Origin of the sequence: Paenibacillus lautus NBRC 15380, from assembly GCF_004000945.1 — a bacterium.
GTDB classification, from domain to species: Bacteria; Bacillota; Bacilli; order Paenibacillales; family Paenibacillaceae; genus Paenibacillus_AQ; species Paenibacillus_AQ lautus.
The window spans coordinates 114,863-172,533 of record NZ_BIMF01000001.1 but is presented as its reverse complement, the minus strand read 5'-3'; the positions used below and the strand labels follow the sequence as shown (position 1 = coordinate 172,533).

At 49.9% G+C, this 57,671-nt stretch carries 56 protein-coding genes, 1 pseudogene and 1 riboswitch (1 of these 58 cut by a window edge); of the genes and pseudogenes, 29 read left to right on the top strand and 28 right to left on the bottom strand.

All coding sequences use genetic code 11. From position 1 onward, the window contains the following. Positions 1-1,084, top strand: the 3' portion of a protein-coding gene (gene ald, locus PLA01S_RS00810) for an alanine dehydrogenase (protein WP_127589615.1). Its footprint begins 35 nt before the window's first position; the window shows 1,084 of its 1,119 coding nt (coding positions 36-1,119); the start codon falls outside the window, past its left edge; it ends in the stop codon at positions 1,082-1,084. Between the two features lie 170 nt (positions 1,085-1,254). Here the strand turns inward: ald and PLA01S_RS00805 are convergent, their stop codons facing one another. Both PLA01S_RS00805 and PLA01S_RS00800 read right to left on the bottom strand, forming a co-directional pair. Continuing rightward, a complete protein-coding gene (locus PLA01S_RS00805) occupies positions 1,255-1,947 on the bottom strand; it encodes a pseudouridine synthase (RefSeq protein ID WP_127589614.1) in 693 nt (230 codons plus the stop codon). Positions 1,948-2,053: 106 nt separating this feature from the next. Further along, positions 2,054-2,614, bottom strand: a complete 561-nt coding sequence (locus PLA01S_RS00800) for an SLOG family protein (RefSeq protein ID WP_100540700.1) — start codon at positions 2,612-2,614, stop codon at positions 2,054-2,056. 125 nt (positions 2,615-2,739) lie between these two features. On the opposite strand from PLA01S_RS00800, the gene PLA01S_RS00795 reads away from it, so the two are divergent. Then, positions 2,740-3,618: a DUF6612 family protein gene (locus PLA01S_RS00795; RefSeq protein ID WP_127589613.1), complete on the top strand. Its 879-nt coding sequence runs from the start codon at positions 2,740-2,742 to the stop codon at positions 3,616-3,618. Between the two features lie 234 nt (positions 3,619-3,852). Here PLA01S_RS00795 and PLA01S_RS00790 read toward each other — a convergent pair whose 3' ends face one another. Next, on the bottom strand, positions 3,853-4,872 hold the full coding sequence (locus PLA01S_RS00790; RefSeq protein WP_127589612.1) for a DUF4871 domain-containing protein: 1,020 nt from the start codon (positions 4,870-4,872) through the stop codon (positions 3,853-3,855). Next, entirely contained in the window at positions 4,869-5,387 is a 519-nt protein-coding gene (locus PLA01S_RS00785) for an RNA polymerase sigma factor (RefSeq protein ID WP_127590075.1), read from the bottom strand. The genes PLA01S_RS00790 and PLA01S_RS00785 overlap by 4 nt, the downstream gene beginning before the upstream one ends. Positions 5,388-5,541: 154 nt before the next feature. Here PLA01S_RS00785 and PLA01S_RS00780 point away from each other — a divergent pair, with 154 nt between their 5' ends. Then, positions 5,542-6,045 carry an LURP-one-related family protein gene (locus PLA01S_RS00780; protein ID WP_127589611.1) on the top strand — a complete coding sequence of 168 codons (504 nt, stop codon included), beginning with the start codon at positions 5,542-5,544 and terminating at the stop codon, positions 6,043-6,045. 40 nt (positions 6,046-6,085) lie between these two features. Next, positions 6,086-6,601: a mismatch-specific DNA-glycosylase gene (locus PLA01S_RS00775; RefSeq protein ID WP_127589610.1), complete on the top strand. Its 516-nt coding sequence runs from the start codon at positions 6,086-6,088 to the stop codon at positions 6,599-6,601. A 218-nt stretch (positions 6,602-6,819) separates the two neighbouring features. On the opposite strand, the gene PLA01S_RS00770 is transcribed toward PLA01S_RS00775, so the two are convergent. Further along, the gene (locus PLA01S_RS00770; protein ID WP_127589609.1) at positions 6,820-7,674 is read right to left on the bottom strand and encodes a 1,4-dihydroxy-6-naphtoate synthase; all 855 of its coding nucleotides are present in this window, start codon (positions 7,672-7,674) and stop codon (positions 6,820-6,822) included. Beyond that, positions 7,671-8,381, bottom strand: a complete 711-nt coding sequence (locus tag PLA01S_RS00765) for a futalosine hydrolase (protein WP_127589608.1) — start codon at positions 8,379-8,381, stop codon at positions 7,671-7,673. Before PLA01S_RS00765 ends, PLA01S_RS00770 begins: the two co-directional genes overlap by 4 nt. A 187-nt stretch (positions 8,382-8,568) precedes the next feature. Between PLA01S_RS00765 and PLA01S_RS00760 the strand changes: the two genes are divergently transcribed. The 4 genes from PLA01S_RS00760 (at position 8,569) to PLA01S_RS00745 (ending at position 13,538) form a co-directional block, all read left to right on the top strand. Beyond that, complete coding sequence (locus PLA01S_RS00760; protein ID WP_127589607.1) at positions 8,569-9,168, top strand: TetR/AcrR family transcriptional regulator; 600 nt, start codon at positions 8,569-8,571, stop codon at positions 9,166-9,168. Positions 9,169-9,395: 227 nt separating this feature from the next. Beyond that, entirely contained in the window at positions 9,396-10,403 is a 1,008-nt protein-coding gene (locus PLA01S_RS00755; RefSeq protein WP_127589606.1) for a substrate-binding domain-containing protein, read from the top strand. Next, on the top strand, positions 10,384-12,327 hold the full coding sequence (locus PLA01S_RS00750) for a cache domain-containing sensor histidine kinase (protein ID WP_371860369.1): 1,944 nt from the start codon (positions 10,384-10,386) through the stop codon (positions 12,325-12,327). Before PLA01S_RS00755 ends, PLA01S_RS00750 begins: the two co-directional genes overlap by 20 nt. Beyond that, positions 12,324-13,538: a response regulator transcription factor gene (locus tag PLA01S_RS00745; RefSeq protein ID WP_127589605.1), complete on the top strand. Its 1,215-nt coding sequence runs from the start codon at positions 12,324-12,326 to the stop codon at positions 13,536-13,538. The genes PLA01S_RS00750 and PLA01S_RS00745 overlap by 4 nt, the downstream gene beginning before the upstream one ends. 34 nt (positions 13,539-13,572) lie before the next feature. Here the strand turns inward: PLA01S_RS00745 and PLA01S_RS33150 are convergent. Next, a pseudogene (locus PLA01S_RS33150) lies at positions 13,573-13,767 on the bottom strand (IS1182 family transposase); the annotation flags it as partial. 540 nt (positions 13,768-14,307) lie between these two features. Between PLA01S_RS33150 and chvE the strand changes: the two are divergent. From chvE to mmsB, 3 genes are read left to right on the top strand one after another with little or no spacing between them, the layout of a single operon-like run. Further along, complete coding sequence (gene chvE, locus PLA01S_RS00735; RefSeq protein WP_036662480.1) at positions 14,308-15,393, top strand: multiple monosaccharide ABC transporter substrate-binding protein; 1,086 nt, start codon at positions 14,308-14,310, stop codon at positions 15,391-15,393. Positions 15,394-15,434: 41 nt separating this feature from the next. Continuing rightward, positions 15,435-16,967 (top strand): multiple monosaccharide ABC transporter ATP-binding protein, encoded by a 1,533-nt coding sequence (gene mmsA / locus PLA01S_RS00730; protein WP_127589604.1) that lies wholly within the window; start codon positions 15,435-15,437, stop codon positions 16,965-16,967. Between the two features lie 2 nt (positions 16,968-16,969). Continuing rightward, positions 16,970-18,136: a multiple monosaccharide ABC transporter permease gene (gene mmsB, locus PLA01S_RS00725; protein WP_127589603.1), complete on the top strand. Its 1,167-nt coding sequence runs from the start codon at positions 16,970-16,972 to the stop codon at positions 18,134-18,136. Between the two features lie 83 nt (positions 18,137-18,219). Here mmsB and PLA01S_RS00720 read toward each other — a convergent pair whose 3' ends face one another. The 4 genes from PLA01S_RS00720 to PLA01S_RS00705 form a co-directional block, all read right to left on the bottom strand. Then, positions 18,220-18,951, bottom strand: coding sequence for a Tat pathway signal protein (locus PLA01S_RS00720; protein ID WP_127589602.1), 732 nt, complete (start codon positions 18,949-18,951; stop codon positions 18,220-18,222). Next, positions 18,948-19,826 carry an ATP-binding cassette domain-containing protein gene (locus PLA01S_RS00715; protein ID WP_127589601.1) on the bottom strand — a complete coding sequence of 293 codons (879 nt, stop codon included), beginning with the start codon at positions 19,824-19,826 and terminating at the stop codon, positions 18,948-18,950. Before PLA01S_RS00715 ends, PLA01S_RS00720 begins: the two co-directional genes overlap by 4 nt. Beyond that, entirely contained in the window at positions 19,816-20,202 is a 387-nt protein-coding gene (locus PLA01S_RS00710) for a GntR family transcriptional regulator (protein ID WP_127589600.1), read from the bottom strand. Before PLA01S_RS00710 ends, PLA01S_RS00715 begins: the two co-directional genes overlap by 11 nt. A gap of 537 nt (positions 20,203-20,739) precedes the next feature. Further along, positions 20,740-21,333 carry a M15 family metallopeptidase gene (locus PLA01S_RS00705; RefSeq protein WP_127589599.1) on the bottom strand — a complete coding sequence of 198 codons (594 nt, stop codon included), beginning with the start codon at positions 21,331-21,333 and terminating at the stop codon, positions 20,740-20,742. A gap of 174 nt (positions 21,334-21,507) precedes the next feature. Between PLA01S_RS00705 and PLA01S_RS00700 the strand changes: the two genes are divergently transcribed. Further along, on the top strand, positions 21,508-22,035 hold the full coding sequence (locus PLA01S_RS00700; RefSeq protein ID WP_127589598.1) for a hypothetical protein: 528 nt from the start codon (positions 21,508-21,510) through the stop codon (positions 22,033-22,035). Positions 22,036-22,081: 46 nt separating this feature from the next. Continuing rightward, entirely contained in the window at positions 22,082-22,480 is a 399-nt protein-coding gene (locus tag PLA01S_RS00695; RefSeq protein ID WP_371860368.1) for a DUF4855 domain-containing protein, read from the top strand. A gap of 59 nt (positions 22,481-22,539) precedes the next feature. Here PLA01S_RS00695 and PLA01S_RS00690 read toward each other — a convergent pair whose 3' ends face one another. The 3 genes from PLA01S_RS00690 to PLA01S_RS00680 form a co-directional block, all read right to left on the bottom strand. After that, a complete protein-coding gene (locus PLA01S_RS00690) occupies positions 22,540-23,721 on the bottom strand; it encodes a MalY/PatB family protein (protein ID WP_127589597.1) in 1,182 nt (393 codons plus the stop codon). Between the two features lie 33 nt (positions 23,722-23,754). Next, positions 23,755-24,678, bottom strand: a complete 924-nt coding sequence (locus tag PLA01S_RS00685) for an AEC family transporter (protein ID WP_076323014.1) — start codon at positions 24,676-24,678, stop codon at positions 23,755-23,757. 238 nt (positions 24,679-24,916) lie between these two features. Next, positions 24,917-25,636 (bottom strand): 3-ketoacyl-ACP reductase, encoded by a 720-nt coding sequence (locus PLA01S_RS00680; RefSeq protein WP_100540720.1) that lies wholly within the window; start codon positions 25,634-25,636, stop codon positions 24,917-24,919. 175 nt (positions 25,637-25,811) lie between these two features. Between PLA01S_RS00680 and PLA01S_RS00675 the strand changes: the two genes are divergently transcribed. Further along, positions 25,812-27,944 carry a class I SAM-dependent methyltransferase gene (locus PLA01S_RS00675; protein WP_127589596.1) on the top strand — a complete coding sequence of 711 codons (2,133 nt, stop codon included), beginning with the start codon at positions 25,812-25,814 and terminating at the stop codon, positions 27,942-27,944. 169 nt (positions 27,945-28,113) lie between these two features. Here the strand turns inward: PLA01S_RS00675 and PLA01S_RS00670 are convergent, their stop codons facing one another. The 4 genes from PLA01S_RS00670 to PLA01S_RS00660 all read right to left on the bottom strand — a co-directional run bounded on the left by PLA01S_RS00670 (position 28,114) and on the right by PLA01S_RS00660 (position 30,789). Next, on the bottom strand, positions 28,114-28,836 hold the full coding sequence (locus PLA01S_RS00670) for a peptidylprolyl isomerase (RefSeq protein WP_127590073.1): 723 nt from the start codon (positions 28,834-28,836) through the stop codon (positions 28,114-28,116). 304 nt (positions 28,837-29,140) lie between these two features. Continuing rightward, positions 29,141-29,533 carry a hypothetical protein gene (locus PLA01S_RS00665; protein ID WP_100540723.1) on the bottom strand — a complete coding sequence of 131 codons (393 nt, stop codon included), beginning with the start codon at positions 29,531-29,533 and terminating at the stop codon, positions 29,141-29,143. A gap of 94 nt (positions 29,534-29,627) precedes the next feature. Beyond that, positions 29,628-29,804: a hypothetical protein gene (locus PLA01S_RS31815; RefSeq protein WP_164817244.1), complete on the bottom strand. Its 177-nt coding sequence runs from the start codon at positions 29,802-29,804 to the stop codon at positions 29,628-29,630. A 280-nt stretch (positions 29,805-30,084) separates the two neighbouring features. Next, positions 30,085-30,789, bottom strand: coding sequence for a hypothetical protein (locus PLA01S_RS00660; protein ID WP_127589595.1), 705 nt, complete (start codon positions 30,787-30,789; stop codon positions 30,085-30,087). Between the two features lie 343 nt (positions 30,790-31,132). On the opposite strand from PLA01S_RS00660, the gene PLA01S_RS00655 reads away from it, so the two are divergent. The 3 genes from PLA01S_RS00655 to PLA01S_RS00645 all read left to right on the top strand — a co-directional run bounded on the left by PLA01S_RS00655 (position 31,133) and on the right by PLA01S_RS00645 (position 36,733). Further along, positions 31,133-32,584, top strand: a complete 1,452-nt coding sequence (locus PLA01S_RS00655) for a SulP family inorganic anion transporter (protein ID WP_127589594.1) — start codon at positions 31,133-31,135, stop codon at positions 32,582-32,584. Positions 32,585-32,780: 196 nt separating this feature from the next. Continuing rightward, on the top strand, positions 32,781-34,694 hold the full coding sequence (locus PLA01S_RS00650) for a sensor histidine kinase (protein ID WP_127589593.1): 1,914 nt from the start codon (positions 32,781-32,783) through the stop codon (positions 34,692-34,694). Between the two features lie 149 nt (positions 34,695-34,843). After that, positions 34,844-36,733: an ATP-binding protein gene (locus tag PLA01S_RS00645; RefSeq protein WP_174819173.1), complete on the top strand. Its 1,890-nt coding sequence runs from the start codon at positions 34,844-34,846 to the stop codon at positions 36,731-36,733. 92 nt (positions 36,734-36,825) lie between these two features. On the opposite strand, the gene PLA01S_RS00640 is transcribed toward PLA01S_RS00645, so the two are convergent. Then, positions 36,826-37,065 carry an NHLP leader peptide family RiPP precursor gene (locus PLA01S_RS00640; protein ID WP_098742453.1) on the bottom strand — a complete coding sequence of 80 codons (240 nt, stop codon included), beginning with the start codon at positions 37,063-37,065 and terminating at the stop codon, positions 36,826-36,828. A gap of 72 nt (positions 37,066-37,137) precedes the next feature. Continuing rightward, entirely contained in the window at positions 37,138-38,091 is a 954-nt protein-coding gene (locus PLA01S_RS00635; RefSeq protein WP_127589592.1) for a class 1 isoprenoid biosynthesis enzyme, read from the bottom strand. A gap of 236 nt (positions 38,092-38,327) precedes the next feature. On the opposite strand from PLA01S_RS00635, the gene PLA01S_RS00630 reads away from it, so the two are divergent. Both PLA01S_RS00630 and PLA01S_RS31810 read left to right on the top strand, forming a co-directional pair. After that, positions 38,328-38,990: a general stress protein gene (locus PLA01S_RS00630; RefSeq protein WP_127589591.1), complete on the top strand. Its 663-nt coding sequence runs from the start codon at positions 38,328-38,330 to the stop codon at positions 38,988-38,990. A 79-nt stretch (positions 38,991-39,069) separates the two neighbouring features. Continuing rightward, positions 39,070-39,348, top strand: coding sequence for a hypothetical protein (locus PLA01S_RS31810; protein WP_164817242.1), 279 nt, complete (start codon positions 39,070-39,072; stop codon positions 39,346-39,348). A 239-nt stretch (positions 39,349-39,587) separates the two neighbouring features. Here the strand turns inward: PLA01S_RS31810 and PLA01S_RS00620 are convergent, their stop codons facing one another. Next, on the bottom strand, positions 39,588-40,697 hold the full coding sequence (locus PLA01S_RS00620; RefSeq protein WP_127589590.1) for a GNAT family N-acetyltransferase: 1,110 nt from the start codon (positions 40,695-40,697) through the stop codon (positions 39,588-39,590). A 191-nt stretch (positions 40,698-40,888) separates the two neighbouring features. On the opposite strand from PLA01S_RS00620, the gene PLA01S_RS00615 reads away from it, so the two are divergent. The 3 genes from PLA01S_RS00615 (at position 40,889) to PLA01S_RS00605 (ending at position 44,126) form a co-directional block, all read left to right on the top strand. Next, positions 40,889-42,337: a potassium/proton antiporter gene (locus PLA01S_RS00615; protein WP_174819172.1), complete on the top strand. Its 1,449-nt coding sequence runs from the start codon at positions 40,889-40,891 to the stop codon at positions 42,335-42,337. Between the two features lie 206 nt (positions 42,338-42,543). Beyond that, the gene (locus PLA01S_RS00610; RefSeq protein WP_100540731.1) at positions 42,544-43,017 is read left to right on the top strand and encodes a Dps family protein; all 474 of its coding nucleotides are present in this window, start codon (positions 42,544-42,546) and stop codon (positions 43,015-43,017) included. Positions 43,018-43,217: 200 nt separating this feature from the next. After that, complete coding sequence (locus tag PLA01S_RS00605; protein WP_127589588.1) at positions 43,218-44,126, top strand: EcsC family protein; 909 nt, start codon at positions 43,218-43,220, stop codon at positions 44,124-44,126. A gap of 114 nt (positions 44,127-44,240) precedes the next feature. Here the strand turns inward: PLA01S_RS00605 and queF are convergent, their stop codons facing one another. The 6 genes from queF to PLA01S_RS00575 form a co-directional block, all read right to left on the bottom strand. After that, on the bottom strand, positions 44,241-44,738 hold the full coding sequence (queF, locus tag PLA01S_RS00600) for a preQ(1) synthase (protein WP_098742460.1): 498 nt from the start codon (positions 44,736-44,738) through the stop codon (positions 44,241-44,243). 68 nt (positions 44,739-44,806) lie between these two features. Then, positions 44,807-45,598, bottom strand: a complete 792-nt coding sequence (gene queE / locus PLA01S_RS00595) for a 7-carboxy-7-deazaguanine synthase QueE (protein WP_371860366.1) — start codon at positions 45,596-45,598, stop codon at positions 44,807-44,809. Then, complete coding sequence (gene queD / locus PLA01S_RS00590) at positions 45,591-46,082, bottom strand: 6-carboxytetrahydropterin synthase QueD (protein WP_127589587.1); 492 nt, start codon at positions 46,080-46,082, stop codon at positions 45,591-45,593. Before queD ends, queE begins: the two co-directional genes overlap by 8 nt. Further along, positions 46,079-46,756: a 7-cyano-7-deazaguanine synthase QueC gene (gene queC, locus PLA01S_RS00585; protein ID WP_127589586.1), complete on the bottom strand. Its 678-nt coding sequence runs from the start codon at positions 46,754-46,756 to the stop codon at positions 46,079-46,081. The genes queD and queC overlap by 4 nt, the downstream gene beginning before the upstream one ends. A gap of 133 nt (positions 46,757-46,889) precedes the next feature. After that, a riboswitch (PreQ1 riboswitch) is annotated at positions 46,890-46,927 on the bottom strand. A 108-nt stretch (positions 46,928-47,035) separates the two neighbouring features. Beyond that, positions 47,036-47,740 carry an AIM24 family protein gene (locus tag PLA01S_RS00580; protein WP_127589585.1) on the bottom strand — a complete coding sequence of 235 codons (705 nt, stop codon included), beginning with the start codon at positions 47,738-47,740 and terminating at the stop codon, positions 47,036-47,038. 54 nt (positions 47,741-47,794) lie between these two features. Continuing rightward, a complete protein-coding gene (locus PLA01S_RS00575; protein WP_127589584.1) occupies positions 47,795-48,247 on the bottom strand; it encodes a cell division protein ZapB in 453 nt (150 codons plus the stop codon). A 222-nt stretch (positions 48,248-48,469) separates the two neighbouring features. Between PLA01S_RS00575 and PLA01S_RS31805 the strand changes: the two genes are divergently transcribed. From PLA01S_RS31805 to PLA01S_RS00550, 7 genes are all read left to right on the top strand, one after another. Further along, entirely contained in the window at positions 48,470-48,628 is a 159-nt protein-coding gene (locus PLA01S_RS31805) for a hypothetical protein (RefSeq protein WP_164817240.1), read from the top strand. A gap of 245 nt (positions 48,629-48,873) precedes the next feature. Continuing rightward, positions 48,874-49,239 carry a hypothetical protein gene (locus PLA01S_RS32335; RefSeq protein ID WP_246059262.1) on the top strand — a complete coding sequence of 122 codons (366 nt, stop codon included), beginning with the start codon at positions 48,874-48,876 and terminating at the stop codon, positions 49,237-49,239. Beyond that, positions 49,148-49,609: a hypothetical protein gene (locus tag PLA01S_RS32330; protein WP_246059261.1), complete on the top strand. Its 462-nt coding sequence runs from the start codon at positions 49,148-49,150 to the stop codon at positions 49,607-49,609. The genes PLA01S_RS32335 and PLA01S_RS32330 overlap by 92 nt, the downstream gene beginning before the upstream one ends. Positions 49,610-49,794: 185 nt before the next feature. After that, positions 49,795-50,526 (top strand): hypothetical protein, encoded by a 732-nt coding sequence (locus tag PLA01S_RS00565; protein WP_127589583.1) that lies wholly within the window; start codon positions 49,795-49,797, stop codon positions 50,524-50,526. A gap of 114 nt (positions 50,527-50,640) precedes the next feature. Next, positions 50,641-51,039, top strand: coding sequence for a helix-turn-helix transcriptional regulator (locus PLA01S_RS00560; RefSeq protein ID WP_100540740.1), 399 nt, complete (start codon positions 50,641-50,643; stop codon positions 51,037-51,039). A gap of 324 nt (positions 51,040-51,363) precedes the next feature. Further along, entirely contained in the window at positions 51,364-52,563 is a 1,200-nt protein-coding gene (locus tag PLA01S_RS00555) for an S-layer homology domain-containing protein (RefSeq protein ID WP_127589582.1), read from the top strand. Between the two features lie 816 nt (positions 52,564-53,379). Continuing rightward, positions 53,380-56,265, top strand: a complete 2,886-nt coding sequence (locus PLA01S_RS00550; RefSeq protein ID WP_246059260.1) for a DUF5704 domain-containing protein — start codon at positions 53,380-53,382, stop codon at positions 56,263-56,265. Positions 56,266-56,522: 257 nt separating this feature from the next. Here PLA01S_RS00550 and PLA01S_RS00545 read toward each other — a convergent pair whose 3' ends face one another. Beyond that, on the bottom strand, positions 56,523-57,626 hold the full coding sequence (locus PLA01S_RS00545; protein ID WP_127589581.1) for a YheC/YheD family endospore coat-associated protein: 1,104 nt from the start codon (positions 57,624-57,626) through the stop codon (positions 56,523-56,525). Positions 57,627-57,671: the final 45 nt, after the last annotated feature.

Here is a 57,671-nt window from a genome sequence, read left to right as displayed (position 1 = left end):
CGAAAGCCGCGTAGGCATGACGCCGGGTACGGTCGTCAGCTTCAGAAATGCCGGGCACGAAGTTCTCGTACAATCCGGTGCCGGCCTTGGGATCGGTTTTACGGATGAAGCATATAGAGCGGCTGGAGCCAAGGTGGTTGCAACGGCTGCCGAAGCGTGGAAAGCCGAGATGGTTGTGAAGGTGAAAGAACCCCTGCAAGAGGAATATGAATACTTTCAAGAGGAAATGATCCTATACACGTATCTGCACCTGGCCCCCGAGCCGGAACTGACCAAAGCGCTCGTTGACCGTAAGGTGAGTGCCGTTGCTTATGAAACGATACAATTGACGGATGGCAGCTTGCCGCTGCTGACACCGATGAGTGAAGTGGCAGGTAGAATGTCCATTCAAATCGGGGCGCATTTCCTGGAAAAAGCGCACGGCGGCAAGGGTGTCCTTCTAAGCGGCGTACCGGGCGTCGCACCGGGTAAGGTCGCCGTTATCGGCGGCGGCATCGTTGGCACCAATGCGGCAAGGATTGCGCTGGGGCTCGGGGCGGACGTCAGCATCCTCGATATTAATCCCGGCCGACTTCGTCAACTGGATGATCTTTTCCAGGGGCGGGTCAAAACGATCATGTCCGATCCGTATCACATTGCGGAAACGGTGAAGGCCGCCGACCTTGTCGTGGGTGCGGTATTGATTCCCGGTGCACGGGCCCCGCGCCTCGTAACGGAAGAGATGGTAAAAGAGATGAGTCCGGGATCGGTCATCGTGGATGTGGCGATTGATCAAGGAGGCTCCATTGAGACGATCGACCGGATCACCACGCATGACAACCCGACCTATGAAAAGCATGGTGTTATCCATTATGCTGTAGCCAACATGCCGGGCGCCGTAGCCAGAACCTCCACCATGGCACTGACCAATGTAACGGCACCCTATGGGTTGAGAATAGCAAGTAAAGGACTACGGACTGCCGCACGTCATGATAAAGCGCTTGCCAAGGGCATTAATGTCATCGACGGCAAGGTAACCTATGAAGCGGTTGCGGCGGCTCATGGTTATGCGTATACCAGCATTGACGATTATTTGCTGGCATAGAGATAACAAGTTTAAAGCATGTAGAGCCATTTTTCAAAAATTCGACATGATACCGGGGGTTATGACGTAAACCTTGGGGGCTTTCGTTGGCCAGCATGGACAAAGTTGAAAAATGGCTTTTTTATGTTCCTACCATGTTTGATGGCATCTTGCACCGAGGTCACCTTCGCCTAGGTCAACATAAACAGGAGCTTATGCAGTTCCTTTTCCTCCAAATGCCTCCACTCACCCCGTTCCAGTTGATCCAGCGTAATATTCATAATTCGGACACGCTCCAGCTTCAGCACTCTGTACCCCAAGGCTTTACACATTCTGCGGATTTGCAGATTAAGGCCCTGTGTCAAAATGATACGAAATACATCTTCGCTTTGCCTGTAAACCGTGCATGGTTTGGTTACTACGTTCAGGATTTCAACACCTTGAGACATCGCTTGCATAAATTCGTCCGTAACGGGTTTGTCCACGGTCACCACATATTCTTTCTCATGATTATGTTCCGAACGCATCATTTTGTTCACAATATCTCCGTCATTCGTAAGCAAAATCAAACCTTCAGAGGCTTTATCCAGCCTACCAATGGCAAATATGCGCGATGGATAGTTAACAAACTGAATAATGTTTCCCGCCACATGTTCTGCTGCCGTACAGACAATACCGATGGGTTTATTGAGAGCCAGGTAAACCGCCTCGCTATCATGATGAGGAATTTCCTTCCCATCTATCAATACGAGATCGTGCAGTTCAACATCCGCCCCTTTTTCACACACCTTGCCATTGATCGTAATCCGTCCGGCCGCAATCAATCGGTTGGTTTCTCTGCGCGAGCAAAATCCCGTTTCACTTATATATTTGTTAATTCGCATGCTCCACCGCTTCTCATGTGTAATATTGCCACAGGTTCATTTAGTTAGCTCCTCTTCTCATTTCCTCCTCTGGCGGATTGAAGTGGTAACCGGGGAGCAAGCGAGCCTAGTAAAAATCCTGCGACATGTTCTCTTCGTCTGCAACAGCCTGTATCTCCTCCGAACCGATGCTGATGAAGCGGTAGCCGTCCGCTGCCTGCTTCTTCAGCGCTCGTTCTTTGATGAACTTGGGGCTGGCTTCGCCGCCGTCTTCGTCATACACGAGCAGAATGCCATCAGTTTTGCGGAGAAGCAAATCGTCTCTGGCCGTAAATTGCCACGGCCCCTGATAAGGGCTCTTACTGACAGGCGCATAGAAGTCTACCCCCTTCATCACTTCCTGAAAATAAGCTTTTTTATCCTCATTCCATTGCTCCTCGGGATTCTGGTAGGCCGTCAGAATGGAGCATTTCAGGTCGGGGTATTGGGACTTTAGTTCGATAGCCGCTTCAATGGCCCACAGGTCCACGCCATATTGGCCGGGAGTGATGACCCACTGGAGGCCTTCCTCAAGCAGCGGAACCAAGCGGTTGGCAATTGCTTTGCGTATATAAGGTATGCCTTGGTGTTTGTTGTTGTAAATACCGAGCTCGTGGGCCCGATATCCGGTAATCAGAAGGTTTTCCAATCGAGCACGCTCCCTGACAAGAATTAGGTCTAGTGTACCTTTTTCGGAAATTTTGATCAATCGATGTTACAAATCGTATAGAATGGGTAAGTAACCCGGAATACATATTTTAGGAGGAAATTCGATTGAAGAAGTGGACAGCAGTATTACTAGGGGCAATTTTGGTTATGAGCATGACAGCATGCGGCAAGGACAACAAAGCAGCAGACGACGCTGCAACGCCGCCGGCAACGGAACAAGGGACGACTCCTTCGACAGAGACGCCGCCAGCTAAAGAAGAACCGAAGGAGGATGCTCTTCCAACTGCTGACGAGCTTCTTCAGAAATCGGCTGAAGCTTCCCAGAATTTGAAGAGCTTTGCGATGAAAGCCGATGTCAAGCAGCATATCGTGATTGAAGGCGAAGAGAAGCAGGAGCAAGACGTCAATATGTCGCTTGATTCGGAACTTACGCTCGAGCCGGTGGAGATGATGCAGAACGTTGTGATGGATTCTCCGGAAGGCAAGGTCGAGATGAAGCAGTATATAACGGAAGACGGCATTTACATGCTTATGGATGGTCAATGGATGCAGGTTCCGAAGGAATCGGAGCAGGAGATCCGCGACAGCCTGGATATGAGCAGTGCGAGTCCAGAGCAGCAGGTAGAGCAGTTCAAGACCCTCGCTAAGGACTTCAAAGTAACGGAGGACGGAGACACATACGTCCTGACGGCGGATGTTTCCGGCGACAATCTGAAGGAGCTTGCCAAGTCCATGATGAGCCAAGCGGGCAACGATCCGCAGATGGAAGCCATGATGGATCAAATGGATATCAAGAGCATTCATATTATCTATGGCGTACAGAAGGAGTCTTACCTGCCGGTAACAACCGATTTGGACATGGTAATGGCAATGGATGCCGAAGGTCAGAAGGTATCCTTGGATATGAAAATGAAGAGCGCCTACTCCAAGCATAACGAAATCAGCAAGATTGAAGTGCCGAAGGAAGCATTGAACGCGGATTAATGCTGTTTGGGTGATGAAATAAGCGGAATATGAAATGATTGATATTCCTCATGAAGAGGCTGCCTCGGTTCTGTAGATGTTCTACAGACCGAGGCAGCCTTATTTGATGGAATCAATTTCATTTCAACGGGTAGGGTCAAGGCAACGGCTTCCTCCGTTGTTTGACTAGGAGGCTTGCCGTGAGGCGTGCTTGAGTTAACAGTCAGCGGCATGTATCTTTAGGCACCGCCAAATTTATGGTTTAGCAACTTCGACAATGACGCTGCCGAACAATTGACCGTTGATCGAGACCATGATGCGCCACAGTCCAGGCGAAGGAAGTGACATCGTTGTCGGCAATGAGGCATCGGCACCATTATGAGGATAAGGAGTGACGCGAGATTTAAATACATCGATGATCTTTGACGAATTTTGTTTCACGGCGGTGATGACCAGATCCCCCGTTAATTCCTCTTTGCTTCCCCAAAAGTGCCACATATATTTATTGGGGTGACCTGCGATAAACCCAGGATCAATAAAGCCGAGATGTCCCTTAATGCCGGTCATTTCAGTGGGAGGAAACTGGGAGGACAGCATCGCCTCCACCGGGTCTTCAGAAGCAGCCGAAACGAAGCTCGGGCTCGGCTCCCAGCTGCTGTCCGGCACATCAATCACGATATCGCCGTATTTCTCCTGATCCACCATCACGTCGAATCGCCATAACCCGGAGAGCGGCAGGGCAAAGCGGGAAGAGACTCGGGTGAAGTTATCGTAAGCCATATCGGAGGTAATCTCCGTCTCGGCAAGCTCTTCAAGGGTAGTTCCCGTATCCCGGTGTACGGCGGTTATGCGGATCGTTTTCCCTTCAAGGGCTTGAATTGGGGTTAACAGATTCCACCAGGCACCGGCCGGAGAACCCGCGGTAAAATCACCACCCTGGACCGCCTGAAGTTTATCTACTCCATTCTCCGTGTATACGTTGCGGGGAGTCCATTTGGCTGCGTACCCCCAGCCCTGGCTGGGGATCATCCGTTGAAGCGCAGGGGACTCACGCCATCCCCATACCGCCGCTAGAAGAAGAATCATGAATGCACTTACGCTTATAACACGCAGACGCGTTGGAGACCTCCGTTTGTTTCGGCCCTTCTTTACAGAGCCGTTAGCGGCACTGTTCAATACACTGGATTTCATCTTCTCGGTAAACATCGGCTCATTGAATGGAGAAGAAGCGAGTCCCTGTATCCAATCCGGCTGCGGCTCTTGTTCGGTCTTCACTGGACATCCTCTCCTTTCAACATCTTTTCCATTCGGGCGCGAGCCCGGTGCAGTCTGGATTTGATTGTTCCTTCGGATATGCCGAGCAGTTCCGCCATTTCTTTTCGCGGCAGCTGATAATGGGATTCCAGGATAAGCACCTCCCGGTATTTGGGCGGCAGCTCCATCACGTACTTCCAAATCTGCGAGACGGCAGCAGCATCCATAAACTCTGTTTCGGCAGAGGGTTTAGTCTGTTTGGAGGCGATCCAGCCGGTTAGAGATACCCTTGTCATAAAGGGAGTTTTGAGATAGTTCAGGGACAGGTTGCGGGTGATGGTGAACAGCCATGTTTTGACAGAGCTCCGGCCCTGAAAATCATTCCAGTGCTTAAATGCTCTCAAGAACACGTCCTGACTGATATCATCAGCCGCATCTTTGCGTTTTGTTAGGAAGAACGCATAGTTCCACACGTCCTGGCCGAAGGACTCCATTAAATCGCTCAGCACCGTGCTTGCTTCATTTACGGCCACCATTTGTTTCAGGTACTCCAATCGCATCACCTCGAATATTAGACAATTGAACAAAGGATCGGTTCCCGGATTCCCCCGAAAATTTGAAACAATTTAACGTGCAAATCGTTGTAATGAATAACAGGTATGCAGGGAATCGAGGAAGGGGAGAAGGCGTATGCATTTATATTTTAAGGATAACTTTTTTAGCTCGGGTATAACAGATATTATGGATAGGGAAGGCAGTGTAATAGGAAGTCTGGATTTGAAGAGCGCTTTCGGCTCCTCGCTGGACGTGTATAACGCTTCGGGAGATCCGGTATGCAGCGGCTCGTTTCGTTTCTTCTCCAACAAGTGGCATATCGTGAGCGGCAGCGGGGAAGAGCTGGGCGTGCTGCGTATGCGAATGAGCTTCTTTACGAAAAAATTCGAATACAACGCGGGATCGCGGGGCTTATATGGGATCACTTCGCCTGCCTTTTCCAATGAATATGAAATAACGGATGATGCCGGAAGGGGAATCGCCCATTTTTCCCGCATTAGCGGCTGGCTTCAGGCCGGGGCCTATCTGCTGCAGAATGAGAGCAACGTTCTCGGAGACTGGGAGCTCGTTACCGTGGTGATGGGCATTCACCAAATACGCAAACGCAACAACAGCGCTGCCGCATCGAGCTCTCATTAAATTCAGGACCCAGAATAAGACGATGATAGGAGGAGTCAGAATGAACGAAGTCAGCGATCATCTCGATTATGGATTGACTCTTGTATTTATCGGATTTAATCCTAGTTTGCGGTCGGGGGAAGTCGGACATCATTATGCGAACCCTCGCAACAATTTTTGGAGGATTCTGCATAAATCCGGTTTGACCCCTCGCTTATATGATGCCTCGGAGGATAGGGAATTGCTTAAACTGGGGTATGGGTTTACCAATATTGTGGCCAGGCCTACACGGGGGGCCGAAGACATTACCCGCGAAGAGTACAGACTCGGAAGAGAGACGCTGCGGGAGAAGCTGGCGGAGTACAGACCGGAGGTTGCTTGTTTTGTCGGCAAGGGCGTGTATACCGAATTCAGCGGTAAAGCCAAGGTGGATTGGGGAATTCAGCCGGACTCCGTCGTGGACGGCGTCCATGAGTTTGTAGCTCCTTCTTCCAGTGGACTGGTACGAATGCCAATGGATGAGATTATCGGAATTTATCGGCGATTGAATGATTTTATATCGAGGAATGAGTTCTAAATAAGGAAGCTGGACGAGAACCATTCATTGGGATAATGAAAAAGAGGAACATCCAGAAGACCCGGTTTGTCGGGTTCTTGGTGCTCCTCTTTTGAACATAAAATATATAAGCTTTCCGCGAAGCTAAATCTTCCGATCACGCAAGAAAACACTATACGCGGTTTGTTTTATGGGATCGAACCTCCATTGAGATATTTCATAAGAGGTAGGTTGCCGTATCATGGACTCTTCAGCAGCTCGGGATCGATCCGCGGCACAAGTCCTTCATCGGCTGCACGGTTCAGCAGGGCTGAAATCGCGGCATAGCCGTCTTCGCCCAGCTCTGCGGTAAACGGATTGACGTACAGGTCGATGTGGGCATCGGCGACATCCGGGTCCATTTCCTGAGCATGCTGGAGGACATAGGCCCGAGAGTCCTCGGGATGTTCCCAGGCATATTCGACAGAGGAGCGGATCCAGTTTGAGATGCTTGCCAAATCCAGCGACCTGCGGGCCACAATCGCTCCCAGAGGAATAGGCAGATTCGTATCGGATTCCCACCAGCTGCCCAGATCCGTCATCAGCTTCAATCCATAGGACGGATAGGTAAATCGTGCCTCGTGAATGACAAGCCCGGCATCGATCGCTCCATCCCGGACAGCCGGCATAATTTGATCGAACGGCATCACCACGATTTCGCCGAGTCCTCCAGGTACGTTCTGTGCAGCCCACAGACGGAACAACAGATAAGCTGTGGAGCGCTCACTCGGAACGGCTACCCGCCGGCCGGACAGCGCAGCCGGACTGTCCGGGGCCTTTCCGTCTGTCAGCTTGTCCGCCGTCAGAACGAGAGGCCCGCATCCGCGGCCAAGTGCTCCTCCGCAGGGCAGGAGGGCATATTCATCCAGCACCCAGGGCAGCGCGGCATAGGATATTTTTAAGATATCATGTTCTCGATCCTCGGCCGCCCAGTGATTGGTGATATCGATATCCGCGTAGGATACATCAAGCTCGGGGGCGCCCGGAATCCGTCCGTGAACCCAGGCATGAAATACAAATGTGTCGTTAGGGCAAGGGGAAAAAGCGATTTTCATCGTAGCACCTCCGGTAGTAATGAACTTGCGGTCTCAAGCGCCAGCAGCGCCTCCTTAATCTTCCATGTGCTGCGGTCTCGCGGTCCAACCTGATTGGATATGGAACGGATTTCGAGCACGGGCACACCGGCTGCAGCGGCAGCGGTGGCCACGCCGAATCCCTCCATCGCCTCGGCTGCGGCGTCCGGCACCCGATGGAGGAGGCGTGCAGCCGTAGCTGCTGTTCCCGTCGTGGTGGAGACCGTCAGCACAGGCCCGAGGGTTACGGACGCGCCGGCAATCTTTAAGGCCTCCGCAAGTTTGCGGGCAGAGGCTGGATCTGCCTGTACCCGATCCATTCCGAAGCCGAGCTCCTGGACGCTGCTGAAGCCGTCTTCGGTTTCCGAACCGAGATCAGCGGCAATGATGGTGTCCGCAATGACGATGGAACTAACCTCAGCCTGGCCGGCAAATCCTCCGGCGATACCTGCGCTGACAACAAAATCATAGGTGCTTTGAATCAGCTGGCGGGCAGTCGCAGCAGCGGTAGCCGCGGGACCGACTCCACCCGCGATCACATCAAATCCGTGTGCACCCTTAAGCCCGCGTTGCACGGCTTCTTTTTCGGCATTGACCGCCGTAACAATAAGCACGTGCTTGAAAGACGGGGCTGGCGAGTTATGTGACTCGGTTATATCCACCGAGTTGGATTGGGTATGTTTCTGCATGGTATTAATCTCCTTCTTGGCTGTAACGATAAACATCGCTATCCTTTTACGTTATAACGTTCTTGTGGCGATGTAAAGTCTCGTGCATGTTAAGCTTGGACTTTATGTGTAGCAGCAACTTTCCGATATAGAGTATAATGGACGGTAACTTACATACATCATGACTAGATTCGGAGGTTGGATAGCTTTGCGTAAGAAGGGTGCGAATGGACAAGAAAGCCGGGCTAGACTACTGATTGTCGCTGCCAATGAATTTGCAAAGTCAGGATACCATCAGACAAAGATCAGCACCATCGTTTCCCGGGCTGGATTGACGCAGCCGTCATTCTATTTGTATTTTGAGAGCAAAGAAGCGGTTTTCAAGGAGCTGGTGGAGAAATTTCGTTCTGAGCTCAAGATTCTGCTCGAGGACAGCAGAATGGAAAGCGGAATCGATGAGGATCATGTGACCGGTCGTTTGCAGAGTGTGCTGACGGGGCTGTTCGCGTTTCTTGGCAAAGACCCGGATCTGACACAAATCGGTTTTTTCATTGGGGATGACGCTGTCATCGTAAAATCTGAAATGGCAGCCATGATTGAGCAAAATCTGAAAGCTGAGCAGCGGGACGGGTACTTTGACGGTGATTCCGATATGCACATCGTTGCGGAGTGCTTGGTCGGTGTCATTGAAAGACTGACCTCCCAGCAGCTTCTGACAGGCAAGCGTACTCCTGAGGATCTTGCGCGTCACGTGGTGAGTTTATTTATGCACGGCATCAGCATTTATCCGGTTAAGTGGACTACATAAGGCAATGAAATTTAATGCATAAAAATAAGACAATTAAAATATCAGAAAACAGGCTGTGACACGGGTAGGGTTAACCGTGGACGGCCTGTTTTTTGCTGCTGACCAGAGCCAAATCCCAGCAAGCGTTTGATCTTTTTCAAAGAATTGCAGTATATTCATTATACGTTTATGTAACCGATTGCAACCGCAGATGACGAACGAAGGATCAAGGATCGGGGGACTTATTCATGAAGAAGATGATGCTGGTATACGGTGCGCTTCTATTGGCTTTTCTCACCTATGTGTTCATGTACAGGCTGGAGGACAAGCGTTCTTCGGCTTGGGAGGAGGGCGGCCTGCACGGCAGCATTGGGGAGAATTATGTCATGGTGACTTTTCAATCCGGCATGGAATATTGGAAAAATATTTTAAAGGGCTTCGAGGATGGAGGGGATGCTCTGGGCGTATCTGTTGATTACCGCGGCTCTACACAATATGACGTGGAGGAACAGATCACCGTTCTGGAACAAGTGATTGCCAAAAAGCCCGCCGGTATCGCCTTGTCGGCCATCGATTCCAAAGCACTGACGTCGACGATTAATAAAGCCGTGGAAGCCGGGATCCCCGTTGTGCTGTTCGATGCGGATGCACCTGACAGTAAGGCTTATTCTTTCCTGGCGACCAACAATTACAACGCTGGCGTTGCGGCCGCGGATAAAATGGCGCAGCTTCTCGGCCGGGAAGGGGAGATCGGGATTGTTACCCAGCCCGGGCAGCAGAATCATGATGACCGTTCCGAAGGCTTCAGAGACACTTTAGCGCAGCGATATCCGGGCATGTCCGTGGTGGAGATCAGGGAAGGCAAAGGGGATACCCTTGTTGCCAAAGAGGCTGCTGCCGACATGCTGGACAAGCACCCGGATCTCAAAGGGATCTTCGTAACGGAGGCCAGTGGCGGAATGGGCGTGGCAGATGCCGTTATCGGCGCAAATAAAACGAACCGGATTACCATTATCGGATTCGATACGAATAAAGGGACGCTGGACCGGATCTCTGATGGAACCATCGCGGCAACGATCGCCCAGGGAACGTGGAATATGGGCTATTGGTCGCTGCAGTATTTATTTCATCTGCATCATGGTCTTACCGTACCGGCCCCGACGCTCGGCAACGATGTGTCTCCGCTTCCCGTTAGGGTGGACACCGGGATCTCGATCGTGACCCGAGAGAATGTGAATGATTATTATGCAAAATAGAAACAGAGCGGAATCCTGGCGCGAAGGCATCTGGCGGTGGCTGCGGTTCGGGGATTTGCCGCTGAGATACAAGCTGGTCATCTTGTTCCTCATGGTTGGCATCCTGCCCTCAATCGCACTGGGCGTCCTCGTCAATTGGACGGTTAACCGCATTGTGGATCAGCAGGTAACCTCAAACACCATTCAATTAATCGGTAAGGTCAATCAGACCTTGGACAATGATATGGAGAATCTCCAGAATATTACGTATTTGATCGGATTTGACCCACGCACGGAGCGGTTTCTGCATGGGGAAATCCAAGGGGATAAGCCGGCCGCAGGGACCGAAGATACGGGGAATTCCGGCCCGCAGTCGTTCTCGGTGAAGCAGGACAATGAGGAAAATTACGAGATTAAGCGGTATCTTCAAGGCTTCACGACGCTGTACCCGGAAATCGCCTCCATTCTTCTGGTCAATCGTGATGGGGAATACATCAGTAACGAAATGTATGCACGCGGTCCTGCCACCTTGACGGAGGAAGCTTGGTACCATGAGGCTGTTTTAAATGAAGGTATCTTTACAGTGCTCGGCCATCCGGCAGACCGTAAGGTCACCACCCATGTTCATTACGGAAACGAAGAGCTGGTGTCGGTCGTTCGCTCGTTTGTGGATCCGGACACGAGAGAAGTAACCGGAGCGGTATTGATCGATTTGAAGCTGCGGGCAGTCGCGAGAGCGGTCCGGGATGTCACGCTTGGAAAAAGCGGGTATTTGATGGTGGCCGAGGCCGGCGGCTCCAGCATTTACACGCCGGAGGATGCCATCATCCCGTCCATCCCCCCTTCGTGGTTTCCGGACGAGGACAGCGGCGCCTTGATCCGTGAGGTGAACGGAGAGCGGCTGCAATTGATATACGGCACCTCCTCCTTTACCGGCTGGCGGACGATTGGCGTGTTTCCAACCAGCGAATCGGTGTATGAGGTTCGGGAGATTCGGTTTTATATGATTTGTTTCTTGTTTGTGGTGTGCTTGTTTGGCGTAGCTGCATCCTACACGCTTTCACAGTCGATATCCAGACCGATCTGGCAGCTCATGTCCTTCATGCAAAAAGCCGAATCCGGGGATTTGACGACCCGTTATTGGGGAAACCGGCAGGATGAGGTGGGCATGCTTGGACGCAGCTTTAACCGCATGCTTCTGCAGATCCGCAAGTTGATGAAGCTGAGCGAGCTGCGGGAGAAGCAGAAGCGCGAAGCGGAGCTGCGCAGCCTGCAGGCGCATATTAAGCCGCATTTTCTGTATAACACGCTGGATACGATCCATTGGATGGCCCGCAAGAAAGGAGCGGACGATGTATCGGATCTGGTGGAATCCTTGTCGCGGCTGTTTCGAATCGGGCTCAGCAAAGGGGATGATATCATTCCCATGTCCGACGAATGGATGCATATCAGCAGTTACCTGCAGATACAGAAGACGCGTTACCGGGACAGGCTGCAGGTTGAGATGGAGCTTTCGCCTGAGGCTGAGAAATTGTACGTGCTGAAGCTCCTTCTGCAGCCGGTGGTGGAAAACGCGATATACCACGGCATTAAGGCCCGCAGGGGGCCTGGGCGCATTGTCATCAAAGCCCAGGTGAACGGAGATGTTCTTCTCCTAGGCGTCCAGGATAATGGGGCCGGCATGTCTTCTGAGCGGCTGGAGGCGCTTCGCAAACAGCTTGCCGACCCGGTAGCGGCCATGGAGACGACACCGGGAGAAAGGGTAGGCGAAAGCCGCAGCTACGGCATGCTGAATGTACAGGCTCGTATCAAGCTAACGTTTGGCGATGAGTACGGAATCGCAATTGACAGTATAGAGAACGAGGGAACCACGGTAATGATTACGCATCCGCTGCTGCATACCGGCCCTTCGTCCTCCGATGATGATAGGAGAGACAGGCTATGAATAAAGCGTATCAAGTCCTGATTGCTGACGATGAACCGATTATCCGCGAAGGTATTCGGGATGCGGTGGATTGGGAGGCACTTGGCATGGAGGTGGCTGCCGAAGCGGAGGATGGCGAGGAAGCGCTGGAGCTTGCGCTCAGCCGGCCGATCGACATTATGCTGGTCGATATGAATATGCCGTTCCTGGATGGCATCGGGCTCATGAAGCGGATGAAGGAAGAACGTCCCGAATGCCGGTTCGTCATTATTACTGGCCATGACGAATTTGCTTATGCGCAGGAAGCGATCCGGCTCGGGGTTAAGGATTATATATTAAAGCCGGTGAATGCGGATCACCTGATTCGAGTGCTTGGAAGCGTAAGGGATGAACTGAATGACCGGCAAATCCAGGAGAGTTATCTGAAGAAGGCCTCCGAGCAAATCGAGAAGAATATTCCGCTGCTGCGGGAACGATTCTGCTTGGAATGGATGCATGGTCTTCTGGATGAGGAGGAGGCGCTGGAGCAGCTGGAGTTTCTCGGGCTTCCTCCTAGTAAGCCTACTCAGGTCGGCATCGCCAGATGGCCGGAGATAACGGCTCCGCAGCCTTTGATGAAGGAAAGCGACCGGCAGCTGTATCTGTTCGCGATGGAGAATATCATTTCCGAGCTGATCCATCCCGCTCCTTGTGTTTTGTTCCGTGATCATACAGGATGGATCGGCATCTGTTTATGGGGTAAGACGGATGTGGAAATCGCAGCCGATGCCGAGCAATCCATTCAGAAGTACTTGAAGCTGACTGTCAACGTTCATATGGAGTTTGTATCGGAAGGAGCGGGGGCGGTTGCTGCAGCCTATGAGGCCTGCCGGGATGGGGTGTTTAAGGATGCGCAGCTGTCTCCGTTAGTACGGCGGGCCCGGCAGCTCATCCAGGAGCAGTATGCCGTTCGGGAGCTGACGCTGGAATCGTTTGCCCAGGCGCTGCAGGTTTCGCCAGTCTATCTGAGCCGAACGCTAAAGAAAGAACTGGGCACGTCCTTTATTACACTTATGACCCAGACGCGGATTCAAAAGGCGATCCAGCTGCTTAATTCCACCGATCTGAGTATCCTGGATATCGCGGAGCGGGTGGGATATGACAGTCAGCATTATTTCAGCACGGCTTTTAAGAAGGTGATGGGGGTATCGCCAAACCGGTACCGCAAAGGGGCGACGGTTCAGGAAGAGTAGGTGGTTGAGCGAGGATCTTGAAGTGGGGCGATGGTGAAAACAATGTCTGGACCTTCTCCTGGAGCTTCGCTTTGTGCTTGACGACCGCTTTGCCCCAGACGAACGTACAGCGGTTGGCATTCGCTTTGATCTTGGTGCCGTCCACAAAGTAATGTTCCAATTTGACGTAATTCTCCTGGGCGAGAAACTGAAGCAAGCTCGTGAAGATCTTCTCCAGTACGTCTTTCATAGGTATATTGAATGTACACAAGAAACCGTTCCTTTCGTAAATGGTTTGGGTGACACCTCCATTTACCAAGGAACGGTTTCTTTGCGTCTAAAAAAGTAAGCAATCTGCACGGCGTAGCGGAGAGGACAAATCGATTCCGGACAAGCGTCAGCGCTAGCCTTTGCCTCCACATTTCGTCCTTGCTCAGAACCATTCCATGAAATGTGTGGGCAACAGCGATGGTAGGAACGATTCGTACATGGAGCGTCTTCTAACAGCAACCAAGGGGGCCTCCCGCAAGATCTAAGATCTTTTGGGACTCCCCCTTTTGGATGCCGGCAACCGCTTGGGGCATGGTGTGAACGGAGCCGGAAAGTTATGCAGCCCTGTACATATCGCGTGAATCCCAGAACAACAAAAGTATGAAAATTATAAAAAAGGTTGTTTTCGTGGAAAGACCCCTCCACCCGATGGGAGGTATCCTTTTTAGTACAGAGAGGCTTTTCGAACCCTTCGGTTGTAAGCGCTCTCGATTCCATTTTTCGGAAAGGGGAACTACCGATGAAGAGAGGATTGCCAGGATTGCTGATCGCGGTGCTGCTCTTGGCCCTGACGGCCTGCAACCTTGCCGAAAGCCAAACCGGCGATGCTGAGAAGGGATACGTCGGCCTTGCGATGCCAACGAAATCATCCGAACGCTGGGTGGCTGACGGGAAGAACATGGAGCGGCTGTTTCAGGAAAAAGGGTACAAAACCGACCTTCAATTCGCCGAGGACGTGATTGAAAACCAGATTTCCCAAATCGAGAACATGATCACGAAAGGGGTCGACGTGATCGTCATCGCTTCCATCGACGGAAATACGCTGACCGACGTGATCAAGAAGGCTCATGATCAGGGAATCAAGGTTATCGCATACGACCGGTTGATTCGCAACACCGAGCATTTGAGTTATTATGCCACTTTCGACAACTTCCAGGTCGGCGTTCAGCAAGCCTCCTATATTGAAGAGAAGCTTGGCCTGAAGGAAGGGAAGGGGCCGTTCAATATCGAGCTGTTCGGCGGATCGCCGGACGATAACAATGCTTACTTCTTCTATGACGGCGCGATGTCCGTGCTAAAGCCTTATATGGATTCGGGCAAGCTTGTGGTTCGGAGCAAGCAGACCACGATGGCCCAGATTGCGACCCTGCGCTGGGACGGCGCCCTCGCCCAGTCGCGGATGGATAACCTGATTAGCGCCAACTATTCCAGCGAAAATCTGGATGCGGTGCTGTCTCCATACGATGGGATCAGCATCGGCATCATCTCCTCGCTCAAGGGCGTAGGCTACGGGACGGCAGGCAAACCGCTGCCGATCATCACGGGTCAGGATGCGGAGCTTGCTTCCATTAAATCGATCGTGGCCGGTGAGCAAACCCAGACGGTGTTCAAGGACACGCGCCAGCTCGCCGAGCAGGCGGTGAAGATGGCGGAGAGCGTGCTGAAGGGAGAAGAGGCCGAGGTGAACGATACCGAATCGTACGACAACGGCATCAAGGTCGTGCCTGCCTATTTGCTCCCCCCGGTATCCGTTGATGCTTCCAACGTGGAGAAAGAGGTTGTGGAGACGGGCTATTATTCCAAGGAAGAAATCGGATTGAAATAGTCTTAAGCAGCGAACACGAAACGATAGGAAGGTGAAGCCAGATGTCAGAGTACATTCTTGAAATGCGGAACATTACGAAAGCGTTTCCCGGGGTAAAGGCGCTGGACCAGGTGAATCTGAAGGTTCGCGAGGGCGAAATCCACTCCCTGTGCGGGGAGAACGGAGCAGGCAAATCCACGCTGATGAAAGTGCTGAGCGGCGTGTATCCTTACGGCACCTATGAGGGGGATATTCTGTTCAAAGGCAGCGTCTGTGAATTTAAAAACATCAAGCAAAGCGAAGACCTGGGCATCGTCATCATCCATCAGGAGCTTGCGCTGATTCCTTATTTGTCGATAGCCGAGAACATTTATTTGGGGAACGAGCGTGCCGAGAAGGGCATCATGAACTGGAATGAGACAATGCTGGGAGCCAAAGAGCTGCTGGATAAGGTGGGGCTCAGCGAGAACCCGAACACGCAGGTCGGCAGCATCGGCGTCGGCAAGCAGCAGTTGGTCGAAATTGCGAAGGCCTTATCCAAGAAGGTAAAGCTGCTTATTCTGGACGAACCGACGGCGGCGCTCAATGAGGACGACAGCGAGAATTTGCTGGAGCTGATGCTGGAGTTCAAGAAGCAGGGAATTTCCTGTATCCTGATCTCCCATAAATTGAACGAGGTGTCGAAGGTATCGGATTCCATTACGATTCTGCGCGACGGCCAGACCATTGAAACGCTGGATATGAGAGGCGGCGAGGTGAACGAGGACCGGATCATCCGCGGCATGGTTGGCCGGGATTTGACGAACCGCTACCCGGAGCGGACCCCGAAGATCGGGGAGATCATCCTGGAGATTAAGGATTGGACGGTATATCACGAGCTGCAAGCAGGCCGAAAAGTCATTGACAACGTGAGCATGAATATCCGCCGGGGGGAAGTTGTGGGCATTGCCGGGCTGATGGGTTCCGGCCGAACCGAGCTGGCGATGAGTATTTTCGGTAAAGCTTATGGCCGGAATATTACCGGAACGCTCCGGAAAGACGGGAAGGAAATCCGGAATCAATCCATCACCGAGGCCATTGATAACGGCTTTGCTTACGTGACCGAGGACCGCAAGGAATACGGGCTGATCCTCATGGACGATATCAAGCGCAACATCTCGCTTACCGGACTGTCCAAGCTGGCGAAGAACATGGTCATTGATGATCGGGAAGAAATTCTCGTTGCGGAGGATATGCGGAAGAAGCTTAAGATCAAAACGCCGAACATTCTCCAGAAGACGGGGAACCTCAGCGGGGGGAATCAGCAGAAGGTTGTGCTGAGTAAATGGATCTACGCCGAGCCGGACATTCTGATTCTGGATGAGCCGACGCGGGGGATTGACGTTGGGGCCAAATATGAAATATACGCGATCATTAACCAGCTGGCGGATGAGGGGAAGGCTGTGCTTGTCATTTCCTCGGAGCTGCCGGAGATTATAGGGATCTGCGACCGGATTTATGTCATGAGCGCGGGACGGATGACCGGAGAAGTTAGCAGAGAGCAGGCTTCGCAGGAAACCTTGATGAGATACATGACCAAGAATGGAGGGGCTTAAGCATGGAGACACTCAAAAAAATGTTTAAAAACAACATCCGCCAATACGGGATGATCATCGCCCTTGTTGTCATTATGATATTTTTCCAGATTATTACGGGAGGGCTGCTGCTGGAGCCAATCAACATCACGAATCTGATTCTCCAGAACAGCTACATCCTCGTACTGGCGATCGGCATGGTGCTTGTTATCATTACGGGTCATATTGATTTGTCGGTCGGTTCGGTGGCCGCCTTCGTCGGCGCTGTGGCAGCGATCATGATGGTCGATATGCAGCTGCATCCGGTCATTGCCGTCATCGTATCCTTGATCGTCGGCGGTCTGATCGGTGCTTGGCAGGGTTTCTGGGTGGCTTATGTGAGGATACCGGCCTTTATCGTAACCCTTGCGGGCATGCTCTTGTTCCGCGGTCTAACCATGATCGTACTGGAGGGTCAATCCATTGCGCCGTTTCCGGGAGGCTTTCAGAAGCTGAGCTCCGGCTTTATTCCGGACTTCGGCAACACCGGCACCAATCTGATCGCCATTCTGGCGGGTATCGTCTTTACGGTTATTTTCCTGATCAATGAGCTTCGCGAGCGAAAGTCGCATAAAAAATACAACTTCGAAGTTCTGCCAAGCGGCTTGTTCCTCCTGAAGCTGGTGCTCATCGCAGCGGTGATCAATGCCTTTACGTTCATGCTGGCCAGTTACGCCGGTCTCCCGAACATTCTGATTCTGCTGCTGGTGCTCATTATCATCTATTCCTTCGTGATGAACAAAACCGTGATGGGCCGTCATATTTATGCGCTTGGCGGCAACGAGAAAGCGGCGGCGCTGTCCGGCGTGAAAACCAAGAAGGTCACGTTCTGGGTATTCGTCAATATGGGTGTCATGGCAGCGATCTCCGGTTTGATTTTTGCCGCCCGCTTGAACGCGGCGACGCCGAGAGCCGGTACGAACTTTGAGCTGGATGCCATCGCGGCGAGCTTCATCGGCGGCGCTTCGGCTACCGGCGGGATCGGTACGGTCTTCGGCGCGATCATCGGCGGTCTCGTCATGGGCGTCCTCAATAACGGGATGTCGCTCGTAGGCCTCGGCATCGACTGGCAGCAAGGCATCAAGGGTTTGGTTCTCCTCGCGGCAGTAGCCTTCGATATTTATAATAAGAAGAAGAGCAGCGCCGCTTAATTTAAACGATGGCGTTAGATAATAAAATGGCTGACTCCCGGGTAGATGTTGCTACCCGTGGATCAGCCATTTTGACGTACATATTACATTTTGATCGTAACTTTTCGGGTGATCAGCCGAATCAGAAGAAGTGCAATCAGGATGACGGCCACGGAGCCTGCTAGAGAGACCGGCAGCGTGACGGAAAAGGCTGTCGTGACCGGCAGCCACTGTTCCCATATGGAAGCCAGCTCGAATTGCCACAAAGCATCCATGAAGCCGATCAACACGAGGGCTACGGCGATCCATCCCAAGCCGCGGATCCAGCCAAACCGGTAAAATCCGGATCCGATCATCCATCCCATCAAATAGTAGATAAAGATTTGGACGCCATAGGAGACAAGTATCAGCAGCCAGTTGTTATCGAACTTCTGCAGCAGCAAGGTGCTGCCGGCATCATGGGAGGTAAGCATCCCGATGATCCAATTGACCAGACCCACTACGACTGGAAAGGCCAATGACAGATAGACGGCCGCCAAGGCGGCTCCATTAAAGAAATCCCGGCGCGTAATCCCGTGTCTTACATAATAGCTTAGAAAGCCGTAGGCCGAAATGATGCCGATGACGAGCATAAATCCTTTGGTTGAGCGGTAAACGATGGAGAAGAAGTCCTCCTCTGCTATTCCTGCGCGAACATTGACACCCATGCTGCTGCCGATGCCGACCCCAATATAGATCATCAGCAGCACAATCGCTAGAAATCCTAAGGCCCAGCTGCCTTGCTGAATAAACATGTCCGTCGATACCCTGGTTACGGCCGATGACGTCTTTTTCATGCGGAATATTCCTCCCCCGTCAGATGGATAAACAAGTCCTGGAGCGAGATCGGACCGATCTCAAGCCCTGCCCGAAGCGCGGCTGATTGAGATGCCTCGCTCAGTTCCCCATAGACCATAACGGCCTTGGTGGAACCGAGCTGCTGTACGTTGAGCACCTTCATCCCCTGGATGAATTCATCTACCTTTGCCGCCGGGCCCGTAATGGATACTCCCCGGGATGTGAGGCTTTCATAATCGTCTTGCAGCACGAACCGGCCCTTGTGAATGATAATGACTTCTTCAAACAGATAATCCATCTCCGATACCAGGTGGGTGGAAAGAATGAACGTACGGGGATGGCGCTCCTGGTCCTCCAGCAGCTCCCGGTAAAAAATTTCGCGTGACGGCGCATCCATGCCGAGATAAGCTTCATCCAGAATGGTAACCGGCGACCGGCTGGCGAGACCGATACATACGTTATAAGCGGACTGCATGCCTTTGGAGAGTTCCTTCAGCTGTTTATCCAAGGGCAAATTGAATTTGCGTGCAAGCTCAAGGGCATATCGGGTATCGAAATGGGGCCGGTGCCTGGCTACCGATTCAATCGCTGCCTTGACCTTGTCGGTCTCGTCTTTATAGTCGATATCGTAGATGAAGGAGACCTCCTTCATGATTTTTGCATTTTCGAACGGCTGCTCACCGCCGACCGTAACCGATCCCGATGAGGGTTCACGAAATGAAGCAAGAACAGACAGAAGCGAGGTTTTGCCTGCTCCGTTCCGCCCTAAGAGACCATAAATTTTGCCGGCCGGGAGATGAAGCGAAACATTGTGGACGGCTTCGAGGTCACCATATACCACAGATAGGCGGTCAAACTGAATATCAAGATTCATGGACGTCACTTCCTTTTAACTGGGTTATGATTTGAAAAAGCTCATCCGTGGACAAACCGAGTTTGTCCGCTTCTTGTACCATAGGCACCACATAATGTTCCGCAAATGCACTCTTTCGGGTCCGGAGCAGCATTTCCTTGGCCCCCTCTGCAACAAACATGCCGACACCTCGCTTTTTATAGATGAGTCCGGCATCAACCAGCAGGTTGATGCCCTTTAACACCGTGATGTGATTGATTTTGTAAAATTGGGACAGCTGCGTCGTGGAAGGAACCTGTTCACCTTCAAGCAGTAGATCATTGACGATCTGGTCCTCGATCTTCTCCTTGATCTGGATGAACAGGGGCTTATTATCTGGATGCATGGTACCGCTCAATAAGAATCACCGCCTTACCTTCATTGTCCTGCTAAGGTTATATGCTTATATATATGACTATATAACCAAAAGGTGAATGGAATGTCAAGCATTTGGTTGTTTGGCACGAATCCATCAAGACGCTTTTGCAGAGAACAACGATAAAAAAGGCCAACCAGGCATGATCTGGTTGACCTCATCTACACGCGGATGCGTATAAGTCATATTCTTGAGTATAACTAGAGTATGCGAACCTCGATACTCCATAAAACATGACGCGTAATACCAAAATTCCAGTAATTTTTACGGACTCAGTATACGTTATTTCGTTAAAAACAGACGCTCTTCTCTCCGTAACGGACAGGGGATCTCTTATTTACGGTTATAAGAGGAGATAAACTATATTTTTATTAGAATCGTGACTTTGGTGTCCGTTATATTCTGAGAATAAGGCTTAAGTCGTAAATAACGTCGATGGTGTCCGTTAATGTTCTATATATGGGATTCGGCTGCGCTTAACTGGATATACCATAACCTTCTTCAAATTGCTATAGCATCTCACTTTGCTTCCGAATACTCGGAAGCGTCCATGGGAGGGAGCTTTCCTCGTTTCAAATCACGAATCGACAGTCCGAAATCGATCTGCAGATGCGGATAATCCGGGAAGTTGGCCCAATCGCCGCCCCACTGGAAGCCTAAGCCTTTGGCAATCTCCACAACTTCCATCCAATCGGCCTTTCCGTTTCCGTTCCCGTCATATTCCATATCCCAGATGACGCTGCCATCCTTTAGTCTTAGCGCAAAATCAATCGCAAGCCCATAGTTGTGGAGGGATTCTCCAGCCTTGGCATTCGTCACAATGTCGCCCTCGGTGCTGCGGCCCTGATTGTAGATGCGGGTCTGCTCTTCATGGCTGCGGTAACCGTCCGTTATAATGATCGTGATCCCTTTTTTCTTGGTGAGACGGACAAGCTCATTCTTTTGCTGTAATACATACGGGTGGAGCTGGGAGATTTCAGGGGTTTCTTTGCTATTAAAATCAAAATCGAGATCATTGATGAATCCCGGTATGGCGGTTTGCAGCTGCATGTAAAATATGGCGAGTAATAAGGCAGCAATTAGGAAAAGTGTCGTTTTTTTGCGTTTGATCATGCGGACTCTTTAATCTACCTACTTTCATATGATGGCTTACTCTATTATATCGGCATCCCGCCCCGTATTCCAACAGACGTGATCTTCTGACCAGATAACGACATGAATAGCAATCCATGGTTTATCGCATCCTATTCATAAAAATGGACGCTATCCGGAAAAGGGGGAATTGCAATGAGCAATATTCAAAATATGTCGATGAGACTCAACCAGCTATCGGGCCAATTGACTACTGCAGCGCAAAACGGGGGAATGAACGAAGTCGGGATGATCGTAAGCCAGCTCAGCCAGATCCAAGCCGAGCTTCAAAGCGCCCAGGCTGCGGTTACGCCTGAAACTTCTTCTGCCGTCCGGCAGGAATTGGTGAATTGCCGGATGGTCCTGCATGGGATGATGAACGCAGTGCAGGATATCCGAACAGCTACGGCGGATCAGTACCGCCAAGTGCTGGGCGATAACAAAACGGCATTCGAGCAAATGGACGAGACAATGCAGCAGAGTGAGTACGCCGAAGCTTATCAGCATCGTCAGCTGTTCCAGCAGATGGACCAAGTCAGCCAGCAGCTACATCAGCTGGATGGTTCGATGCTGGACGCAGGTTATCAGATGGAGCGGGGACAGGCGACTGGTGACAGTCTGAATGGAGGCGTAACGATGGAGGGGCTGACTTCAGGTGCGGACGACAGCGGAAGCATGATGTAAGACTGCCTGATCGGAGGTACGGAACAGGATAAAAGTTTAATGAACAATGACCGAAGCTGCAGATCCGATTCAGATCAGTTACGTGAACCAGACTGGAGAGGCGACGGATTGGTTCTTTGACGGGGTCCTGACACTCGGGTTGATATCGCCGGATGGACGTGACTTTGGAGGCGGCGCGAATCTGAACGACTGGAAGTGGTATCTCGATAAGACATTTGATGCGGATGACGAAATGTATCAGCTCAATGAAGCCACCAAGGAGTTGGAGCCAAGCTGGGGCAGCCTGGCCATAAGTTGTCATGATGATCCCGGATACCGGGGAATACCAGACCGCATTTGCAGTAGCATCCTAAGCAAACATATGGATCCAGCCAAACGACCATGCATTGAGAGGCGGCTGAATTACATGCAGATGTCATCCCGACAGGTCTCTATCGTCATATAAGAAGCAATAAAAAGGAGCTGCGCGTATAGCGCGGCTCCTTTTATGATTGAGTTTATGTCCTATGCTTCCCGCCATACCTCGATGGCTTTGTGCAAGCGGGACAACGCCTCCTGAACGGTGGCGCGCGTGCAGGCCAAGTTCATGCGCATGAAACCTTCGCCGTCCTTGCCGAAGGCCGCGCCGCTGTTTAATCCAAGCTTCGCTTCTTGAACCAGGAAGCGGTTTAACTCTTCGTGGGACATGCCCATTCCCCGGAAATCAATCCACAGCAGGTAAGTAGCTTCCGGAATAACCACCTTCAGCTCGGGCAGATGCTCCTGTGCGTAATTCAAAACCAGCTCCATATTCCCGCGGATGTAAACCAGAAGCTCATCCAGCCATGGTCCGCCTTCACGGTAAGCGGCCTCGGTGGCGGCGGCACCCATCGGTGTAATGGAGCCAATGGCGTAACGGTTCAGTATTTTGCGGAACTTGCTGCGCAGCTGCGCATTCGAGATGATGATGTTCGCTGTGTTCAGACCGGCGATATTAAACGTCTTGCTTGGTGCGGTGCAGATGATGGAACGCTCGGCGGCATCCTCGGACAGAGCGGCGAATGGCGTATGCGCGCCGGATTTAAACACCAGATCCGCATGGATTTCATCGGATACGACAAGCACATCATATTGCTGGCAGAGGGCGGCCAAACGATCCAATTCCGCTCTGGTCCACACCCGGCCCACCGGGTTGTGCGGACTGCACAGAATGATCATTTTGACTTTGCCGGTAGAAAAACTCTTCTCCAAGTCCTCGAAATCCATCGAGTAATCTCCATCCTCACTTCGAAGCAGCGGATTATGCACCAGCTCACGGGCATGGTCCTGAACGACGCTATAGAACGGCGGATAGACCGGCGTCTGGATGACGACTTGATCTCCTGGCTCGGTGAACGCATCCACGATAAGACTGAGTGCCGGAACGACACCCGGACAGAATTGAATCCACTCCTGCTGAATGCTCCAGCTGTGGCGTTTCTTCATCCAGTCGCTAATCGCTTCACGGTAAGAGTCGGACGGGAACGTATATCCGAATACGCCATGCTCCACCCGTTGATGGAGCGCCTTGACAACGGCGGGTGGCGCGGCAAAATCCATGTCAGCCACCCACATCGGAAGCGCGTCGGGTACGCCGAAGATGCTGGGAACATTATCCCACTTCTGACAGTCGGTACAGGTTCGGTCTATTGCAAGATCAAAATTCATATGTAAATTCCTCCTAGCAGAGATGAGTTAGCATTAAGCTACAAATTTGGCTAATGTAATTAAGCCGGTAATCGTAATTACGTTTAGTATGGTCGATATAAGGACAGTTTGTGCAGCAAAATCAGGCTCATTCTGATATTCTTCCGCCAGAATGGATGAGTTTACGCCAACCGGCATGCCTGAAGCAATAATGAGCGCTTGGGCCGGGATGCCCTTTAAGCCGAGCAGCAGCACGATCAGAATGCCGATGGCCGGCGCGACCAGGAGTCGCAGCAGAACGCTCAGGTAAACATCAAGTCGGCGCAGGCGAAGCGGATATTTAATGATCTGTGCGCCGAGCGTCAGCAGGGCAATCGCTACCATGGACTGGTCCGCATACATCAACGGCTGCGAAATAAAGACCGGAAGCGGCAGCGCCAGGGCATGCAGCACAATGCCGATGACAAGGGCATAGGGAACGGGCATTTTCAAGAATCCGATGATGGCCTGTTTGTATAATCCTTCCGTCTTGGCTCCCTGAATGGAAATAACTCCGTACGTGAACGTAAGGAGGCTCTGAAAAGACATGATGAGCGCTTGTACCGAGCCGGCCATCGGATCTCCCTTGAAGGCGAGGTCATTGATCGGAAGGCCGTAGTTTCCTGAATTATCGAGCAGAAGGCTGTTGGTAAAAGCAGCTCTCATCCCCCGATTGAACTTGCGCTGTTTGGCAACCAGCATGCTGATCAGATAGAGGACGCCGATATAGAGCGCATAAAATAAGGCCACCATGCCCAGGAGCTGCGGTGACATCTTGGACTCGTACATACTCATAAATACGGCTGCGGGCGTAATGTAGTAAAAGTTGATTTTGGCGAGTGTGTACAAATCGAGCTTAAAAGCATATTGCATAATAATGCCAAAGCCTATCAGGACAAAGATGGGAAGTACCACTTCAAGTAAAATATCGGCGATCATGCTGTTGTCATCTTCTTTCCATGAGTGTAGCTTTAAGGTATATATCTGGCTGTCGTATGACGCCATGTCATTATAACATGACAAAGGATGGTTGACACTTGATTCCGAATGGAAAAAAGAACAATTGTTGCTGGCACGCTTTATACCCGGGCTGTACGCAAAAAGGGTGTTCCCTTGGTCGATGACCAGGGAACACCCTTGAATGGCTATAGCAATAGGAACGTCTGTCGACGCGTCATTATTGCGGGTTGGTCGTCCAAATCCCGGCGGATTTGACAAATACGCGCTGCGGCAGCTTCAGCGCAGCAAGCACAAGCTCAGCCACGTCTTCCGGCTGCATCATCCGATCCTCGTCGCCGATTTTTAAGCCAGCATTGACGGCAAGATCCGTATTAACGGTGCTTGGAGTCAGCGCGGTCACGCGAATGTTGTGTTTGCGCACCTCCTGCAGCACGGCTTCGGTCAGACCCATAACGGCAAATTTAGATGCGTTATAGGCAGAGCCGGTGGCGAATCCGCGTTCTCCGGCCGTAGAAGAGATATTGATGATATCTCCCTTGTTGTGCTCGATCATCCCGGGCAGTGCTGCGCGTGTCATGTAGTAAGTCCCCATCAGATTCACGTCGACGATACGTTTCCAGGCTTCAGGTTCCATCTCCAGCAGATTGCCGAACTGGGCAATGCCTGCATTGTTAATCAGAATGTCCACCGAGCCCAGCTCCATGTTTACCGCTGCAAAAGCAGCCTCAGCCTCGCTTTGCACGGAAACGTCGGCAACTGCGGCCACGGCTCGAACGCCATATTGTTCAACAATCAGGGCGCTCAGCGGCTCGAGATCGGCTGCCGTACGGGCGACAAGCCCAACGTGCACGCCTTCCTTGGCAAGAGCAATCGCCAGAGCACGTCCAATCCCTTTACCTGCACCCGTGATAAGGGCTGTTTTATTTTTCAGGCTCATGTACACTCACTCCTTCACATCAATAAAAAATATGGTTTCGTTGACCAGTATACCCTGTAACATCGGCTGGTACCAAATGCTTGCGATCCATCGACAGGAATTTGTTATAATCGTAGCAGCGAAAAAACATGCATAAACGTGTTCATTATTATTTCAGGAAGTGGAGGAACAACCTATGCTGCACGCACTGGACATCATAACCGCTTTTCGGCAGGGGGATGAAGCGGCTGCCAAGAGGCATCCATGGTTAATGAAACTGGTATCGGCCGAAGAACGAATCGTGAATCTGGAACGGATTACCTCCATTGGTCAATTGGCCCATGCAAATCCCGTGCTGGATTATGTAGAACGGACATTGAAGATACTGGATTCGCTGCCTGTTTCCTATTGGATCAAAGAACTGCTGGAAGAAGTACTGGTGTGGGCGGAAACGGCCAAGGGCGGAACCATGCGGGAACGGCTCCGCTGGCAGCAGTCGGGTATCAACTTGTTCCTTCATAATATCGGGTCCGCTCAGCTATACGAGAGACATGTTCGGGACAGCAATGGAACCATGTCTCCGCATGAAGAGATGGTACACACACTCATACTTACCCATGGACTGCTCGGGCAACACATTCGGGGGGAAGTCGCCTTCGAAGAAAACTTGCCGCTACATAAGCTTACGGAGGAAGGACGGTTGACCTCAGATGAGTTGATCCGGCTGCTAATCCCTTTGAATCACTGCATCATCGGTGGCGTATCGGAGGAGCTTTGGCATTCCGTTCAGGAAGAAATAACTCAGCTTATTCGCAATCTTGCCCAAGGGACCGTACCGGATCGGTGGACTTACGAGGAACGGCTGCGCCGTCTTCGGTCCGCTTCGATTGCCCGGGGAGAAGACTTCGATAAGCAGCTACAAAGCATTCGTGAGCAGAGTGATCTGTCAGCTGCCCTGCATGGATTTCAGGATATGACACTATGGTATGTGGAAGCTGCCCTGCAGGATTTCTCGTTGGATGAGTTCGTGAAGGTTCTTCTGCTTGCTCTCCATACGGAGAAGAGGGATCCGGATCGGCAAGTTGCGGAGGGGCAGCGAGATCAGCTGCTGCCGGGTTCGGTGAGCCACTTAAGCTTTGAGCCGCTGATGAACGATATGTATTACGATTACAAAGGCGTCAAGAAGCTGAACGTATACAAGAAGAGAATGATTGAGCAATATTTGCGCCAAACGGATTGGGAGGCTTGCCTTCATGGGCCGGTGATGGCCAATCCGCATCTGAGCCACCGGATCGAATGGAAGCCGGAGCTGCCGGATACGGTATTCTTTACCTTCGAATTCTCGCAAGCGGCGGAGAAATTAATTGAATTTTGCATCGAAGCGGAGAAGTCGCCGCTCTATGAGAAAGCGGTTCTGCTCCTGTTTGACCTGTTCGGCCTGCGCCGAGATGCTTACGACCGCTTTCATAACGAAGAGAGTTACTTGAGCGATATGAATAGCACGGGAGATTACAAAAAAGTGGTTCTGGATTATATCACGGGAACGGCGGTGCTGGATATCGGTCCCGGGGGCGGGGTGCTGCTTGACCTGATCGAGGAACGACTGCCGCATGTGCGTCCCGTCGGGATCGATATCTCCTCGAACGTGATTGAAGCGCTGGAAAAACGCAAACGCCTGGAGCATAAAACATGGGAAGTGATGAAAGGGGACGCGCTGAATCTCAGGGACTACGTGAAGCCGGGAAGTGTCGATACGGTCATCTTCTCCTCGATCTTGCATGAGTTGTATTCGTATATTGAGATGGACGGATCCCGCTTCAATACAGCCACTGTGGAGGCCGCGCTGACCAGTGCCTACGAAGTGCTTGCACCCGGCGGCCGTATCATTATCCGTGACGGGATTATGACCGAGCCCGGGGACATTTGGAGAAGGATTCGCTTCCGGGAGGCGGACGGGCTGGAATGGCTGACCCGGTATGCCTCGGATTTCAAGGGCCGGGTCATAACATACGAGCAGCTGGCCGAGACGGAAGTGCGCATGCCCGTAAACGATGCAATGGAGTTCCTGTATACCTATACTTGGGGGGCTGAAGCCTATGTTCATGAGGTGCAGGAGCAATTCGGCTACTTTACGCCTACGCAGTATGCGGAGTGTATACGCAGGACGCTAGGTCCCGAGGCGATCATCCGCGTGCAGCAGCACTATTTGCAGGAAGGATATGCCGAGGCATTGGCTGATCGCATTGAATTCATGGATGAAGAAGGGAAGCCGGTGACGCTGCCTGACAGCACTTGCTTGTATGTTATCGAGAAGCCGGCTCATTCCTAAAGGGACAATAATAGGTTGTATCTTAAAAAAAGAGGACCCGTACGCTCGTTTCCGCGTACGGGTCCATGTTTTGTTTGTGTCGTAAAACCTGCCGATGTCACTATGTTCACAAGTGATCCGGGATGTGCCAATGCATGAACTTGCAAGGCAGTGCTTATCCGAAAAGATGCTATTCCTGCTTCTCGGGGTCCGGATAATCCTTGCCGAGCGTATCGACCGTCACTTTCTTCATGACGGGAACCTCAAGCGGTTTATCCATCTGATCCCGCTCCAAACCCACGATCTCCTCAGCCGTTTCCATTCCCTCGATCACCTTTCCGAAGGATGCGTACTGGGCATCCAGTGAAGGCGCATCCGCCACCATGATGAAGAATTGCGATCCGGCGGAGTTTGGATCCTGTGCTCGGGCCATCGATAATACGCCTGTTGTATGCTTCAGGTCATTCTGAAAGCCGTTGGACGTAAATTCGCCGGGAATCGCGTAGCCAGGTCCCCCCGTTCCGTTACCGTCAGGGTCGCCTCCCTGAATCATGAAGCCGGGGATGACGCGGTGAAAGCCCGTCCCATCGTAGAATCCTTGTTCCACCAGGGAGATGAAATTGTTCACCGTATTCGGCGCGACCTCCGGATAAAGCTCAAGTTTTATCTTTTTGCCGTTCTCCATTTCAATCGTGACAATGGGGTGGCTGGCGTTCGGGTCCGGCACATTCTGCTTAACCTCGGTCTCCTTCGGGGGTTCCGCTTCGGGTGCCGTAGCCCCGTTCGTCGAGCCCGTTCCGCCGCCTGCGCCGCTTTCGGCTCCCTTGTCATTCTGACCGCATGCCGTCATGACGAGCAGCAGCGCAAGGATGACGAATAGGGCGGGCATCCAGCGTGTTCTGCGTTTCAACATCATTGATTCCTCCTGTGTAATTCCTTATCAAGCCTTAAGTATTTAATCTGTTTCATATTTTATCACAGGTTGGACAAGTACTGAAAATCGAAAGAGCGGAGTATACATTAAGAAAACGTTATCGAAGAAATGTCACAGAGGCCAGACTGCGTTTGGAGGATGTTTTCCTTGCGATTATAGATTCGATTCAGCTTCGCTGAAAACGATGATCGAGTTGGGTTCAGCTCGCATCTATAATCAAAAAATAAGCCTCCGGACTTGTCGCAAGTCTGGAAGCTTAAGGGAAAGGGACTTTTAACTGTCTCTACTTCACCGGAAATATGCCCTCCACTTTGTTTAAAGGGAGCAGAATCCGGGAACGGTTCTTATCCTTGGCGAGTAATTCAATAAAATCGGCTCCGATTCTGATCAGACGAATCCGGTTAAAGGCACCGCGGGTAGGGAAGGTGGTCCGCACACCGACCAGCATCGTTTTGACCGGCGGCTTGACATCAAATACCCGAACCGAGTTGAGACTGGACGGCACAAAAAGCTCGCCTTGAACCTTAATGAAATTTTTTGGGAATACCCGCTGCAAACGTCCGGGTTCCAAACCAGTGTTCGGTGCGTTGATTTCTACCAGATGACCGGTTAAAGAGGCCAGTCGCTGCTGCAGCGTGATTTTATGGCCGCAGGGATGGATCGGCAATCCTTTCATATTCAGCATCATCCTTCCAGGGTCGTATGGTGTAGTGTATGTTGGAAGGTATGACATGGGTGAACGTAGAGGTTCGCATATCTGGCGTGAAGGATCAGGAAGATGAAGAGTTTCCGCGGTTGCTCGTTTCACTGCCATCCGGCTTCTCGTGTTTGATGCTGTCGGGAATCGGAATACTGTCCGGATATGAATCCTCAACAAACAGACCGAAATCCTCATCAATGTCGCGTTCGGTCACTAAACGTGGGTTCTCGTCAGAATGCTTCTTCATTGGCTGTTCCTCCTATTAAATCTAGTCTTTGAAATGCAGGGCTAGTATAAGAACTGATAGCTCGACCCATACTGTTTTACTATAAAAGATGTTGTATGGGAGGCATAGGCATGGAAAGAAAGGGAAACATATTAACAGCACTCATATGGGGTACCTTGATCGGCATCCTGCTGTGGATGTCACTTCTCGGCTGGCTGGATATCATATTCGGAAAATAGAGGATCGTACCCATATAAGAATAAGACCCGCCTTCCTATTAGGAGAGGCGGGTTTTGCAGGTTTAGTCGTCCTCACCATGGCTGCCGTTCAGTAGATCGGTACCGTGCATCTGTTCCGTTGGCGGGGCGGCGGGGTCCACCGGGCTATTAGCCGCAATAGCGTCGGCATCCGGTACATCCTCCAGCGGCTGGTACTCATCTTCTCCGGACGGGTAATCTTTAAAAATGTCCTGGTTTAAAAACGCAGTCCCGCTGCCGGTTAATGAAGCGTCAGCTGCAAGGCGCCGCTCCGTATCGCCGGAATATTGGCCTATTATTTCGTCTCCGGGGCGAGAAGGGGGTTCACCTTCGATGGCCCGCCATTCCCGATCCGTTACATCATCTGCGACATCGTGCATGTAGGTTTCATCGACGGGTCGATCCCGTTCTATCCGGTCTGCTTCAGCCTGCCCTGAGGGTGATAAGGAAAAGTTTCTCTCATCGGCAATGGTCCGCTGATCGGGATCCGCACCGGTAGCTTCCCATGCATCGATGGTGCTGTGATCCGGGTTCAAACGTTCCTCCGGTTTCGCATCCGCAGGTGCCGCTTCATTCTGATCGTACGCGATATGATCCGCGTCTTCGCTGCTAAGGCTTTGCTCCGTGTAGGTGTTGACGTCTCTCAGATCATCTTGCGGAATCATATCCGTATCCTCGACTTTCCGTTTGGCCTCGAATTCCAAATATGTCAAGTCTGCCAGCGTATTCCGATTGTTTTCGTCTCGCATATGGTCCATCTCCTTCCTTGAGTTCAAACACAATAGGTTTCTATACATCGACATTACCCGCTGAATCTAGAATGAATCGTAGGTACCTTCAGGTTATGATAAAACCAAACAAGTTCTATCTTTCCCTGTCATTTGCCGTATTATGAAAATTTTCAAATTAGAAAAAAGGACGAAATCCAACACAAACTGGAGAAAATGAATGATTGCGTGGAATAGATCCGCTAAATTAGATAATGATATTTTGAAATGATCCCGTTATAATCGAAAAAGTGACTATCGGACCGGGACAATCCTGGGAGTGGATTGTCAAACAACTACAATAGAACAGGAAGTGATCAGGACTTTGTTTCAATGGATTAAACAAGGCTTCTTTGGCAACACACGCAGGGATATTTTGTCAGGATTGACGGTAGCGTTTGCTCTCATACCGGAAGCGATCGCATTCTCCATCATGGCTGGCGTCGATCCCATGGTAGGACTCTATGCCTCTTTCGTGATTGCTGTCAGTATTTCATTCTTCGGCGGACGTCCCGGCATGATCTCCGCAGCGACAGGGGCCATGGCATCATTAATGGGACCGCTCGTGGCGATGCACGGCATCGAGTATTTGTATGCGGCAACCATTCTTACAGGAATCTTGCAATTGTTGATGGGGGCGCTCAAATTTGGGCGGTTTATTACGTTTGTTCCCCAGCCGGTCATCACCGGGTTCGTGAATTCCCTGGCCATCATTATTTTTCTGGCCCAGCTTCCGAATTTCAAGGGCGAATCGTGGCCCATGTACTTGATGGTCATCGGAACACTGCTTATCATCTATTTGCTGCCGCTCGTTACCAAAGCGGTTCCCTCGGCGCTTGTTGCCATCATCGTGATGACGATCATCGCGGTGTGGTTCAAAGCTCCTGTGCAAACGGTGGGGGATATGGGCAACATTACGCAGGCTCTTCCGTTCTTCCACCTTCCGAATGTAACCATCAGTTTGGATATGATCATGACGATCTTGCCTATATCGCTGGCTCTTGCCGTCGTCGGGATGACAGAATCGCTGCTGACGGCGTCGCTCGTGGATGAGATGACGGAGACCGGGAGCGACAAGAACCGCGAAATCCGCGGTCAGGGTGTTTCGAACGTGATCACTGGGTTCTTCGGCGGCATGGCCGGCTGCGCCATGATCGGACAGACGGTGATTAATGTGAAATCGGGCGGTCGCACCCGGTTATCAACGCTGGTGTCCGGTGTGTTCCTGCTGTTTCTCATCATTGTACTCGGCGATGTTGTGAAACAAATTCCTATGGCAGCGCTTGTCGGGGTTATGTTTATGGTTTCCATCGGTACGTTTGAATGGGGTTCGCTTCGCACGCTTCACCGTGTTCCGCTAGGTGATGCCATTGTCATGCTGGCAACGGTAATCATCGTGGTGGCAACGCATAATCTGGCCATCGGGGTCATGATTGGTATTATTTTAAGCGCGCTGAATTTCGGCTGGAAAATGGCAAAAATCCATGCGGTACCGCATGTGCAGCCAAACGGTACGAAGATATACGAAATCCGGGGGCAATTATTTTTCGGAACGATGATGTATTTTATAAACCTGTTTGACGTGAATGAGGACCCTGGGCATGTCGTGATTGATTTTTCCAAATCCCATGTATGGGATCAGTCAGCCACAAATGCCATTTCCAAGGTATTGAATAAGTACAAGGAAGCGGGTAAAGCCATCACGCTCGTGGGGTTGAACGACGAGAGTCAGCGGATGGTTGATAAAGTCGGCCTTGCTTCAAGCTCCACACACTAGAAACGTAAGGGATTGCTTTTAACCTTAGGGTTAAGGGCAATCCCTTTTCATTTTGCCTATATGTAATAAAAATTTTACAAACGGAACAGACGTTTCATGTTATATTGATTGTAAATGAACACGAAGTTTGTCGAATCATCTGGATGGAGAAAATGCGTACTTTTATTGACTATAGACGGTTAGAGGTGCTGACAAGATGAAGGATATGCCCAAATACATATTCCTGCTTCTGCTGATGGTGCCGCTGCTGCTGCTTATATCGATCATATCACCGGGAAAATCGGACGCAAAGAATGCTCAAACCGTGATACCTGATTGGCAGTTTATGTGGGATGACGAACAACAGGATGTTGTTTCGCCGGTCAACCTGCAGGGAAGTTGGTTGGCGGGAATATCAGGCAAGAAGGAACCCCCAAAGTCAGATGGGGTGTATTCAGCATGGAATCGTTTTACTTTGCCCGCTCTCCCTTGGAAACATTCGGCCATCATGATTGACCGCATCAAGGGACAGGATGTTTTGGCTTTTTTGGATGATGAACAGGTGTATGAAGCCAAACGAGACTATATGTATACGGATCATTCTCTTCTGCTCCCGGTCCATCCGGATGATGCTGGCAAGACCGTTTATATATGGACCAACGGCGTCAGGGATATGACGTTAGGTATCGATGGCGATATTATACTTGGCGAATATGAGCATCTGCGTGGAAGTTTTATCAAGAATGACCTGGAAGATTTCATATTGGGCAGCTCGTTTCTGTTTATCGCGGTGGTCATGTTCTTCTGCTGCTTATTCCTTCCAAAGCATACGGTATCCAGCTGGTTGTCTCTTAGCGTCGTCATTCTGGCAAGCGGGGCTATGCTTATTACGTATTCGCCATTCCTATACACGTTCTATGGAGACTTAGGCAGCGTGTGGGTCTCGGTGTTTGATATTTCACTCTTCGCCGTGCTGCCGGCGCTGTATTACTATTTTGAAAAAATATATGGTCCCGGGCCCTATCGAGTCATTCGCTACTGCCGAAGATTTCAAATAGCTTACTCCGGAATGTGCCTGATATTTCTAGTTGCCCATGTTGTCAGCCATCATTCATTTTACGAGATCTACTATTTTGTTTCGGTAAAGATCCTGGGCATTCTGGTTATCCTGCAAATGATGCTGCTGGTCGGTACCACGATTCTGTATGCTTCCAAGCGGAACAAGGACGCTTATATCTTTTCTGTTGGCTTCGGGATAATGGCGTTAGCGACGCTCGGAGATCTTGCGGCTTTTTATTACCATGACGGGCAATATCATTTCGTTCTATGGAAATGGGGCATCATCGGACTGATTGTCTCCCTGATTGTCATGCTGGGCCGTAAATTCGTCCGCAGCCATGAGCAAGTGCTGCAGTATTCCAGAAAGCTGGAGATGTTTAATAACGAACTTCAGCGATCAGAGAAGATGGAGATCATCAGCGAGCTGGCCGCCTCGGTTGCACACGAGGTTCGCAACCCGCTGCAAGTGACACGCGGCTTTATGCAGCTTCTGGCGCAGAATTCCAAGCAGGCGGAAAAGGAGTATTTTGGCCTGGCGCTGAAGGAGCTGGACCGGGCTTCGGGGATCATCACGGATTTCCTCACGTTTGCTAAGCCAGAATTGGAGAATGAGGTCAAGCTGAATGTGTATGAGGAGCTGAAGCATGTGAAAGGCATCCTGCTGCCGCTTGCCAATCTCAGCGGGGGCTCGATCGAGCTGGATAACGCGAAGGAATTATACATGACCGGTAATTCTTCCAAACTGAAACAAGCGATGATTAATATCGTCAAGAACAGTATAGAAGCACTGGATGGAGAAGGGGTTATTCGCCTATGGGCCTATGCCAAGGGTGAAGAAGTGGTCATTCACATCAAAGATGACGGCATCGGAATGGACGCCGGGGATCTTGAGAGACTGGGCGAGGCTTACTTCTCCAATAAGTCCAAAGGGACGGGGCTCGGCCTGATGGTTACCTTTCGAATCATCGAAGCAATGCATGGCACCATTCATTTTGTTAGTGAAAAAGGAAGCGGGACCGAGGCTATTATCCGCTTTCCGTCCGTACCTGCTTCGCAGGAAGGGGAAGTATAAATTCAAGAGAGATGCCATAACGGTATCTCTCTTTGTTCTATCTTTAATAGAAAATTTTATCATTTTTCCGAATATTAGAAGGTGGAAGGTTTTGTTGCATCGAATAACACAATAAGAGTTTTACTCATTATAATGTTTGAGGTGCGTCCATGAAGTCTGGATGGAAGATCGCTGTGTTCCTGATCATCGTTTTTATTTTAAGCCAGGGGTTCCCCAGGCTTGTCTTTGCCACCGAAGAAACGGCAGCTCGTGCAGCGATTGAGGAGTGGAGAATCCTCTGGTCGGAATCCCGGGGGATACCGGAGAGCGTGCCCGTCCACATCAATGACTGGATGGAAACTTCGGCCGGTGTTTCGAAGCCTTTTAAGCCGCATACCAAGGCATCCGCGTGGATTCATATGAAGATTCCCGAGATCGCATCCGCATCCCCTGGCATTTTGATTGATAAGCTCCACGGGCAGCAGGTTGCGGTTTATGCGGACCACGAGAAGATTTACGAATCTACCCGAACGTACAATTATGAGCTTAATTACATCCTGCTTCCTTTGCACCAGGACATGCTCGGCAAGGATCTTCACATCTGGCTGGAGACCGCCAGGGATCATGTGATGATTGAAGGGAAAATCCTTGTCGGCGATTATCAGGACATGTTTAATCGGTTTGTTAAGTCGAATTTGATGGACATCATTCTCGGGAGCGCCTTTATATTTATCGCATTGGTGATGTTGATCTGCGCTATTTTTCTGAACAGAAAATATTTGGTCACGGTTTTATCCCTATCTTTAATTATTTTATCTGTAGGCATACTGGTGTTTACATACTCCCCGTTTCTTTATACGATTTTTAATCAATATGGAAATCTTTACACTCATTTATATGACATCTCATTATTTATCTTACTTCCTTCGTTCAGTCTCTTTTTTGAAAAAATCTTCGGGCCCGGCTGGAAGGGCACGCTGCGCAAACTCCGCAAGTTCCAGATATGCTACTCGCTGTTTTGCGGGCTGTTTCTGATTATCAATCAATGGGGTTCGAATCAATGGTTTGACCTGTATTATTTCTTCTCCGTTCAGGTCATGGGTGTTGTGATGATCGTTCAATTTGTATTGCTGGTCGGAAGCTCCATGTATTATGCCGTTAAGGGAAATAAGGACGCTGTTATTTTTAATGCAGGCTTCGCGGTATTCGCTGTTGTGGGCTTAAGCGAGCTGCTGCAATTTTTCCTTACCCGGGGCAGCTACAATCTCTTTCTATGGAAATGGGGGATTGTCAGCTTCATTATTGCCCTGATCGTCATTCTCGGGCGGCATTTTGCCAAAAATCACGAACGGATTCTTCAATACTCCAAGGAGCTTGAGATGTTCAACAATGAACTGCAGCGTTCGGAGAAAATGGAGATTATCAGTGAGCTTGCAGCATCGGTGGCGCATGAGGTTCGTAACCCGCTGCAAGTAACGCGGGGTTTCCTGCAGCTTCTCACCGGAAAAGCCCAAGCCACGGAACGCGAATATTTGGATTTGGCTCTGGTGGAGCTGGACCGTGCTTCCGGCATTATTACGGATTTCTTAACCTTTGCTAAGCCGGAGTTCGGCAAAGACACCGTGCTTCGGGTTTCGGAGGAGTTCAAGCATATCGAAGGCATACTTGGCCCGCTTGCCCACCTCCAAGGAGGTAAGATCACCGTGGATATTCCGGAGGATATTACGATTCGGGGGAATTCCTCGAAATTCAAGCAGGCTTTCATCAACATTGTTAAGAATAGCATCGAGGCGCTGGGCGAAGAGGGATTGGTTCATATCCGCTGCTATCGCCAGCAGGACCAGGTATTTATACATGTTGTGGATAATGGCGAAGGGATGGGGCCGGATGTGTTGGCACGGCTGGGAGAGCCTTATTTCTCCAACAAAACCAAGGGGACGGGACTTGGCCTGATGGTGACCTTCCGAATTATCGAGGCGATGGATGGAAACGTTTATTTTACGAGTAAAAAAGGAGTGGGGACGGATGCCGTCATTACGCTTCCCGCAGCTGGCGAATAATTCGCTAAGCTGCGGCAGCGATGACGGTGATCGTCCCCACTCTTTGTACGGATTACATCTATTTATGAAATGTCCAAGCTGTTATGTAGTCTTTACCAGATGGCTCTTTCTTTGGCTTCTGACTTGATCACGCCTGATGGATTCGGAGGAATGACCAGATACAGCTCGTTAGGGTTCTCTTCAAGTGTTCGAATCTCGATGTGGTCGGGAATCCGTACCCCAAGAACTTCCTTGATGGCGGATTTCGGATCGCTGAGCAATTTTGCCTTAAAGCTAGGATCCTCCCAAGCTTTCTGAATCAATTGTGTTTGAAAGATGGCTTCTGTCGTCATAAGAATCACCCTTTCAAATAAATTGGTTATTTTTTACTCTTAAAGAATACCATGGAACAAATATAAAATCTATTATTTTTTGCTGAGAATAGACAAATAATAGTTTAACCCGCCAAAAGAAAGGGTTTCTTTACTGTTTTCGATATGATTCGCTTCGGCTTGAAGCTCATCCACCATCGTTTGATGAAAGGAGATGAGATGGGGGGCGTCTATATCTACCGATAAGAGATGGGCGTGGGTCGCTGCAGCAATGTCTGCATAGGGCTTCAACATGTTGTTAACATAGATGGCTTCTTGAACTTCGGGCAGCGTCAGGTTCGCTTCGCGTGGTCGCCCCAATTCCGATTTAATGAGAGACAGCAGGCAGTTGTAGCTGCCATCCGCAAGATCCTGCTTCCAATCGGTCCAATCGTCCATCATCTGCAAGGTAAGCAGAACATGGTTCATTACATCATTCGTTCGTGGAATGAGGCCTGCTTGATCAGATAAAAGCAATGCGGCTGTGCTTCCCAGTTTTACGGGAGCCGCTTTTTTTGCGATCATGGCTCGGTTGTGCTTGAAGTAATCGTCCCGAGTTTCGTGGAGGACGCCTTCGGACCATTCATGTGTGTAGTTTTTGAAATAAGACCAGAAGTCGGAATTCGCTGAAAAGTATGGTTGATAGGATGTGAGAAATTCGTAATACAGCAGGTTGGCAAGTGCGAGATGGTGTTTCGGATCTATGGGAGACTGACTGTCATGGGGCGAGTCCATTATGTCATCTTGAATGAAGTAGTATAACATGCCGATAATGTTGGCCGCTGAGAGGTGACGGTATACATCGGCGGGGAGTGCGGTCAGTTCTTTCATCCAGAAGGGAAGCAGATAACAAATGTAATTTTTGGAACTGTCCTGCTCGAACACGTCAAACTTTCTCAAGTATGAAAGACCGATTTCATTCAAGGGAGCAGGGAGCTCGGATAGCCTTGCTTCGCAGACTGAGAATGCGGCAGCAAGATCGTCCTCGAAAGGCTTGAACCAGTTCATGGAATCACCAACCTATTCTATTTTTAAGGAACAAGTGCTTACTTGCTATATTAACATGAATATTTGAAGAGTTAAATATTACCAGTCCTATAAAATGGGTAAATGTGGGATTTTTGATGCTGCGACGGGTTCTTTTCCAGGCGGTACATCGGTTTTATTGTTTGATTATCGCGACTGGCGTTTAAGTTAGGGATGTACAGCGATACATCGAAAATGACCATTTAGGAGGAATTCATATGACTCAGAAAATTGTAGGAGCTTTTCGGACGGAGCAGGAAGCAACCCGGGCCATTGAGGATCTAAAGCAGCAAGGTTTCAGAGCCGATGAAATCTCTGTCATTGCCAAGGATCGCGGAGAATCTTCTCATATTCAGGACGAGACCGGCACCAAGGCCCCTGAGGGCTTGGCATCCGGTGCCGCCACAGGCGGTGTGTTAGGCGGTGTAACCGGATTGCTGGCCGGCTTAGGTGCATTGGCTATTCCAGGCATTGGTCCGATCATCGCGGCTGGTCCGATCGCGGCAACACTTACGGGAGCAGCCGTAGGCGCCGGCGCGGGCGGATTGGTCGGTGGTTTGATTGGCCTGGGAATTCCGGAAGAGCAAGCTGAGGAGTACGGGGGGTATGTGGACGAAGGCCATATTCTAGTCATGGTGGATGCAGATGAAACGAACGGTGGCCGGGTATATGATATATTCCGCAGCAATAGCGCCCTCAATGAACATCATTACCGTGAGGAAGGCACCTATAGCGGTACCGGTGCGGCAGTAGATTCACGCTCTGAAGCAGCGGCTGCGACCGAGGATGCGGTTCCGGACCCTAATCTGTATCAAGGTTATGGTGATGGTAATGGCGGTGCCATTAGTCCGGATCGGGATGAGATCTCGAAGAGACGATAAGGGTTATTTTTAAAAATATGGATTATCAATAATAAACCGCCCGGGATGAATCCGGGCGGTTTATTATTGCGTTTAACGAGTGTTTACCGCTTACTGCGCTGTCTCAGCCCACCCCTCGGCCCGTAACCGGGACCACCAGGTCCGTGTCCGTGTCCGGGACCACCAGGACCGCCAGGATGCCATGGACCATGTCCATGCCCGTGTCCGGGATATCCATGGCCACCAGGATATCCCGGATAAAACGGAGGGTAAGGAAAGAATGGATAATAAGGTGGATAGTATGGATAAGGATAGAACGGGTATCCAGGGAAGAGCCCTGGAATACCAAGGTTTGTTTGGGATTGAAGGCCTCTTTTAGGATGATGACTCAAGCCATGCACCTCTTTCTGCCAGATAGTTATCTCATCCTATGTGGAAGCGGAGAAGAAGGGCACACATCCAGTTAAAATTAGGCGGACGGCCATCGTCGGTATGAATATCAGTGCTGTGCTGTCAGGCAGAATAATTCAGGTATAAAACCTGTGAATAAAAAGGTGCAAATGAACCTCCCCGTTAAGGGTAAGGATCAAATGCACCTTCAGTGTCTACCTACTAAAGTCAAATATATTGAAGACCCGCTGTGTACGGAAGAGGGATAGGTTCAAAGGTTACGCTGCCGTTAGCCCGATAAGATGATTCCGGATCAAACAGGATCGAGAGTAAACCCTCATCATCCAGTTCCAATGCTTGATTATTCAGGGTAAGACGGTAAGGTCCATGCTCGCCATCTGCCTGAATCAACTCCTCAGGCAGCACAGGAGCCAGCTGGCGGAGCAGTTGTGGGCCGCTAACTACATAAACGGTTCCCTCATTTTGAATATATTCAGGCGTAATGCCGGCAGATTGGATTAATGCTGCCAGCTCTTTATCCTGCCAAGGCAGCGGAACCGTTAGCTCTGAAAGGTTGAAGGAAGAGATCGCCTCGGCGATGACAAGTGAAGCCGCTTCAGGACTTCCTCCCCATTCTACAAGGGTAGACTCCCTCGAAGGAGTCATCACGGTCCCAGGCACGGCGATGATGGCAAATGCGGTCAACACGCCGTCTTCTTCGGCGACAAGCACCTGCTGCTCAAGGCGGATCACGTTGGAGTAGGCGCTTGCACCCAGCAGTTTGTTAAGCTCCGAAGCCGTGGTAACATAACCGGCTTCCCGCTGCTCCATCAGCTTTTGAAGGTGGAACAGATCCTGCGGCTGCATTGCCCGAATGCGCACTTGTTTTTCCGTCACCGCCCGTAAGGGCTCAATGACGCCCGGGTCAAGACGGAAGCGGAATGCACGGCCGAACAAACGGCTGCCTGCCCGGGTATACAGGGATCTGCCGCCGGAAATGAGGATTAAGGATGCACCGGAAGCTTCGCCATGACGGATACACTGTTCCAGGAGACTGCCTGCAAGGCGCTGACCTCGGTAATCCGGATCCGTACAGACGGAGCCGATGGAATAGATATTTAACCTTGCACCGCGAGTCTGGATGGAAAATGGTACGAATCCCATGAATGAGACGAGTTTGTCTTGATCCCAGGCACCGTAGGAATGGCTGATTCCCGGCGAGAATATCGGAGGAAAGGATACCCCCATAGAAGGCTGTTCCGGCTGCTTCAGAAAAATACGGTCGGACAGCTCAACAGCTTGATGTAGTTGATCGCTTTTCATAATAGAAATGTTCACTCGATTGACGCCTCCCCTATGTATGTCGCTTGTTACCAGTATAAAGTCATTGGGTGTGGAATATCCAGTAAACGTTTGCAACTTCTTTGTCCGTCCGGCTCCGTCGTAATCGATTCTTGAAGAGGCACTTGTTGTGTGCGAGGAAGGGGTGATTTTCGGGTAATATAACTTACGAATCTGACACCGGAGGGATGAGCTTGCCAAGTTTTGTTGATTCCATGATTTTATTATGCGGCGCTTTGCTTCTGACAGGCGTACTGACCACCAAGTTTTCTTCTCGCTTCGGCATGCCCGCCCTAGTACTGTTTATCGCCATCGGGATGATTCTCAGTCGCTTCATATATTACGATAATGCGGAGCTCACACAGCTGGTCGGGATATTTGCGCTGATTGTCATATTGTTTCAAGGCGGGATGCAGACCGATTTCAAAGAAATCAAGCCGGTTATGGGGACGGCCATTGCACTTGCCACGATAGGTGTCTTGCTGACAACGGTTGTCGTTGGAATATGCGCGGCATTCATTCTGGATATTTCGTTACAAGAGGGGCTGTTAATTGGTGCGATTGTTGGTTCGACGGACGCAGCGGCCGTCTTCTCGGTTCTCGGCGGAACGAATCTCAAGAAACGGATTCGAATGACGCTGGAGGCTGAATCCGGAAGCAATGATCCGATGGCGGTGTTTCTAACCGTGTCCTTAATCGAATGGATCGAACACCCGAAACTAAATTTGATCGGTCTTATTTTTTCCTTCGTGATGGAGATGGGACTGGGACTGGTTATCGGTGTTCTTATCGGGATGCTGGCCGTATATGTGATCAATCGCATCAATTTTGATTCCTCGGGTTTATATCCGGTGACGGCATTGGGGTTCGCGGTGCTGACGTATGCCGCTGCCGCATGGCTTGGAGCCAGCGGTTTACTGGCCGTATACGTTATGGCTTTGCTGCTCGGCAATACCGAGCTGACGTACCGCAAGACGATTCAAGCATTTAACCAAGGTTTCGCGTGGATGATGCAGATCGTCATGTTTGTGCTGCTCGGGCTCCTTGTCTTCCCGAACGAGCTGTCGGAAGTCGTATGGCAAGGACTGTTATTGTCCTTGATTCTCATATTTATTGCCAGGCCGATCGGCGTGTTCAGCAGCCTGTTGTTTACCAAATTTGTCGTGCGGGAGAAAATATTAATTTCATGGGCGGGCCTTCGCGGGGCCGTACCGATCGTCCTGGCTACATATCCCGTTCTGGCGGGAATCAGGCATGGAGAATTGTTTTTTAATGTCGTGTTCTTTGTTGTGTTGACCTCAGCGGTGATCCAAGGCACCACGATCTCCCCGCTCACGCAAAAGCTTTCGTTGGTGGAGAAGGATAAAGCCAAAGCGCCGACTTTATTAGAGTTAATGGCTCTTGGAAAAGCGGATTCCGAGATCAACCACATTCTGGTGGATGGGGATATGCCCATTATCGGCAAGGAGATTCAGCAGTTGAATCTGCCGGACGATATCCTCTTTACGGCTATTATTCGGGAGAAGCGTATCATTACGCCTAGGGGGAGTACGGTTATTGAGGCAGGGGATACTTTATATGTGATGAATCCGAAGCAAAAGCGGAAGGAAATGAAAACGATCCTGGGGTTGTCTTAGGGTTCTTCGCGGCCGGAGAAATATGATGCCTATCATAGCAATTGATCTTAAAAATAAATTAGGATAGGTATAAATAGGAGGTAATTTCTTCATCCTATCTTCATCTGATAAGTTTCAATTCCCTTTGCAAAAGAGACAAGAATCTGTTATGATTAATACAAGGATTTAGAATAAGTCTAAATACAATAACAAAGGAGACGATATAGATGAGTAACTTAACCCAACAAACACAAGGAACGACAACCGATGAACTTCAACAAATTTTGAACACGCAGGTAGCTAACTGGAGTTTGCTTGGCGTGAAGCTTCACCACTATCACTGGTATGTAAAGGGTCCTCAGTTCTACGTGCTGCACGAGAAATTCGAGGAGCTGTACAACACAGCAGCAGGTTATGTGGATGAGCTGGCCGAGCGGATGCTGGCTATTGGCGGTAAACCGGCAGCCAGCATGGCGCAATATTTGAAGCTGGCTACGCTGCAAGAGGTTTCCAATGAGAACACGGCTGAACAGATGGTCGGACAGCTGGTTGCGGATTTTGAGCAGCTTGCCGGTGAACTGAAGGCGGGGATCGCAGCCGCGGATCAAGAAGGGGACGACGCTACATCCGATCTGTTGACCGGTATGGTCAGCGATGTACAGAAGCATTCCTGGATGCTGAATGCCTTCTTGGGTAAATAAATTTCACATTTGTATGCTTGCCGTCTCATGACGGATTGCGAATATAGGGAGGGAGATCGACCTGATAGGGGTCGATCTCTTTTTTTTGTTCACCTTGCGAGTGATGTTGTAAGATTAAATTTGAAATTTATTGCGTCTTTCTTCAATGCGCAACGTATACAGTTTATAGTTATTTTTAATTGCGGATAGGAGTAGTGAGGATGACAGAGATGGAATCACGACAACAGCTGGAATCGCAGCTTCAAGAGATTTTGAAATGGGAGAAAGAGCAGAAGGACGTCATGTTCTGGGAGAAGCTCGGAAGAATTCCCTTTATGCTGCTGGATCGCCTCACGCCCAAGGCTGTTCAAGAGAAAATCGGAAGCGCCTTGAATGAGGTAGGCGGATTTATTCAGAGCGGCGGGAAGCATCTGGTTCGCGAGAAGTCGGTTCTGAATGTTTTGGCGCAGACAGCAGGATTGAACGGTCCGAATGTGGGTGCCGGCCCTTCCGAAAAGTCCGCTCAGGAGGAATACATGGAAGTGGAAGATGAGGACGGAGGGGTGGCAGCGGCTACCGGGCTTTCTTTGGCATCTGCAGCGAAGTTGCCGCTCCAAGTCATGGATACCGCAGCGGATACGCTGACGGTAAAACGCGTCAAATTCGCCGCAGCGCAAGGAGCAGCAACGGGAATCGGGGGCATATTTACGATTGCGGCCGATCTGCCGATGGTGCTTGGTCAATCGCTCAAGGTGCTGCAGGAGATGGCGCTTTGTTACGGGTATGATCCGAACGATCCCCGGGAGCGGGTGTTTATCGTGAAGTGCTTGCAGTTTGCATCTGCCGATATCGTGGGAAAAAAAGCGGTGCTTGAGGAGCTCGCCAGTTTTGATGATGAACAAATGACGGAGCAGGTATTCTCACAGCTGCAGGGCTGGCGTGAAGTCGTTCAGTCGTATACCGATAACTTCGGGATGAAGAAGCTGTTTCAGCTGATTCCGATTGCCGGGATTGTATTCGGTTCGATCAGTAACAAAGGGACGATCAGCGATGTGGCAGAGGCAGGGAAAATGCTCTACAAGAAGCGTCGTCTGAATTACCGGCTTAGGAATATGGAATATCCCCTGTAATCGTTTATTCCTCCTGATGAAATGACAAAAAAAGGGTTGTCCCACCATAGGCGGGCAACCCTTTTTATCATCATTACGGTAATTAGAACTGACGTATTTCACGCAAAAGGCTTTCTATCGGTTATCCACTTTTTCCGGATACAGGTCATGATTCATCAGACGGTTCGCGGCGATCTCCTCGTATTTGGTCCCCGGACGACCGTAATTGCAATACGGATCGATGGAAATGCCGCCCCGCGGGGTGAATTTCCCCCACACTTCGATATATCTCGGATCCATCAGTTCGATGAGGTCATTCATGATGATATTGACGCAGTCCTCATGAAAGTCCCCGTGATTGCGGAAGCTGAACAGGTACAGCTTCAAGGATTTGCTCTCCACCATTTTAATATCCGGAATGTAGCTGATGTAGATGGTTGCAAAGTCCGGCTGGCCTGTAATCGGGCACAAGCTTGTAAATTCGGGACAGTTGAATTTGACGAAGTAATCCCGGTAGGGATGCTTGTTGTCAAAGCTCTCCAGAATGCCGGGATCATATTCGAACGTGTATTTCGTGCCTTGGTTGCCGAGCAGGGTAACGTCTTCCATTTCTTCTTTTTGTCTTCCAGCCATATGGGATAGCTCCTTTATTAATATTAATAAATGCACAATCAAGTGTAGCGATTTTTTTTATTACAACGTCACACTCCGCGTTTATTGCCCCAGACGAGCGTGTGCAATTGAGGCAGGACACGCACATCGTTCAACCGGTCGGATTGCATGACGACATCGACAAGCCACTCGTACCGATCCAGCAGATGGGAGACCAGCGAAGCGGTATCGCCTGTACCTACATCGGGATTACCGGTCTGCAAATAAAACGGCACGTTCGGGTATCGTTCATGGACCGTTTCCGCATAACTTAAGTCTTTATCGTCAAATACGACAACCTTGAGGCTGAAGGATCTACCGGGCGCCCGTGCGGACAGACGGGAGACGATATCATCGAGTTTGCCCCAGTCCGTATCCATACCTGAGCTTGGCGGTTTAGGGGAGATGGTCACTTCATCGATATCATTCAGCCAATCCTGCCAGCGTGAGCCTTGGGTCTCCACAGCAACGGTAATTCCGTGTCGGTGCAGCTCATCCACAAGCGTGCCGAGCTGGGAGAGGAGAGCGGGATTGCCGCCCGACAGGGTGACATGATCGAAGCGTTCGCCGCCCAGCCGGTACAGCTCTTGCCAGATCTCGTCTGCACTCATGCGCGATATGGTGTCCTTGGCGGAACCGTCCCACGTAAACGCGGAGTCGCACCAGGAACAGCGATAGTCGCAGCCCGCCGTACGAACGAACATGGTCTTGCGTCCAACGACCATGCCTTCACCTTGAACGGTAGGACCGAAAATCTCCATCACGGGAATCGGACGGTCCACTGCTATGACAGGGGAGGAGGCAGCTGAATCGTTCTCAGGCTTAACATGCACATTATTCATCGATCATCCACTCCCGTCTGACCTCAGCGTAGCTGGTCGGCGTCTCGAACAGGCGGACGAATTCGGTTCGTGTGCCTTGTTGCTCGTGCGACTCTCTGCTGCGGAGGGCTTCCTCCATTTTTTCAAACAGCCAGACCACCATGTTTTCCGCTGTTGTGTTCATTGGCGGTAAGGTTTCGTTCAAGTATCGGTGATCCAGATACGGTTCGATACTCGTTTTCCAGCAATCCTTGATGTCTCCAAAATCCACGGTAATGCCCACTTCATTGGGAATACCGCTGATACCAAAGACTACTTTGTACGTGTGGCCGTGCAAGTTCTTGCATTTTCCCTCATAGCAATGCAGATGATGGGCAGCATCAAAGGTAAACTCTTTGGAGACAAGCACCCGCTTCCGGTGATAACGCAGGCTTCCGGCATCGATGTCTTCGCCAAGCTTCTGCAGATGCTCTACGATGCGGAAAGCCCCGGGCTCGCGGCTCATATCATGCGCCCCCCTTCGGATACACGGTTACGGCGCTGCATATAGTTGTCGAGCCCCGCTTTTCTCAGCTTGCATGCGGGACATTCTCCGCAGCCGTCGCCCTTGATACCGTTATAGCAGGTTAACGTATGGTCACGAACGTATTCGAGTGCATTCATCTGGTCGGCGAGCTCCCAGGTTTCCGACTTGTCGAGCCACATAAGCGGCGTGTGAATGACGAACGGGTAATCCATTGCTAGATTTAGCGTAACGTTGAGCGATTTGATGAAGCTGTCCCGGCAATCGGGATAACCGCTGAAATCCGTCTCGCATACACCCGTGATCAGATGTTTTGCACCGATGCCCTTGGCCAGCACAGCGGCAAAGCTGAGGAACAGCAGGTTTCGTCCCTCCACAAACGTAGTAGGCAAGCCGTCGCCTTCGGCAATTTCGATATCGCTGCGCGTTAACGCATTCGGCGCCAGCTGATTAAGCAGGCTCATATCGAGCACCGTTTGCTTCACGCCTTGTTCCTTGGCGATCTGTGCCGCGCATTCTATTTCAAGCTTATGGCGTTGGCCATAATCGAAGGTGACGGTTTCGACTTCGGCGAAGCGTTCCTTCGCCCAGAACAGACAGGTGGTGCTGTCTTGACCACCGCTGAAAACAACGACCGCTTTTTCATTTTTAAGCATAAAAAAACCTCTCATCCTTCATAATTTAAGAGCAGCCGTAAGGGCTGAACCTGTAGAAGAAAGAGAAGTTCATTGAACTGAATCCGTAAAAAAACAAGCCTTATTCTTAGGGTGTAGCACCGAATAAGACACGATAGTTTTTTATAGAGGGAGTTCACGAACCTCTCCCATACACCGCGATAGGCGCATGGATTGTCTTCTGTTGTCCTTGTGACCTCATGTTGGGTGTTAAGATCCAGCATGCAGTCTGATTATGCCCTCCATTATAACACGGCTCGATTATTTGATAAACACTCCGCCAAAGGGAATTGCTTCCCGCAGAAAACGCTTGATGATGCCTTCATCATTTAATTCGTCCACGAGCCGCTGATTCTGGCGTCCCGCTTGAAACAACACATAACCGTCACCGGTCAGCTTCCAGTGATAGTTCATATGCTGGCTGGCGAGATGATTGCCATATACGGTCAGGTCCAGCTTAGCCGCTTCGGGATAGGCGATGATGCTTCCGGCGTCTACATACAAAGGCTCGGTAGGATGCAGCTTGACTTTGCATACCGGACCTTGGGTCAGAATGCCGATGCTGCCATTTCCGGAAAACTTCATCTTAATGGCGTCTCGCGTGACCAGCATATTTTTGATTTTCAGTATTCTTGTCTGCATCGTAACAAACTGGGTGTAAAAGAAAACATGACGAAAATCATAGAGCATGTCCTGTTCGCCTTCCAGCTGAATTTCATGCATGTTGAAGCCTGGGGGGAGCGCAGCTGTAAATTGGCTGGGTCCTGTAATATCGGCACGAATCAATTTTTTCTTGCGGTATATGCCCTTTACGTTCATGAGACGGTCGCTGCGTCCGGAGGAGGGACCCCGATAGGCAACGATTTGCTCAGGATGAAGGACATGGGCCGTGTCCCCCTCAGTTAGGGAGAACGTAACCGCTTGTCCCGCTCCGTTGCCCGCTGCATCTTCCATTCGGATAATCATGGCCGCGCCTCCTTTTGCCTGGTTGAATGGTAGGGATCTGGATAAAAGCTTGTCCTATTTAGAACGGTTCGTTCGGCGCATGCCGAATCGCAGGATGCGAATGATGACAAAGTATCCGGCAGCCAATGCCACGGCGGTGATCGCCACGGTCTTTAAACGCTCCGCCCCACTTTTTCGAGTGGCTTCAGCCTCTTGAAGCTGGCTTACCATTTGGGATAATTGCTGGTTCTGCTCCGCGAGATTGGAGTTCTGCTCCGCCAGGGTCAGATTTTGCTGCTGCAGCCGTTCGGAAGCGATTCTGGCTTTATCAAGCTCCTGCAGGGCTTGGTTATAGTTGCTCTTGAGCTGGTTTATTTCATCGGGCAGTTCGGAGAACTGCTGGATATTATCGTACAAATTGTTAAAGTAATTGGCGCTGGCGGTCCGTCCACCGGCCGGCAGCGCGATCCCCGCCACCAGCAGTATGAGAGAAAGTTGGATGAGTCTGGATTTTGTCGGCTTATGCATGTGGGATCACCACCATTCGATTATTTATAGTAAATACGAATCAGATTTCGACAGGTTTCTATTAATATATATTACCCACATTCGCATGGGAAGTGAATCTATTAGAAGCTAAGTTGTTTAACTTGCTCATGTGGAGGGTAATGTAATCAAACAAGCGCATAGAAGCCATCCCATACGAAATGAACATAAAATGAACTAGCAGATAAAAAGGAGATTTCGATCATGATGAAAGATAACAACGTGAAGAAAATTATGATTACAGTGAATGGAAAGCCCGTGGGTAACGGATTGTTAATTGATAAAGTAACGTACGCTCCCATTCAACGCACATCAAGACATATGGGGGATACCAAACCCGTTTCGGCAGCAGAAATAGGTTAATAGACCCTGTGTATGAAATCAAAAGCCTTTAAAACCCGGAGAACGCCTCCGGTTTTTTTGCGTTTGATTCATAATGGAACTTCATTCTTTTGTGCATAGGCGTTGGATAAAAAACAGAGAATTCGTCTGAATATGACGGTTTAGGGAAGATATCATTACAAATTTATACAATTTTCTTTAATACTAGGTTGTAAGATGATCCAATATACATAAATCATAATTTGAGAAAAGGAGTGCTTGAAGAAATGGCCTATTGTATACATTGCGGTAACGAATTAACGGACGGCGTCGCACATCAATGCGTTAACGACACCTCAGGGAATCCTATGAAATACACGGCTGCAGCGGCGGAGCCGGAACAAGGGCGTGCAGATTCCGCATCTGCCGGTGCTCCGCATGCCAAAACTTCATCCGCCGTTCAAGTCGATGGACAGGTGCTGCTGAATCTATTGAAAAATCCGATGAGTGCCCTTAATATGCGAGGGGATCAAGACAGGCATGCTCTACGGCATCATCGGGATGGCTTCCAGCATCATCGGTTTTTGGTTGTTTGGTCTTGGGATCAAGCAGATGTTCTATTCCGGGCTGGGCATGATGTCGGGCTTGTTTAGCGATATCGGCATGGGGAGCCGGGCACTTTTGCTGGGATTGTTCTCAACCGTTATTTTATTAGGTTCTTTCTGGTTTACGGGCAATATGGTTACGAAGCAGAAGCTTGACATAAAGGAATTCATTGCGAAGATGGGCTCTTTCCAACTGCCGTTTGGAGCGGCGCTTATCTTAAGCGGATTGATCAGTTTCATGTCGTTAAAGCTGGCATTCCTCATCCTTGTATTGGCTTTAATGACCGGATTGGCAGCGAACAGCGCAGCCGTTATCGAATTGTACCGCATGGGATCAAGCCAATGGATTAAGTTTTTAGGGGTTGCTTTAGGCATTTATGTTCTATTTCTAGCCGTTGTACAGACCGTTTTATTGTAGGAATAAGGGAAATTTGAGGCAGTAAAAGATTCCCTTGTCCGAAATGTGACAAAAATCTGCATAACTAAAAGACCGCAGCTGATAGGGCTGTGGTCTTTTTTTGTCGAATTCATAATGGGAACATATGTTCCATGACAGTAAGATGTCCATCTGTATTGGTACATTATTAGAAGAAGAGGAAAGAGGTGGATGTATTGCAGTCTGGCTTGTTTTCGGATTTTACATGGAGCCACAGCCATGTATTCGCTGGGGGGACTAGTCAAGTCTTTCTGCTGATCGAGTGGAGGGCTGGTGCGTCAAAGCAAAAAACGCAGTCTCATGGCTTTAATCAGCGCATGGCTGAAGATGTCCAACTACATCTTCAATTAGGGGAACGCGTTCAAGTAGAACATATGTATGGATGCCATGGTGAGATATTGAATGATCGTAATATTTCGTTGTCTTTAGGCTCTTTGCCGGAAGGGAGATCCAAACAGCTGGTTCTTGAGCTGAGTGTCGGAGCTAGGCAATCGGGGGTGTATCCCATTATTACTGCTTTATGGACATATATGGATGTTCAGAAGCAGAAGGTGGTTTTGCAGCCGTCCCGAACGATACCGCTTCAATTCAGCAATCATACGGCATTGAAATACCGAAGGGCAGATTATCGCGTTGAGAAGGTGCTGAAGTTCTACCAGAATGCTTCCATTCTGGAGCAAGCAAGAAGAGAGCTGGAACGGGGGAAGTTGGCTCGAGGGGAAGAAATGATTCGCAGACAGGCAGATGAGATGCTTTTATACGCAATACGATTTCGTGACAGGGATTATTTGAAGGAGGCAGAGACCCTTTATCAACTAATTGGATTGTATCTGGATACATATCGGCAATTATCTTCTGAAAATGCGAACAGGAAAAGGGACTTTAGGCTTAAATATTAACTAGGAATCAAGAATCTGTATATAAAAAAGGAAAAATGATTTCAGGGTCGAATGTACTATTTAGCAGTCAAACAAAATATGTCTAATTTACTAGAAAGATAGGGAGAATGCCATATGACAGACCGACTGATCCGACTAATGAGAATCATTACCCTTGTACAAGCAAGACCAGGTATACTGGCTCGAGAGCTTGCCGAACGTTGTGGAACCAGCGAAAGAACCATTTATCGGGATATGGATGCCCTCAGCGCCATGCATATTCCCATCACTCACCAAGGACGAGGCCGCGGTTACACATTTATCGGGCATTTTGCAATGTACCCGCTTGGTTTAACGGAAGAGGAGGTACAGGCGTTATTTAAACTGTTGACCATATTGGAAAAAGTTAAGCCGATGCTGCCCGATGAATTTGAAAGCGCTTATGAGAAAGTGTTGGCTGCTGTATATAAGCAAAGCGCGGAAAAAGCTGAAATTCAGGCCGGGGACCGGGATGAATCCTCCACCGGTTTATAACGGTTCCACTACGTGTAACAATTAAACCTCGAACGAAAGTACACATATTCATGTGACTATCGTCGAGGTTTTTATCAGTTTATAGGGAAATAACCATTCTCCTGTGGAGATGCGAACGTACTAGTAAATTAGAATTAGGATAGGGATATTATACCAAAATAGAAGATTATATGATAATATAACTATAATTTCTCTTATCCATCCAAAAATGTAATGGATGTGTAATTGTGAGAGACGGCGGTAGATGTCCCTAAGCAAGGGCGTAGGAAGGAGATATGGAGCAAGGGCATAGGTTTATTCCACAACTTGTATAGGAGGATATTCATGAAGAAGATCTCGATCAGTGTATTAACGGCATTATCCCTGTTTGTCGGAAGCTTCTATCTGAACACGGTGGAGGCAGCGCAAGAGAGCAACGCAGACAAAATGGTAGAGTCTCGTGAGACGAAGACGAGCCATTTTACGGATATTCAAGGCCACTGGGCCCAGGCAGCTATTCAAGATGCAATACAACGAGGTTATGTGGATGGTTATCCGGATAAAAGATTCCTGCCCAACAAACAGGTAACCCGAGCGGAATTTATTAAAATGGCGGTTTCAGCCATGAATATTGAGGTGGCTTCCTTAAGTTCAGGTTCCTGGTATGCTCCATACGTGGCTGCCGCAGAATCGGCAGGAATCTATAAGGCTGGCGATATCGGAAACAGTAACTTAACGGAACGAATGACGCGTGAAGAGATGGCTAAGCTAGCGGTAAAAGCGCTGGGATATAAGAATGTGGAAGACAAGCAGTGGATGTATCTTGCATCCAAGGATGGCATCATATCGGGGACCGCGCCTGGCGTAATATCTCCTACGGGCACTACGACAAGGGCTCAAGCCATTGCGGTTATAGAGCGTTTGCTTCAGGTAAAAAGCGGCAAGGCGCTCCCCGTTGATAAATATGCCGTAGCTGCGGCTGAAGTGTATTGGCATAAAACGAATATTTTCTCGGTGGCACCGGAGATTTTTAATGGGCCGGATAACAATAACAAAAATGTAGGTATCGATTCTTGGAAGCTTTCGAAGCTGCAATTCGGTGCACCGGATGGGTCTGTTGTAGCGCAAGTAGATGAACTAATAGCTATTGATTGGAACGATCCGAAAGATCCAAATCGCAAGCTTCTTCCTAGTAAAGAGAAGCTGGTTTGGGTTTTTGGAGCGAAATCAAATATTTTCACAGATGATCTGCAGGCTTACGTTATCATTTTAAAATCTCATTATGTAGTGAATAAGAAGCCTAAATTGTATCCATTTGATACGTTAAGTTTAAATATTTTGGGTTATAATGGTAAACCGAATGGTGCTAATCTGAATATGCCTTATCCTATTGAATCAAGAGATTCCAAGAGACAGGTGAATGGTTTAGTTATTCCCAAAACGGGGTTTAGTACGAGGGGGAATTTGAATGTAATAGTAGAGACTATTACAGCGGGCGCGCGTGTCTATCAAAATACTCTTTCTAGATCGATTCTAATCAGATAAGGAGATTAGGATCAAATGAAGAACAACCCGAAGTACTATATTGTACTAATTAATTTCAGTTTAATATTTTTGCTATCTAACTATATTCCTCTTGGACAAGCAGTAAATGCTGCTAATGATCTCACACAGGACATTAGCTATGAATTTGTAGTCGATTCTAAAGATTATGATTATAGTGGTTATAAATTTTCAGCAAAAAAGGAATTAGAGACGCAAAGAATTACTGTAAATGCACCTCCAGGAAAGATAATTAAGAAACTTGAATGGGTTAATAAAGCCACCAATGCGCCAATAAGATCAATTAACGGTTTTTCACATGGCTCAACAACCTGGACAGGAAAGGATACCTTGAGTGGTACAAAATTGAACGTAAGATCTCAGGGGAATACAAATTATGGAGGAGTATATTATTGGGATAGATGGTCTGTGAACGATGCTGGGAATGGTTATGGACAACTTTGGAAGGCTTCAAGTACAACTGGATTGATTATGGATAATAGTGATCCGAGATGTAATGTTAATGTGGAGAAAGAAACTATACAAGGACGTCAATTACCTAAGTATCCAGGGTGTACGGATCCCAAATTGGAAGCAAGGATCAATCGAACAGAAGCCTTTTTGATACTCGAACCAAGTAGCCCCCTAAACGGCACATGGATTCGTAGTGGTGCAATATCGAATGAATTGAAAGCTTCTAACATAGAAATAGATTTTAGAACTTTAATTCCTGACGTTCATGGTACAACTGGAAGAACAGATCCAAGTACTGTTGGTGGAGAGGTTGCAAAAGTGGAAAATAATAATAGCGACCTAGATGTGATAATTATAAACTTCTCCCAAACCTTCAATAACGACACTTACAACCGATACTGGGCAAATCCAGGTGCGAAGCAAGTTTGGTACTTCTCGAAGTTTTTCGTCGACTTTGATTCCTACACTTATATGTACAAAGACAAACTCCTTCGAGCCACCTTTGCAGATGGAACATCAGGCTTAGAAATCACAGGCGCGACGTGCGTGCCACCGTCCGGTACCATTCAGCTCACAGCGAAATTAACGAAGGTAGACGGAAGTACATACAATCTGCAAAGACACGACAAGTTGACCTGGCGAAGCTCGGATAGCAGTGTCATGACTATCAATGCGTCAGGTGTAGTGACAGCCGTAGCAACGACGGGGCAAGCGACGATTACAGCTCATTTTAAAGATACGGCCCAGGCACTGGATGAAACCGCCGATACCTCGATTCAGGTTGGAACAGGCTCTTCTTGCGGGAATACCGGTGAAGGAGATCCGGGAGGACCAGGTGGCCCACCCAACACATGCGGAATCCAAATCGGTGCGGCGAGAAAGGGAACCATTACATCGCATACGGTGATGGATCCCGTGGCAACGGGCGTAATCAAAGCGGACAATCGAGACTCTGAGAAGTTTGATGTTCTGGACGGGATACCGACTTCGGAATCCCTATACGTCAATGTGTTCGGACTCAACTATCTGTATAAGAACCAATGGGCAAACATGTCGGGGGAAATTACCTATACCGTTCCCGTCAAAAAGACGTATATTCTCACCTGGATGATACCGGGAGAACCAAGTTCGGGTCCGGATGATCCCGGCACGCCTGATGAACCCATGGAAGAAGAGGTTCCGGTAGAAGAACAAGTTACGATAACCAGGCCGTATTCCTACTGGCAAATCGATAACCTGGAGGTATATAAGCTAGCCAAAACAACCGTTAATAATTATGCATTACCTGGCGGTTCGGTGAACCTTACTCCAACCGGCTACACCCCTCCTGTCCTTACATCCGATCATAGCGCGAACGTTGACGATCATGTGGAGCCTGCACCATGCGAAGAAGTAGATCTAGGAACAGAAACCGTTTCAGGCGGTTCGAGCAGGCCAGCATTACCGACAACGGATTTTACATCCGCAGTGGAGTCGGCTGTAGGTCAAAACCAGGTGAAAAATGATAGAGTCCTGTTTAACGGATCTACCGTAATGAATGACAGCTGGGCGCAAGGGACGGCACCAACACCAGGGATCATTCCCCCGGCTGCGACGATTCAAAGAGACGTCCTGTACGGCAGAAACTATCTCATCAGCAATACATTATTGAATAAAGCGAATACGACGAGCACAGGAACGATAAATTATGATCTCATACCCGGCAACATTAATGGCGGATCTAATCTATCCTTTCCCGTCAATGCCATTAACACCGTCACCGTCCACACGCCGGTAGTCAATTATTCGTCGGTGACGGATGATCAGGCCCACAATCAGAAGACGACCCCGAACCCGAATCGGTCTGCTTTCATCTTGGATCGGCCGTTTACGGTACGCATCCCTACCTCGGGTCAGCATCGGAACATCCAGGGATACGGAGATCGGGACTATGCGAAGTATGTAAGATCGAAGCAGGTGTATTTTCCGTTCGATGTCTACAGCAGCGACAGGAGCACCTTTTATCCAAAAGACACCTGGATCACAATCCCGACGGATCAGCTGGACACGGAGTTTTTCCTGCCGGTATGGGTGGATGAAGGCGATTATCAGGTATACTTCCGTACGATTGCGGAGAACGCTCCTTCCGACTTTACGACACAGCCCAGCGCGAATCTGGATTTGGCTCACCATGTGGCTACGGATATAGAACCGGTCGAAGTGATCGGACGCGTATATGATTTTCATATCACGGATATAGCCGATTATAACTGGGAGACGGTCTTCCGCAAACAAAAAGGGAGTGCGGCACCAAGCGGCGCGTCCTATTGGACAGGACTTCGCGATATTGACGGTGGAGCACGCGGGAACTCGCTGCCGTACACACTTCCCATCGCACCGGGGAAGCATCCGGCTCAGGGATATAAGAATGCGGCCGTAAAGACAGGCTACCACTTCAAATTCGATTTGAAGACAAAGGGCAATATGTTTGGTGTACAAGACGGCATTTCCATTACACCGAGTTTTTATTTCGTTCATCCAGATGGCAGCGGACGGCAGCCCGTTGATCTGTATTACCATAGCGGAAACCGAAAGTTCATTCGGATCGGTTCCCCGCAGGACACGGAGAAGCGTTATGTCGTTCTGAACGAAAGGCTGCGCAATGTTCCGCAAGGCGAGCTGCAGGATAACGCTTCATATTTGTACAACCGCGGCGGAGCCCCGGCGGGAATGTCCGCGGCAGCTTACTTGAGGCAGTATTTGGAGAAGACCAGCAAGAATAAGACCTGGATAGGGCGGCTCGACTGGATGCTGCTGCCATCCGAAATACGAACACTGATCGGCCCGAAGTCAGGGTTGCCGGCCTCCGTTGACACGGAGCGGGCCAACGCGGCTGTACAGCGCTGGTATGGTGAATACAGTCTTCCTGCCGACGTGTACGTGGTGAAGAAAGGGACCGACCTGGCCGCTTATGGACGGACGAACCGACTGGACGAGAAATCCTCGGTTTTTCTGAAAAAAGGGTATATCGTGGTCAATTTCAACATCGAGACGATCCGGGAGGGGAATAGGGCCAAACCCCATCTGCAATACATTCATGGCCCACTCATGAATCAATGGCAGCTTGAAGGATACAGCCGCACGTATAATGATCCGTATGGTAAGCGGTTTTCTCTGATGGACGGGGATGTCATATTCTATCATGCCGATCAGTCCAGCAAAGGGGATTTTAGATCCCAGGTACCTCATTAAAGTTTTCACTTGACCTACTTATTATAAGAGGACGATCCTTAATCCTTACCCGTAATAACACCAAAACAGCCACGCCTGATTATTCTTAAAGGCGGTGGCTGTTTTGGTTGTGCTCGCTGTACTCGCAATGAAAAAGCTCTGTTGATCCAAGGCTACGCTGTTTACTCTATGGCATTAGGTTAGTTACAGACAGTGGCCTGTGTATCCCGCATATGGAATCAAACCGTAAGCATCAACGCCAACGCATTCGGTTTATCTCAATGCGGGGGCCAGGCATCGTTATCGTAGAGATAGCGGGCAAAAGCCATTGGATTCCGATACGAGTTCTTCCACGCTTCTCCCATGCCGGCCTCCAGGAAACCATACCGTTGATCACAGCCGTTGCACTCAATGAAATAGAGCCTTCCATCTTCGGTGATACCAATGTCCAGTCCAAAATCGGCAGCATACGGAATAAACAGGGACAGGATACGGGCGATATGCAGGGAGAATTCCGCAATGCGCTCGAGGGTTTCTCCAACAGGGGCATTCGGCATACAGCGGGTTAGAATGTCAGGTACCTGATAGGCGGAGCCCCCCTGCGCGATGTTGGAGACGAAGGTTTGGGGCGGTGAGGTTTTGGCAAACATGCCCGCGATTTCCCAGCTGCCGCTGCTTCCCCGCTGTACAGTGACCCTGATGTCAAAGGGACGTCCCCTGTATTCTGCCAGCGGGATCCGCTCCTGCGCCAGAAAGGGCGCACGCTTGATTCTCTGGTAGATTAGAGGATGAAGCTTGCCCTCGGCTAACGTTACGGTTCTCCATCCTTTAGCCGATGGGGAGGAGCGGGAATACGTCAGCTGACTGTGCCCGGTGCTTCTTTTCAGCCGCATAATCCCGATGCCGATGCTGCCGCTGCATGGTTTTAAGACGAGGTCACCATGCTGGCTCAGCATGGATCGAATGGAGATGGGCGTAGCCTTTACCGTATGCGGCAAGGCATTCGATAATCCCGAATCCTGTTCCAGCATATGGTGTATCGTATCCTTGCCGTAGCGCGTACGGCCGTTAAACACAAAGATTCCTTGTTTGATCAGATCCTCGATTCGCTTGAGTTCGCGTCGGTTGTGGTAGATGGCGCGCATATGGATAGCCCGGGGAATGGGAATATGGACACGGCGATACCCGGATGGAATGGGTATATATCCTGTCACCATTCCGGTATCCAATGAAATATGATGAATGGTAAAAAAACAAGGAACCAGTCCGTACATGGCAGCGGCTTCTTCATAGTTAGCCAGTGATTCAGTGCCGATTCTCCCGCTGGAAATTCTGCGATACGTGTTGTTGTTGAGCAGAATGCCGACAAATTCCGGATGCATGGTCATCCTCCTTGTTACCATAGATCATGGAGTCTTTGTACCACA

Coding starts and splice junctions, on each gene's coding strand:
- PLA01S_RS00555 (WP_127589582.1), top strand. CDS start 51,364: ATGAAGAAGATCTCGATCAGTGTATTAACGGCATTATCCCTGTTTGTC.
- PLA01S_RS00755 (WP_127589606.1), top strand. CDS start 9,396: ATGAAGAAGATGATGCTGGTATACGGTGCGCTTCTATTGGCTTTTCTC.
- queD (WP_127589587.1), bottom strand. CDS start 46,082: ATGAGCCGCGAGCCCGGGGCTTTCCGCATCGTAGAGCATCTGCAGAAG.
- queE (WP_371860366.1), bottom strand. CDS start 45,598: ATGAATAATGTGCATGTTAAGCCTGAGAACGATTCAGCTGCCTCCTCC.
- PLA01S_RS31805 (WP_164817240.1), top strand. CDS start 48,470: ATGATGAAAGATAACAACGTGAAGAAAATTATGATTACAGTGAATGGA.
- PLA01S_RS00640 (WP_098742453.1), bottom strand. CDS start 37,065: ATGACGACAGAAGCCATCTTTCAAACACAATTGATTCAGAAAGCTTGG.
- PLA01S_RS00645 (WP_174819173.1), top strand. CDS start 34,844: ATGAAGTCTGGATGGAAGATCGCTGTGTTCCTGATCATCGTTTTTATT.
- PLA01S_RS00610 (WP_100540731.1), top strand. CDS start 42,544: ATGAGTAACTTAACCCAACAAACACAAGGAACGACAACCGATGAACTT.
- PLA01S_RS00560 (WP_100540740.1), top strand. CDS start 50,641: ATGACAGACCGACTGATCCGACTAATGAGAATCATTACCCTTGTACAA.
- PLA01S_RS00720 (WP_127589602.1), bottom strand. CDS start 18,951: ATGAAAAAGACGTCATCGGCCGTAACCAGGGTATCGACGGACATGTTT.
- PLA01S_RS00675 (WP_127589596.1), top strand. CDS start 25,812: ATGCTGCACGCACTGGACATCATAACCGCTTTTCGGCAGGGGGATGAA.
- PLA01S_RS00605 (WP_127589588.1), top strand. CDS start 43,218: ATGACAGAGATGGAATCACGACAACAGCTGGAATCGCAGCTTCAAGAG.
- PLA01S_RS00785 (WP_127590075.1), bottom strand. CDS start 5,387: ATGGTGGCCGTAAATGAAGCAAGCACGGTGCTGAGCGATTTAATGGAG.
- PLA01S_RS00745 (WP_127589605.1), top strand. CDS start 12,324: ATGAATAAAGCGTATCAAGTCCTGATTGCTGACGATGAACCGATTATC.
- PLA01S_RS00690 (WP_127589597.1), bottom strand. CDS start 23,721: ATGAATTTTGATCTTGCAATAGACCGAACCTGTACCGACTGTCAGAAG.
- PLA01S_RS00545 (WP_127589581.1), bottom strand. CDS start 57,626: ATGCATCCGGAATTTGTCGGCATTCTGCTCAACAACAACACGTATCGC.
- PLA01S_RS32335 (WP_246059262.1), top strand. CDS start 48,874: ATGGCCTATTGTATACATTGCGGTAACGAATTAACGGACGGCGTCGCA.
- PLA01S_RS00765 (WP_127589608.1), bottom strand. CDS start 8,381: ATGCAGAAACATACCCAATCCAACTCGGTGGATATAACCGAGTCACAT.
- PLA01S_RS00680 (WP_100540720.1), bottom strand. CDS start 25,636: ATGAGCCTGAAAAATAAAACAGCCCTTATCACGGGTGCAGGTAAAGGG.
- PLA01S_RS00770 (WP_127589609.1), bottom strand. CDS start 7,674: ATGAAAATCGCTTTTTCCCCTTGCCCTAACGACACATTTGTATTTCAT.
- PLA01S_RS00700 (WP_127589598.1), top strand. CDS start 21,508: ATGAGCAATATTCAAAATATGTCGATGAGACTCAACCAGCTATCGGGC.
- mmsB (WP_127589603.1), top strand. CDS start 16,970: ATGGAGACACTCAAAAAAATGTTTAAAAACAACATCCGCCAATACGGG.
- mmsA (WP_127589604.1), top strand. CDS start 15,435: ATGTCAGAGTACATTCTTGAAATGCGGAACATTACGAAAGCGTTTCCC.
- PLA01S_RS32330 (WP_246059261.1), top strand. CDS start 49,148: ATGGCTTCCAGCATCATCGGTTTTTGGTTGTTTGGTCTTGGGATCAAG.
- PLA01S_RS00805 (WP_127589614.1), bottom strand. CDS start 1,947: ATGCGAATTAACAAATATATAAGTGAAACGGGATTTTGCTCGCGCAGA.
- queC (WP_127589586.1), bottom strand. CDS start 46,756: ATGCTTAAAAATGAAAAAGCGGTCGTTGTTTTCAGCGGTGGTCAAGAC.
- PLA01S_RS00670 (WP_127590073.1), bottom strand. CDS start 28,836: ATGTTGAAACGCAGAACACGCTGGATGCCCGCCCTATTCGTCATCCTT.
- PLA01S_RS31815 (WP_164817244.1), bottom strand. CDS start 29,804: ATGAAGAAGCATTCTGACGAGAACCCACGTTTAGTGACCGAACGCGAC.
- PLA01S_RS00575 (WP_127589584.1), bottom strand. CDS start 48,247: ATGCATAAGCCGACAAAATCCAGACTCATCCAACTTTCTCTCATACTG.
- queF (WP_098742460.1), bottom strand. CDS start 44,738: ATGGCTGGAAGACAAAAAGAAGAAATGGAAGACGTTACCCTGCTCGGC.
- PLA01S_RS00715 (WP_127589601.1), bottom strand. CDS start 19,826: ATGAATCTTGATATTCAGTTTGACCGCCTATCTGTGGTATATGGTGAC.
- PLA01S_RS00630 (WP_127589591.1), top strand. CDS start 38,328: ATGACTCAGAAAATTGTAGGAGCTTTTCGGACGGAGCAGGAAGCAACC.
- PLA01S_RS00665 (WP_100540723.1), bottom strand. CDS start 29,533: ATGAAAGGATTGCCGATCCATCCCTGCGGCCATAAAATCACGCTGCAG.
- PLA01S_RS00685 (WP_076323014.1), bottom strand. CDS start 24,678: ATGATCGCCGATATTTTACTTGAAGTGGTACTTCCCATCTTTGTCCTG.
- PLA01S_RS00705 (WP_127589599.1), bottom strand. CDS start 21,333: ATGATCAAACGCAAAAAAACGACACTTTTCCTAATTGCTGCCTTATTA.
- PLA01S_RS00775 (WP_127589610.1), top strand. CDS start 6,086: ATGAACGAAGTCAGCGATCATCTCGATTATGGATTGACTCTTGTATTT.
- chvE (WP_036662480.1), top strand. CDS start 14,308: ATGAAGAGAGGATTGCCAGGATTGCTGATCGCGGTGCTGCTCTTGGCC.
- PLA01S_RS00750 (WP_371860369.1), top strand. CDS start 10,384: ATGATTATTATGCAAAATAGAAACAGAGCGGAATCCTGGCGCGAAGGC.
- PLA01S_RS00580 (WP_127589585.1), bottom strand. CDS start 47,740: ATGATTATCCGAATGGAAGATGCAGCGGGCAACGGAGCGGGACAAGCG.
- PLA01S_RS00650 (WP_127589593.1), top strand. CDS start 32,781: ATGAAGGATATGCCCAAATACATATTCCTGCTTCTGCTGATGGTGCCG.
- PLA01S_RS00635 (WP_127589592.1), bottom strand. CDS start 38,091: ATGAACTGGTTCAAGCCTTTCGAGGACGATCTTGCTGCCGCATTCTCA.
- PLA01S_RS00660 (WP_127589595.1), bottom strand. CDS start 30,789: ATGCGAGACGAAAACAATCGGAATACGCTGGCAGACTTGACATATTTG.
- PLA01S_RS00615 (WP_174819172.1), top strand. CDS start 40,889: ATGAGCTTGCCAAGTTTTGTTGATTCCATGATTTTATTATGCGGCGCT.
- PLA01S_RS00695 (WP_371860368.1), top strand. CDS start 22,082: ATGACCGAAGCTGCAGATCCGATTCAGATCAGTTACGTGAACCAGACT.
- PLA01S_RS00780 (WP_127589611.1), top strand. CDS start 5,542: ATGCATTTATATTTTAAGGATAACTTTTTTAGCTCGGGTATAACAGAT.